The organism is Larkinella soli, from assembly GCF_003703975.1.
Lineage (GTDB): Bacteria > Bacteroidota > Bacteroidia > Cytophagales > Spirosomataceae > Larkinella > Larkinella soli.
Genome location: NZ_QTJY01000027.1, coordinates 1 through 57,671, shown reverse-complemented (window position 1 = coordinate 57,671; position 57,671 = coordinate 1). Strand labels below are relative to the sequence as shown.

The 57,671-nt window shown below is 57.8% G+C and carries 49 protein-coding genes and 1 pseudogene (1 of these 50 running past the window's edge); 34 read left to right on the top strand and 16 right to left on the bottom strand.

The annotated features are described in order from the left end of the window. Together DX909_RS27550 and DX909_RS27545 are read right to left on the bottom strand one after the other, a co-directional pair. A protein-coding gene (locus tag DX909_RS27550) for a sensor histidine kinase (protein ID WP_128548479.1) crosses the window boundary here: on the bottom strand, window positions 1-221 show its beginning. The gene continues 883 nt to the left of window position 1, outside the view; only the first 221 of its 1,104 coding nucleotides appear in the window; its start codon is at window positions 219-221; its stop codon lies beyond the left edge, outside the window. 118 nt (window positions 222-339) lie between these two features. Further along, window positions 340-1,995, bottom strand: a complete 1,656-nt coding sequence (locus DX909_RS27545; RefSeq protein WP_229311226.1) for an ABC-F family ATP-binding cassette domain-containing protein — start codon at window positions 1,993-1,995, stop codon at window positions 340-342. Between the two features lie 383 nt (window positions 1,996-2,378). Between DX909_RS27545 and DX909_RS27540 the strand changes: the two genes are divergently transcribed. From DX909_RS27540 to DX909_RS27490, 11 genes are all read left to right on the top strand, one after another. Then, the gene (locus tag DX909_RS27540) at window positions 2,379-3,164 is read left to right on the top strand and encodes a porin family protein (RefSeq protein WP_128548478.1); all 786 of its coding nucleotides are present in this window, start codon (window positions 2,379-2,381) and stop codon (window positions 3,162-3,164) included. Window positions 3,165-3,284: 120 nt separating this feature from the next. Next, entirely contained in the window at window positions 3,285-4,169 is an 885-nt protein-coding gene (locus tag DX909_RS27535) for a PIG-L deacetylase family protein (protein WP_128548477.1), read from the top strand. Between the two features lie 217 nt (window positions 4,170-4,386). After that, the gene (locus DX909_RS27530; RefSeq protein ID WP_128548476.1) at window positions 4,387-4,905 is read left to right on the top strand and encodes a gluconate 2-dehydrogenase subunit 3 family protein; all 519 of its coding nucleotides are present in this window, start codon (window positions 4,387-4,389) and stop codon (window positions 4,903-4,905) included. Between the two features lie 53 nt (window positions 4,906-4,958). Then, entirely contained in the window at window positions 4,959-6,677 is a 1,719-nt protein-coding gene (locus DX909_RS27525; protein ID WP_128548475.1) for a GMC oxidoreductase, read from the top strand. Window positions 6,678-6,681: 4 nt separating this feature from the next. After that, window positions 6,682-7,362 (top strand): NAD-dependent epimerase/dehydratase family protein, encoded by a 681-nt coding sequence (locus tag DX909_RS27520; protein ID WP_128548474.1) that lies wholly within the window; start codon window positions 6,682-6,684, stop codon window positions 7,360-7,362. Window positions 7,363-7,425: 63 nt separating this feature from the next. Beyond that, a complete protein-coding gene (locus DX909_RS27515; protein ID WP_128548473.1) occupies window positions 7,426-8,853 on the top strand; it encodes a DegT/DnrJ/EryC1/StrS family aminotransferase in 1,428 nt (475 codons plus the stop codon). Next, window positions 8,850-10,220: a neutral/alkaline non-lysosomal ceramidase N-terminal domain-containing protein gene (locus DX909_RS27510; protein WP_128548472.1), complete on the top strand. Its 1,371-nt coding sequence runs from the start codon at window positions 8,850-8,852 to the stop codon at window positions 10,218-10,220. Before DX909_RS27515 ends, DX909_RS27510 begins: the two co-directional genes overlap by 4 nt. 4 nt (window positions 10,221-10,224) lie before the next feature. Continuing rightward, window positions 10,225-11,481 (top strand): ligand-binding sensor domain-containing protein, encoded by a 1,257-nt coding sequence (locus tag DX909_RS27505; RefSeq protein WP_128548471.1) that lies wholly within the window; start codon window positions 10,225-10,227, stop codon window positions 11,479-11,481. Window positions 11,482-11,575: 94 nt separating this feature from the next. After that, entirely contained in the window at window positions 11,576-14,698 is a 3,123-nt protein-coding gene (locus DX909_RS27500) for a PVC-type heme-binding CxxCH protein (protein WP_128548470.1), read from the top strand. 24 nt (window positions 14,699-14,722) lie between these two features. Beyond that, window positions 14,723-15,622 carry a hydroxypyruvate isomerase family protein gene (locus DX909_RS27495; protein WP_128548469.1) on the top strand — a complete coding sequence of 300 codons (900 nt, stop codon included), beginning with the start codon at window positions 14,723-14,725 and terminating at the stop codon, window positions 15,620-15,622. Between the two features lie 128 nt (window positions 15,623-15,750). Continuing rightward, window positions 15,751-16,761, top strand: coding sequence for a DUF2278 family protein (locus DX909_RS27490; protein WP_128548468.1), 1,011 nt, complete (start codon window positions 15,751-15,753; stop codon window positions 16,759-16,761). Between the two features lie 76 nt (window positions 16,762-16,837). On the opposite strand, the gene DX909_RS27485 is transcribed toward DX909_RS27490, so the two are convergent. Genes DX909_RS27485 through DX909_RS27470 form a run of 4 tightly spaced genes read right to left on the bottom strand, consistent with a single transcriptional unit; the run spans window position 16,838 to window position 22,923 of the window. Next, window positions 16,838-19,957 carry an efflux RND transporter permease subunit gene (locus tag DX909_RS27485; RefSeq protein WP_128548467.1) on the bottom strand — a complete coding sequence of 1,040 codons (3,120 nt, stop codon included), beginning with the start codon at window positions 19,955-19,957 and terminating at the stop codon, window positions 16,838-16,840. A 10-nt stretch (window positions 19,958-19,967) separates the two neighbouring features. Then, on the bottom strand, window positions 19,968-21,023 hold the full coding sequence (locus tag DX909_RS27480; RefSeq protein ID WP_128548466.1) for an efflux RND transporter periplasmic adaptor subunit: 1,056 nt from the start codon (window positions 21,021-21,023) through the stop codon (window positions 19,968-19,970). 22 nt (window positions 21,024-21,045) lie between these two features. Then, a complete protein-coding gene (locus tag DX909_RS27475) occupies window positions 21,046-22,380 on the bottom strand; it encodes a TolC family protein (RefSeq protein WP_128548465.1) in 1,335 nt (444 codons plus the stop codon). 60 nt (window positions 22,381-22,440) lie between these two features. Then, window positions 22,441-22,923 carry a MarR family winged helix-turn-helix transcriptional regulator gene (locus DX909_RS27470; RefSeq protein ID WP_128548464.1) on the bottom strand — a complete coding sequence of 161 codons (483 nt, stop codon included), beginning with the start codon at window positions 22,921-22,923 and terminating at the stop codon, window positions 22,441-22,443. A gap of 258 nt (window positions 22,924-23,181) precedes the next feature. On the opposite strand from DX909_RS27470, the gene DX909_RS27465 reads away from it, so the two are divergent. The 23 genes from DX909_RS27465 to DX909_RS27355 all read left to right on the top strand — a co-directional run bounded on the left by DX909_RS27465 (window position 23,182) and on the right by DX909_RS27355 (window position 46,407). Continuing rightward, window positions 23,182-23,559: a hypothetical protein gene (locus DX909_RS27465; RefSeq protein WP_128548463.1), complete on the top strand. Its 378-nt coding sequence runs from the start codon at window positions 23,182-23,184 to the stop codon at window positions 23,557-23,559. A 116-nt stretch (window positions 23,560-23,675) separates the two neighbouring features. Then, window positions 23,676-24,878 carry an MFS transporter gene (locus DX909_RS27460; RefSeq protein ID WP_128548462.1) on the top strand — a complete coding sequence of 401 codons (1,203 nt, stop codon included), beginning with the start codon at window positions 23,676-23,678 and terminating at the stop codon, window positions 24,876-24,878. 438 nt (window positions 24,879-25,316) lie between these two features. Further along, on the top strand, window positions 25,317-26,153 hold the full coding sequence (locus DX909_RS27455) for a MotA/TolQ/ExbB proton channel family protein (protein WP_128548461.1): 837 nt from the start codon (window positions 25,317-25,319) through the stop codon (window positions 26,151-26,153). Between the two features lie 48 nt (window positions 26,154-26,201). Then, complete coding sequence (locus tag DX909_RS27450; protein WP_128548460.1) at window positions 26,202-26,828, top strand: ExbD/TolR family protein; 627 nt, start codon at window positions 26,202-26,204, stop codon at window positions 26,826-26,828. A 50-nt stretch (window positions 26,829-26,878) separates the two neighbouring features. Then, window positions 26,879-27,409, top strand: coding sequence for an ExbD/TolR family protein (locus DX909_RS27445; RefSeq protein WP_128548459.1), 531 nt, complete (start codon window positions 26,879-26,881; stop codon window positions 27,407-27,409). A gap of 37 nt (window positions 27,410-27,446) precedes the next feature. Beyond that, the gene (locus DX909_RS27440) at window positions 27,447-28,274 is read left to right on the top strand and encodes an energy transducer TonB (protein WP_128548458.1); all 828 of its coding nucleotides are present in this window, start codon (window positions 27,447-27,449) and stop codon (window positions 28,272-28,274) included. Window positions 28,275-28,281: 7 nt separating this feature from the next. Beyond that, window positions 28,282-28,494 (top strand): hypothetical protein, encoded by a 213-nt coding sequence (locus tag DX909_RS27435; RefSeq protein WP_128548457.1) that lies wholly within the window; start codon window positions 28,282-28,284, stop codon window positions 28,492-28,494. Next, the gene (locus DX909_RS27430; RefSeq protein WP_128548456.1) at window positions 28,491-29,420 is read left to right on the top strand and encodes a PstS family phosphate ABC transporter substrate-binding protein; all 930 of its coding nucleotides are present in this window, start codon (window positions 28,491-28,493) and stop codon (window positions 29,418-29,420) included. Before DX909_RS27435 ends, DX909_RS27430 begins: the two co-directional genes overlap by 4 nt. A gap of 93 nt (window positions 29,421-29,513) precedes the next feature. Continuing rightward, on the top strand, window positions 29,514-31,274 hold the full coding sequence (locus tag DX909_RS27425; RefSeq protein WP_128548455.1) for a tetratricopeptide repeat protein: 1,761 nt from the start codon (window positions 29,514-29,516) through the stop codon (window positions 31,272-31,274). A 157-nt stretch (window positions 31,275-31,431) separates the two neighbouring features. Then, window positions 31,432-32,019: an adenylate kinase gene (locus DX909_RS27420; protein WP_128548454.1), complete on the top strand. Its 588-nt coding sequence runs from the start codon at window positions 31,432-31,434 to the stop codon at window positions 32,017-32,019. Between the two features lie 28 nt (window positions 32,020-32,047). Next, window positions 32,048-33,055: a GTPase ObgE gene (gene obgE / locus DX909_RS27415; protein WP_128548453.1), complete on the top strand. Its 1,008-nt coding sequence runs from the start codon at window positions 32,048-32,050 to the stop codon at window positions 33,053-33,055. 153 nt (window positions 33,056-33,208) lie between these two features. Next, entirely contained in the window at window positions 33,209-35,830 is a 2,622-nt protein-coding gene (locus tag DX909_RS27410) for a T9SS type A sorting domain-containing protein (protein WP_229311224.1), read from the top strand. A gap of 199 nt (window positions 35,831-36,029) precedes the next feature. Next, window positions 36,030-38,168: a sialate O-acetylesterase gene (locus DX909_RS27405; RefSeq protein ID WP_128548451.1), complete on the top strand. Its 2,139-nt coding sequence runs from the start codon at window positions 36,030-36,032 to the stop codon at window positions 38,166-38,168. A 143-nt stretch (window positions 38,169-38,311) separates the two neighbouring features. Next, window positions 38,312-38,683 (top strand): NADH-quinone oxidoreductase subunit A, encoded by a 372-nt coding sequence (locus DX909_RS27400; RefSeq protein WP_128548450.1) that lies wholly within the window; start codon window positions 38,312-38,314, stop codon window positions 38,681-38,683. A gap of 58 nt (window positions 38,684-38,741) precedes the next feature. After that, entirely contained in the window at window positions 38,742-39,287 is a 546-nt protein-coding gene (locus tag DX909_RS27395; RefSeq protein ID WP_128548449.1) for an NADH-quinone oxidoreductase subunit B, read from the top strand. A 6-nt stretch (window positions 39,288-39,293) separates the two neighbouring features. Beyond that, window positions 39,294-39,800, top strand: coding sequence for an NADH-quinone oxidoreductase subunit C (locus tag DX909_RS27390; protein WP_128548448.1), 507 nt, complete (start codon window positions 39,294-39,296; stop codon window positions 39,798-39,800). A 32-nt stretch (window positions 39,801-39,832) separates the two neighbouring features. Further along, the gene (locus DX909_RS27385; RefSeq protein ID WP_128548447.1) at window positions 39,833-41,080 is read left to right on the top strand and encodes an NADH-quinone oxidoreductase subunit D; all 1,248 of its coding nucleotides are present in this window, start codon (window positions 39,833-39,835) and stop codon (window positions 41,078-41,080) included. Window positions 41,081-41,113: 33 nt separating this feature from the next. Further along, window positions 41,114-41,611: an NADH-quinone oxidoreductase subunit NuoE family protein gene (locus DX909_RS27380; RefSeq protein ID WP_128548446.1), complete on the top strand. Its 498-nt coding sequence runs from the start codon at window positions 41,114-41,116 to the stop codon at window positions 41,609-41,611. Between the two features lie 30 nt (window positions 41,612-41,641). Then, on the top strand, window positions 41,642-42,982 hold the full coding sequence (gene nuoF / locus DX909_RS27375; RefSeq protein ID WP_128548445.1) for an NADH-quinone oxidoreductase subunit NuoF: 1,341 nt from the start codon (window positions 41,642-41,644) through the stop codon (window positions 42,980-42,982). A gap of 17 nt (window positions 42,983-42,999) precedes the next feature. Then, window positions 43,000-44,082 carry an NADH-quinone oxidoreductase subunit G gene (locus DX909_RS27370; protein ID WP_128548444.1) on the top strand — a complete coding sequence of 361 codons (1,083 nt, stop codon included), beginning with the start codon at window positions 43,000-43,002 and terminating at the stop codon, window positions 44,080-44,082. Between the two features lie 11 nt (window positions 44,083-44,093). Then, window positions 44,094-45,248: an NADH-quinone oxidoreductase subunit NuoH gene (gene nuoH, locus DX909_RS27365; RefSeq protein ID WP_128548443.1), complete on the top strand. Its 1,155-nt coding sequence runs from the start codon at window positions 44,094-44,096 to the stop codon at window positions 45,246-45,248. A gap of 15 nt (window positions 45,249-45,263) precedes the next feature. Then, window positions 45,264-45,827: a NuoI/complex I 23 kDa subunit family protein gene (locus tag DX909_RS27360; RefSeq protein ID WP_128548442.1), complete on the top strand. Its 564-nt coding sequence runs from the start codon at window positions 45,264-45,266 to the stop codon at window positions 45,825-45,827. Between the two features lie 61 nt (window positions 45,828-45,888). Beyond that, the gene (locus DX909_RS27355) at window positions 45,889-46,407 is read left to right on the top strand and encodes an NADH-quinone oxidoreductase subunit J family protein (protein ID WP_128548441.1); all 519 of its coding nucleotides are present in this window, start codon (window positions 45,889-45,891) and stop codon (window positions 46,405-46,407) included. Between the two features lie 68 nt (window positions 46,408-46,475). On the opposite strand, the gene DX909_RS27350 is transcribed toward DX909_RS27355, so the two are convergent. The 10 genes and pseudogenes from DX909_RS27350 to DX909_RS29685 form a co-directional block, all read right to left on the bottom strand. Continuing rightward, a complete protein-coding gene (locus DX909_RS27350; protein ID WP_128548440.1) occupies window positions 46,476-47,969 on the bottom strand; it encodes a capsule assembly Wzi family protein in 1,494 nt (497 codons plus the stop codon). 48 nt (window positions 47,970-48,017) lie between these two features. After that, a complete protein-coding gene (locus DX909_RS27345) occupies window positions 48,018-49,355 on the bottom strand; it encodes an exopolysaccharide biosynthesis polyprenyl glycosylphosphotransferase (RefSeq protein ID WP_229311223.1) in 1,338 nt (445 codons plus the stop codon). Window positions 49,356-49,665: 310 nt separating this feature from the next. Further along, window positions 49,666-50,793, bottom strand: coding sequence for a glycosyltransferase family 4 protein (locus DX909_RS27340; protein WP_128548438.1), 1,128 nt, complete (start codon window positions 50,791-50,793; stop codon window positions 49,666-49,668). A 27-nt stretch (window positions 50,794-50,820) separates the two neighbouring features. Continuing rightward, window positions 50,821-51,894, bottom strand: a complete 1,074-nt coding sequence (locus DX909_RS27335; protein WP_128548437.1) for a glycosyltransferase family 4 protein — start codon at window positions 51,892-51,894, stop codon at window positions 50,821-50,823. 34 nt (window positions 51,895-51,928) lie between these two features. Then, entirely contained in the window at window positions 51,929-52,891 is a 963-nt protein-coding gene (locus DX909_RS27330) for a glycosyltransferase (RefSeq protein ID WP_128548436.1), read from the bottom strand. Window positions 52,892-52,915: 24 nt separating this feature from the next. Beyond that, entirely contained in the window at window positions 52,916-53,989 is a 1,074-nt protein-coding gene (locus DX909_RS27325) for a glycosyltransferase family 4 protein (RefSeq protein WP_128548435.1), read from the bottom strand. A gap of 40 nt (window positions 53,990-54,029) precedes the next feature. Then, window positions 54,030-55,319, bottom strand: coding sequence for an O-antigen ligase family protein (locus tag DX909_RS27320; RefSeq protein WP_128548434.1), 1,290 nt, complete (start codon window positions 55,317-55,319; stop codon window positions 54,030-54,032). A gap of 9 nt (window positions 55,320-55,328) precedes the next feature. Then, window positions 55,329-56,069 (bottom strand): glycosyltransferase family 2 protein, encoded by a 741-nt coding sequence (locus tag DX909_RS27315; RefSeq protein ID WP_128548433.1) that lies wholly within the window; start codon window positions 56,067-56,069, stop codon window positions 55,329-55,331. Between the two features lie 21 nt (window positions 56,070-56,090). Then, window positions 56,091-57,188 carry a glycosyltransferase family 4 protein gene (locus tag DX909_RS27310; protein WP_164851429.1) on the bottom strand — a complete coding sequence of 366 codons (1,098 nt, stop codon included), beginning with the start codon at window positions 57,186-57,188 and terminating at the stop codon, window positions 56,091-56,093. An 11-nt stretch (window positions 57,189-57,199) separates the two neighbouring features. Continuing rightward, window positions 57,200-57,671: pseudogene (locus DX909_RS29685) on the bottom strand (hypothetical protein); the annotation flags it as partial.

Below are 57,671 nucleotides of genomic sequence, written 5' to 3'. Positions count from 1 at the left end.
CGCTTGAATACGTCCTGCTTCGAGAAATATTTTCTCCGGAAATACAGAATAAGATACCGGATCACGTGCCAGGTGACGGCAATCGACACCAGGCTGAGCGTCACCCGGATCAGCGTTTGGGACGTCAGCGGCTGCTTATGCAGGTTATTGGTCAGGATGCTCAGCACCCACAGCACACCAATACCGCCAATGCGCACCCAGCGATCGTTCAGCGTAGTCAAAGGAAGGCGGTTTAGATCTTTGAGAACAAAGATACACAGCAAGTTGATAACCGTAACTACCCTGGGAAAAGGAGTTCCGGCCAATCGGACGGAACTCCCCCGGAAAAGCGGGCCGCGCTCAATCCAGCGCGATCGTGGCGTCGATTCCGACTTCGTTGATGAAATACCGGTCGTGCGAAATCACCAGGACCGAGCCGCTGTAGTTCCGGACGGCCGACGTCAGCACCTCCTGGCTGTGCAGGTCCAGATTGTTGGTCGGTTCGTCCAGGATCAGCAGGTCGGGCGTATTGTTCATGACCGCGAGGCAGCAGAGCGTCAGTTTCATCTTTTCACCCCCGCTCAGCCCCTCGCAGGTCCGGTCCCACATTTCCCGGGAAAACTGGTAGTGGTGCAGCAGCATCTTCAGATCGTGTTCGGCCAGCCGGCGGGTATTGAACTGCTGGACCTGTTCCAGAACGGTGTGCCGCCCGTTGAGGATCGAATACTCCTGGTCGATGAACACATGCTGAAAATTACCCACATACATTCTGCCCGCCGAGGGCGGCAGGGCCCCCGTCATCAGGTGCAGGAGGGTGGTTTTGCCCGAGCCGTTGCGGCCCTCGATCCGTATCCGGTCGCCGGAGCGCACCTGAAAGCTCAGGGGTGACGGCCACAGCAGCCGGTCGCCGTAGCTGAAGTTAACCTCTTCGGCTTCGATCAGAATCTTGCCCCGGTGCAGGTCGGACTTCCGGAGGTCGATGCTCAGCACGAGGTGTTCCTGAATCTGCCTCCGGATCTGCTTCAGGTGATCGGTGATCTCCTCGATCTTCTCGTTATGGACATCCTTCAGTTTCGCCGTACTCTGCTCGGCCTGCCGTTTCAGGTTTCCGGCCACGATGCGGGGCAGAGCCTGTTTTTGCCCCTGTTTCTGCCCCCTCGCTTCCTGCTTCCGACGCTGCTCGGCCACCTCCCGGGCTTTCTGGCGGGCCTGTTTCAGTGTCTTTTCGCTCTCGTCGAGCTGCGATTGCAGGGCGTTCAGTTTGCCTTCCTTCTGTTCGCGGTAGAACTCGTAATTTCCGCCGAAGACCTCGATGCCGCCGGGGCTCAGTTCCAGCGTGGTGTCCAGATGGTTCAGCAGGGTTCGGTCGTGGCTGACCACCAGCACCGTCGCCTTTGTTTTCCGGATAAACCCATACAGGCTTTCCCGGCTCTCCGCATCCAGATGGTTGGACGGCTCGTCGAGCAGGATGACCCCGGGCGAATGCACCAGAATCCCGGCCAGAAACACCTTGGTTTTTTCGCCCCCGCTCAGCGATTTCATGGCCTGAAAAGGGTTGATATGCTCCAGATGCCAGTGGGCCAGAGCCGCCCGGACCCGGTCTTCGATCTCCCAGTCGTCGTTCAGCCGGGTGAACGGATCGGCGGAAACGTCCCCGTCCAGAATCGCCCGCAGGGCCAGCAGTTTCCGGTCGACGCCCAGCAGCCCGGCTACCGACGCGTTGTCATACTGACCCAGGTGTTGCGGTACAAAATACGGCTTTTCCGGCAGGATGATCTCCCCGCCGAAGGGTTGCAGCCGACCCGCAATCAGCTGGAGCAGCGTCGATTTGCCGGTGCCGTTGTTGCCCACCAGAGCCGCCTTTTCTCCGGCGGCTACCGACAGGCCGAGGTTTTCAAACAGGACCTCCCGGTCCGGATGGCTATAGGAAAGTGAATTCACGACGATACTCATGAGAAGAATCCGCTGGAGGTTGGAAAGGAATGGAAAAGGAGGCAGACCGGCCGCGCGGGGCATCGGTTGCGGAGGGAAGGCGCTATTGAAAGAGAGCGCTTCGGAAAGAATCGGATTACATGGTTTCTAAGTATGGGTCAGCGCACGGCCTGGCGGCAATGGGGCGCTGATGAATTGACGTCGGTTGTCAAATCGTTCCGTTGGGCCGGAACCCGGGAGGGTCGGTACCGTTCCCGTCTACTTAACTCTCACATGATGTGAAGGAATTCGTTGGGATGGGGCAAAGATACGGTGAAAACGTCCCGGCCTCCAAAGCCGGTGATCGATTACTTACCAAACGGTTATTCTGGATTTTCTTCCGGTTGATACATAAACAAACCAAAACGGATGTTTTTCAACTTTTCCGTACTAAGCCGGTTATTCCGGTAGACTCAACGGACGATTCTATGAAACTTTTCTTTCGTGCATGTACCCCGACCTGCCGGGCGGCCTTCCTCCTGGCAGGCATTTTACTGACGAATTTTCTGCCGAAGGCCCGCTCGCAGGTATTGATCGACGTGGAAACCGGGGCGGTTTTTCCGGGTCGGACCAATCAGATTCAGATTCCGCAGACCGCTCCGAATACCCGCTTCGATGCGTTCGGGCCGGGTTTTGAATCCAGGCCGGTGCTGAACTTTCGGGCGCGGCTCGGTTACACCTTCCATGACCGCCACACCATCAGCGTCCTGTATGCGCCCTACACCACCACAGCCACCTACAAAGGCCAGGAAACCGCCCCGATCATTTTCAACAATCTGACGTTTGTGCCGGCCAACGGTCTGAAGGTCGGTTATCGCTTCAACGGCTACCGGTTTACCTACCGCTACGATTTCATCCGCACCGAACCGTTCCGGCTGGGGGCCGGGCTGACGCTCAACATCCGCGATGCCTACGTCGAAGTGGAGGATGCCACGCAGAAAAGCCGCTACAGCAACGTGGGGCCGGTACCGCTGCTGAACCTGTACGCCCGCTGGCAGCCTACCGAGCGGTTCGGGACCATGCTGGAAACCGACGCCTTCGGTTCGAGCCGGGGCCGGGCGGTGGACGTGCTGGCTGCGCTGACCTACCGCCTTGCCGACCGGCTGCACCTGAAAGCCGGTTACCGCCTGCTTGACGGTAAGGCCGACAGCGAAAAGACCTACACGCTGTTTCAGTCGAACTCGGCCGTTGTCGGAATCCGGTACGGCCTGTAGAGGCAGGAAGACCGACCTGAAAATCGCTCCGGCTGCCAATTGGCAGCCGGTCGGAGCAGCGGTGGCAACGGAAAAAGTGTTATCATTGGTTATTCCGAAACACTTAATCCGAACCCCTTTATGAATCGCTGCTTTTTTATACTCCTGCTGCTCCTGGCCGGCTTCCGTGCGCCGGCCCAGTCGAACCCGGACGGAAAACTGAGAATCATCGCCTTCGGCGCGCATCCCGACGATTGTGAACTGAAAGCCAGTGGCGTAGCCGCCCTCTGGGCCGCCCAGGGCCACAAGGTGAAATTTGTCTCGCTGACCAACGGCGACATCGGGCATTTCGAAGAGGCCGGCGCCCCGCTGGCCTTACGGCGCCGGGCCGAGGTGCAGTCCTGCGCCAAAGCGCTCGGGATCGAAACCGAGGTGCTCGACATTCATGACGGGGAGTTGATGCCCACGCTCGAAAACCGCAAAACCGTCGCCCGGCTGATCCGCGAATGGCAGGCCGACATCGTGCTGTTCCACCGCCCCTATGATTACCACGCCGACCACCGGTATACCGGGGTGCTGGTGCAGGATGCCGCCGTGATCGTGGCGGCCGCTTTTTTCACCCCCGACACCCCGCCCACCAAAAAGAACCCGGTGTTTCTCTACTATTCCGATAACTTCCAGAAACCGTATCCCTTCGAACCGACCATCGTCGTGGGCATCGACGCCGTAGCCGACCGGAAGTGGGCCTGTCTGAACGCCATCCCGTCGCAGTTTGCCGACAAAAACTCCTGGCAGGCCCGTACCCTGCCGAACGTGCCGCAGGGCGACAAGGAACGGCAGGAATACATTCTGAACGTACTTAAAAACCGCAACAGCGCCGTGGCCGACAAGTACCGCGACCGGCTGATCCAGCTCTACGGCGCCGAAAAAGGCCGGAGCTTCAAATACGCCGAAGCCTTCGAACTCTGCCAGTATGGCAGCCAGCCGACCATCGAGGAGTTGAAAAAGATGTTCCCGACGTTCTGACCACCCCCCGGCCCCCCTCCTTGGTAAGGAGGGGAGGGCGCTGCCACTTTCCAGCAACTGCGGAGCCAACTCCTCCTTGCCAAGGAGGCCGGGCCGCCGGTGCGGGGCCGGGGGGCGGTAAATGCTTTACGTATTTTAAAATTTTTTATTAACCGGGTTTTTGTCTATCTTCGTAATCCCTTTATACTAAATCTTGCCTTCGTTCAACTTCTCTATCATGCAACGTCGTTCTGCTCTTAAAAGCCTGGCGGTGGCCATGGGAGGACTGGTTAGTCTTCCGTCATGGGCCAGCGGCTGGACACCTGAATCACTCGGAAAAACCACCGGAGTTACCCCTTCTGAAGAAGACCTGCTCGCCGAAATCGTTGAAACCTACATCCCGGAGACGACCACCCCGGGGGCAAAGTCGCTTAAAGTGCATCAGTTCGTATTGCGGATGATTCAGGATTGCTACGGCGAACCGGCCCAGACGACCATCAAACAGGGCCTTCAACTCACCGACCAGGCCGCTACGCAGTTGTATACCAAAGCGTTTATGAGTTGCGACCCCGCCCAGCGCAAGGATGTTCTGACCCGCATGGCGGCTTCCGAAGATCAGATCGGCAGGCAGTTCGTCGGCATGACCAAAGGGCTGACGATTCAGGGGTATACCAACTCGGAATACTACCTGACCAACGTGGCGAAATTCAACATGGCGCCCGGTTTCTACCACGGCTGCGTTCCGGTCAAACAATAACCGGCTTCCGGATCTGAACTCAACAACCCATTTTAGACCCTCATTTTTCCTTCATGTCTTTCCTGAATATCGATTCCATAAAGGACCGGACGTTCGACGCCATCGTGGTCGGCTCCGGTATCAGTGGCGGCTGGGCCGCGAAAGAACTGACCGGTGCGGGCCTGCGTACGCTGGTCCTGGAGCGGGGCCGTGACGTCAAACACGTCACGGATTACCCCACCACCATGATGCAGCCCTGGGAGTTTCCGCATCTGGGGAACCTGCCGAAAGAACTGACCGACGCCAACCCCATTGCCAGCCGGTGTTATGCCTTCCGCGAGGATGCCGCCCACTTTTTCGTCAAAGACAACGAACATCCCTACGTGCAGGAGAAGCCCTTCGACTGGATTCGGGGCTACCAGGTCGGCGGTAAGTCGCTGATGTGGGCCCGCGGCACGCAGCGGTGGTCGGACTTCGACTTCGACGGCCCCGCCCGCGACGGCTTCGCCGTCGACTGGCCCATCCGCTACGCCGATATTGCGCCCTGGTACAGCTACGTGGAGAAGTTTGCCGGTATTTCCGGGAATAAGGACGGGCTGCCCCAACTGCCCGACGGCGAGTTTCTGCCGCCCCACGAGATGTCGTGTGTCGAGAAGCACTTCAGCCAGGAGATGGCGAAGCGGTACAACAACACCCGCCCGATCATCATCGGGCGCTGCGCCCACCTGACCAAGCCGCAGCCGATTCACCTCCAGCAGGGCCGGGGCCAGTGCCAGAACCGCTCGCTCTGCCAGCGGGGCTGCCCCTACGGCGGTTATTTCAGCAGTAACTCCTCGACGCTGCCCTGGGCCGCCAAAACCGGCAAAATGTCCCTCCGGCCGGATTCGGTGGTGCATTCGATCATTTTCGACGAGAAGAAAGGCAAGGCGACCGGCGTGCGGGTGATCGACGCCCACACGAAGGAGATGACCGAATACTACGCCAAAGTCATTTTCCTGAATGCCGCCTGCCTGAATACCAACCTGATCCTGCTCAATTCCAAATCGAACCGCTTCCCGAACGGCCTGGGCAACGACAACGGCCTGCTGGGCAAATACGTGGCCTTCCACAACTTCCGGACAACCATCTCGGCCGAGCATGAAGGCTTCCGCGATACCATGCCGGAAGGCATCCGTCCGAACAGCAGTTATATTCCGCGCTTCCGCAACGTACAGAAGCAGGAAACCGACTTCCTCCGGGGCTACGCGGCCGGCTTCGGTTCCAGCCGGGGCATCGACATCGACCGGGCGGCCATCGGTGAAGACCTGAAAAACAGCCTGATGGCCCGGAATCTGGGCAACTGGCGGGTCAGCTCGCACATGATGGGCGAAACCATCCCGAAAGAAAGCAACTACGTGGCCCTCGACCCGGCCCTGACCGATGCCTGGGGCATCCCACAGCTGCGGATTTCGGTGGCTTACGACGACAACGACGAGAAGATGATCCGCGATTTCCACGAGCAGATGACCGAAATGCTGACCGTGGCCGGGTTTATCAACGTCCAGACTCACGACCGGCCCGACAAGGCACCGGGGCTGGACATTCACGAGATGGGCGGTGTCCGGATGGGCAAAGACCCCAAAACCTCCCTGCTCAACAAGTGGAACCAGTTCCATAACTGCAAAAACGTGTTCGTGACGGACGGCGCCTGCATGACCTCGACCTCGACGCAGAACCCCTCGCTGACCTTCATGGCGATCACGGCCCGCGCGGCCAACCACGCCGTGGGCGAACTGAAGAAGAAAAACCTCTGAGGTTTTGGAAACCCGCAAACCGGCCCGCATCCGGGCCATCATCACCGGGGCGACCGGCATGGTAGGCGAGGGGGTACTGCACGAATGCCTGCAACACCCCGACGTCGAAGCCGTGCTGGTCGTCAACCGCCGGCCCCTTGGCCTGACGCACCCGAAACTCCAGGAGGTGATTCACGGCGACTTTTTCGACATTTCCCCCATTGAAGGCCGCCTAAAGGACTATAATGCCTGCTTCTTCTGCCTCGGCGTGTCGTCGGTCGGTATGAAAGAGGACGAGTACCGGCAGAAAACCTATACGCTGACGATGCACTTCGCCCAAACGCTCAGCCGGCTCAATCCCGACCTGGTGTTTTGCTACGTCTCGGGGGCCGGAACCGACAGCACCGAACAGGGCCGCTCCATGTGGGCGCGGGTGAAGGGGAAAACCGAGAATGACCTGTTCCGACTGCCGATCCGGGCGGTTTACGCCTTCCGGCCGGGGTTCATGCAGCCGACCAAAGGGCTGAAAAACACGCTGTCGCTGTATAAATACATTACCTGGCTGTACCCGGCCATGCGGTCGCTGTTTCCCGGCTTTGTTTCGACGCTTGCCGAACTGGGGCTGGCGATGATTCATGTCGTTAGCCGGGGATACGAGAAGAAGATTCTGGAAGTCAGGGACATCGTCCGGCTGGCGAAAGAGTAGTCTGCCCGCCCCGGCGGCTTTTTATTCTGCATTTCGACACCTGGACGATTCCTCCCCAAGACCATGAAGACCCCGGAACCGAATTTTTCAAGACGCGAATTTCTCCGAAGAAATTCCCTGACGGGCCTCGGCGCCGTGCTGACGCCCTCCCTCCTGGCAAATGCGGCCGAAAAAAGCGCATTCACGGTCCTGGACGACCCCCGCCCGGCCGCACCGGCTTTTTCCGTCGCCGACGCCCCGGCCCTGATGGGCGGGCGGCCCGTCCGAACGAAGGAATGGCCCATCTGGCCGCAGTGGATTCCGGAAACCGACGAGAAGCGGCTGCTGGAGGTGATGCGGAGCGGGGTCTGGTCGCGGGCGGCCGTGGTCAGCGAGTTCGAGCAGCAATGGGCCGCCACGCTGGGGTCCAAACGCTGTCTGGCGGTCGTCAACGGCACCAACGCCCTGATCACTTCCCTGGCCCAGTTCGACATCCGGGGAGGCGACGAGGTGCTGATTCCGCCCTATACCTTCATTGCCACCGTTTCGGCGGTATTGGCGACGGGCGCCATGCCGGTTTTCGTGGACATCGACCCCAACACCTTCCAGATCGATCCGGCGAAAATCGAAGCCAAAATTACGCCCCGCACCAAAGCCATTATCCCGGTGCATATTCTGGGTCTGCCGGCCGACATGACACGGATTCTGCCCATTGCCCGAAAACACAAACTGGTGGTGATCGAGGATGCCTGCCAGGCCCATCTGGCCGAGATCAACCACCGCAAGGTCGGGACGCTCGGCGACGCCGGCTGCTTCAGCTTCCAGAATTCCAAGAACCTCGCCATCGGGGAGGCCGGGGCGGTGGTCAGCGACAACAGCGAATTCATGGATCGTTGTTTCTCGTATCAGAACTTCGGTAATGCCTACGGCTCCGCCGGTTCGGTGTCGGTCAGCCTCGGCACCCCGTATCAGGGCACCAAACTCCGCCTGACCGAATATCAGGCCGCCATCGGGCTGGCACAACTCAAGCGGCTGGACGCCCAGACCACCACCCGCAACGAAAACGCGGCTTACCTCAAATCGAAAATCAAGGACATTCCCGGCATCGTGCCCTACCGGCTCTACGACGACGTGACCCGGGCGGCTTTTCACCTGTTCGCGTTTCGGTATAAGAAAGACGCCTTCAAGGGCCTGCCCCGCGAGGTGTTCATCAAGGCCCTCAGCGCCGAGGGCGTACCCTGCCAGAAAGGTTATGCGACGCTGAACAACATGCCGTATCTGAACGATGCGTTTCAGTCAAAGAACTTCCGCAAAATCTATCCGAAGGAAATGCTCGATTTCAAAAGCTATGTCGAGCGGAATCGCTGCCCGGAAAACGAGCGCATCTGTAACGAGGAAGCCGTCTGGCTGACTCAGAATCTGCTGCTCGGCAGCCGTCAGGACATGGACGAAATTGCCGGGGCCATCGAAAAAGTCCGCGCCAACGCCGAAAAACTGCTGACGCTGAAATGAGCAGAAGGTTGACGACGGCCGGTATTCTTTGCTTCTGGATGATTCTGCTGCTACCGGCCTGGGCGCAGAAACCGGCCGGAGGCTGGAAGGCCGGGGTGGCCCGCGTGGTGATCACGCCCGAACAGCCCATGTGGATGGCCGGCTATGCCGCCCGCAACCACCCCGCCGAAGGCAAACTGCACGACCTCTGGGCCAAGGCGCTGGCGCTGGAAGACGAAACCGGCAAGCGGGCGGTGCTGGTCACGACCGACCTGCTGGGCTTTCCGAAAGGACTCTCCGACCGGATTCGGGAGCGGCTCAGAACCGGCCAGAACCTGTCGAAGGCGCAGGTCATTCTGAGCAGCTCGCACACTCACTCCGGCCCGGTGCTGAAGGATGCCCTTTACGATATTTATCCCCTCGAACCGGCCGAACTCGCCAAAGTGGCCGACTACACCCGCCGGCTGGAAGACCAGGTGGTAGCGCTGATCGGGCAGGCCGTGAAAAATCTGGAACCCGTCCGGCTGTTTGCCGCCAACGGCGTCACCCGTTTTCAGGTGAACCGGCGCAACAACCGCGAAGCCGTCCTGCGTGACCAGTCGGAACTGAAAGGGCCCAACGACTACGCCGTTCCGGTGATTCGGGTGGAGGATGCAAAGGGCGGACTGAAAGCCGTCGTCTTCGGCTATGCCTGCCATCCCACCGTTCTGGATACCTACCAGTGGTCGGGCGATTACGTCGGCTTTGCCCAGCTGGAGTTGGAAAAGGGGCATCCGGGCGCCACGGCCCTGTTTTTTCAGGGCGCGGGCGGGGATCAGAACCCGCTGCCCCGCCGGACGGTGCCGTTGGCCCGGCAGTACGGTCGGGAACTGGCGGCCGCCGTGGACCGGGTGCTGGAGGACGCCATGCGCGAACTGCCCGCCGGCCTGACCACCGCCTACACCGAAGTAGACCTCAGACTGGCCCCTCCGCCGTCGGAATCCGAATTGGCCAAAATGACGACCGAAGGGGAGAGTTACATGAAACGCTGGGCCGCCCGGATGCTGACCGAAAAGAAGCAGGGCAAACCCGTTCTGACCTCGTATCCGTATCCGGTGCAGCTCTGGAAGCTGGGCGACCAGCCGCTTCTGAGCCTCGGCGGGGAGGTGGTCGTCGGCTATGCCGTCGAGCTGAAACGGCGGTTCGGGCGGGAGTGGTTCGTGATGGGGTATTCGAACGACGTCATGGGGTATATTCCGACGCATACGGTTTTGCAGGAGGGCGGCTACGAGGGGGCATCGTCCCAGATGGTCTACGGCCTGCCCAGCGTCTGGGACGCGTCCATCGAAACCGCCATTCTGCAGGCCGTAACCGAGCTGGCCGGACAGGCCGGTATTCCTAAACCCTGACCCGATGCCCTCACTTGCCGCCATTCCCTATTACTCCGGCTTCGACCGGGCGCACGACACCTACAACGCCATCACGGCCGCTTCCGACGGTAAAATTTATTACGTTCTCTGCTCCGAGTCGTATGAGGAAAGCGGCCGGATGTACCGGTACGACCCGCCGACCGACCGCACCGAATGCCTGGCCGACCTGACCGAAATCTGCGGAGAATCAGGCGCCAACGCCATCCCGCAGGGGAAAAGCCACGTGCGGTTTTACGAAAGCCGGGGCAGGCTGTATTTCGCCACCCACATCGGGGTGTACCAGATCATCGACGGCATGGAACGGATGCCGCAGGAGGCCCCGGGCGGCCGGGCGCTGTATCCGGGCGGCCACTTCCTGTCGTATGATCTCCAGACCGGTCAGTTCGAAAATCTGGCGACGGCTCCGGACGGGGAAGGCATCCTGACCCTGACGATGGACCGCGAGCGCGGTGACTTATACGGCATCACCTGGCCGACCGGTTATTTTCTGCATTACCGCAACGGTAAACTGATAAACCGGGGGCCGGTGTCGGCGCGGGGTGAAGCCGGCACGCCGGGGGCCGACTACCGCGTTCTGTGCCGCTCGATGGTGGTCGATCCGCGCGACGGGGCGGTGTATTATTCCACTTCGGAAGGCGACATTTTCCGGTATCGACCCGAAACCGGCTCTTTGCAGAAACTGGAAGGCGTCGATCTGCGGCTCGATTATTTTGGGAAATACGATCCGACGCACCCCGGCAGCATGGGCTACAACTGGCGCAAAATCTTCTGGTATGCACCCGAGCAGGTGGCCTACGGCGTCCACGGCAATTCCGGGTACCTGTTCCGGTTCGACCCACGACAGGAAACCGTCGAGCTGGTCGAGCGAATCACCTCCGAGCCTTCGCGCCGGAGCGGGATGTTCGACCAGTTCAGTTACGGCTACCTCGGTTTTCAGCCGGGGCCGGACGGCGAAACCATATACTACCTGACGGGCGGGCCGATTTATGTGGACGGAAAGCGCCTGAAAGGGGAGGAGCAGATCGCCAAAGGCGCGGCCAAAGGACTCGAAAACCTTCACCTCGTCACCTTTCACCTTCCTACCCGCACCTACCGCGACCACGGCCCGGTTTTCTATCCGGACGGCGGCCGCCCGACCTACGTCAACTCCATCGCCGTCGGGGCTGACGGCACGGTTTATACGCTCGCCCGCTTCGAACACGAAGGCCGGGAGATTCAGGACCTGGTTCGGATAAGTTAGGACAGAATTCCGCAATCTTCTGATTATCTTTAGCTACGGCATCCTTCGGCCGTTGCGTCGGTTGCCGTTTCCTGACCTAATCGTTCGAGCCGCCATGACCTTTCCGAAAACCCCGCTTCTGCTTCTGACGCTTGCCTTCCTGTTGGCTTATGTTCCGCGGAAAAGCGGAAAACCGGTAAAGCCGGTCGACATCCGGGTGCCGGAGGGGTATTCGGTGGAGGTGGCCGCCGGCCCGGACCTGATCGATTATCCGATGTTTGCCACCCTCGATGAAACCGGGCGGATGTTCGTGTTCGAATCCATCGGCCATGTCTACAAAAAGACGAAAGACGCCCTGGACAATCCGCAGTTTCGGATCAACCTGCTTCAGGATACCAACGGCGACGGCGTCTACGATAAAAGCACCATCTACGCCGACAAAGTCGGGTTTCCGCAGGGCGGGGTTTTCTATAAAGGCAGCCTCTATGCCACCTCCGCGCCCGATCTGCTCAAATTTACGGATACGGACGGCGACGGGGTAGCCGACCGGCGCGAGGTGCTGCTGACGGGCTGGACGCTGAACGTGAACGCCAACAGTCTGATCGGGCCGTTTGCCGGGCCGGACGGCTGGCTCTACATGACCAGCGCCATTACCGGTTTCAACGTCCGGACGAAAGAAGGGAAGCAACTGAAAGGCCGGACGGCCCGCATCTGGCGCGTACGGCCCGACGGCTCGGGGCTGGAATGGATTGCGGCCGGGGGCATGAACAATCCCGTCGAACTGACCTTCACGGAAGCCGGCGAACCGATCGGCACCGAAACCTATTTTACCGACCCGCAGGCCGGCCAGCGCGACGCCCTCGTCTATTGGACCGAAGGCGGTGTGTATCCCAAACCGCACCGCAACATCGGCTTCGACAGCCTGACCCGGACCGGCGATCTGATGCCGGTGGTATCTAAATTTTCCCGCGTGGCGCCCTCCGGCATCGGGCGGTATCGGCACACGGCGCTGGGCGAGGATTTTCGGGATAATCTGTTCAGCGCCCAGTTCAATACGCACCGGGTGCTGCGGCATAAACTGATTCGCGAAGGTGGCTCTTTCCGCACGGAAGATCAGGTGTTTTTCGCCACCGGCAACGAAGACTTCCACCCGACCGACGTGCTGGAAGATGCCGACGGAAGCCTGCTGGTGGTCGAAACCGGCGGCTGGTTCATCGAAGGCTGCCCGCTCTCGCAGGTGTCGAAACCGGAGTTGCAGGGCAGCATCTACCGCGTTCGCCGGACCGGAGCCGCCAAACCGAGCGACCCTTACGGCAACCGCATCGACTGGCGTACGCTCAATACCGCCAAAACCATTTCGTACCTGACCGACGCCCGGCCGTTTGTCCGCGACCGGGCCGTCGGGCGGCTGGTCGACCTGGGGCCGGCCGCCATGGTCGCACTGACGGAGGTGCTTCGCCGGTCGCCTTCGGCGGAGGCTCGCACCAAAGCGGTTTTTGCGCTGTACCGCATCGGAAGCGGTCCGGCAATGGCCTCGGTCCGTTCGGGGCTGAACGATGCGGAGGTATCGGTGCGGGTGGCTGCGGCCCGGTCGCTGGGCCTGGCGCACGATCAGGCGGCCGTCGGCCGGTTGTCGGAACTGATCCTGAAAGATGATCCCGCCGTCCGGCGGCAGGCTGCTACGGCGCTCGGCCAGATCGGTGATGCCCGGGCGGTGACGGCTCTGCTGGCGGCCGCGGAAAAAACCGACGACCGCTTTGTGCGGCATGGGATCATTTATTCGCTTATCACGCTAAACCAGCCGCAGAAAGTGGAAGCCGCCCTGGCTCATTCCTCCCCGAAAGTCCGGGAAGCCGCTCTGATCGCCCTCGACCAGATGGAAGATTCCCCACTACGGGCCGACCGGCTGACGCCGTTCCTGGCGGGTACGGATAGAAACCTTCAGGCTACGGCCCTCTGGGTGGCTTCGCACCATCCGGACTGGGCACCCGATATGGCGGCCTTCCTGAAAAAGCGGTTTCAGGGCGCGGCCCTGACGGCCGACGAAGAAAAACTCTACGGCGACGTGCTGGTGTCGTTCAGCGGAAACCCGGAGATGCAGCAGTTCATGGCCGAGCAGCTGGAGGGGGCGTCGAAGGAGCGGAAACTGTTTTTGCTGAATGCGATGTCCCGCCTTCCGGGTGAAAAATTCCCGGCAGTCTGGACGGAACCTGTCGGGCGGCAGCTTGCCCCGGACAACGAGCCGGAAGTAAAGGCCCGGGCCATCGAACTGGTCGGTCTTCGGAACATTACTTCGCTGGCCGGGCCCCTCAGCCGGCTGGCTGACGATGACAGGAATCCGGCAGGTTTGCGTCTACAGTCGCTGGGCGCACTCCTGAAAGCGCAGCCGGAACTGACGGATTACCGGTTTGCCTTTCTGTTCGACCAGCTGCGCAACGGCAAAGAAGCCGGTATTCGCCAGCAGGCGGCCGGGGTGCTGACGCAGGGGCGGCTTTCGGAGTCACAACTGGCGGAACTGAGCCGGAACTACCTGCCGAAAGCCGACGCCTTCCTGCTGCCGCGCCTGCTGCCCGCTTTCCGCGGAGCCCACTCCGACGAGGTCGGCACGGCCCTCGCTACGGCCCTGGCCGGCTCGCCGACCCTCGATAGTTTTTCGGAGGAAGCTCTCAAAACCACCTTCGCCGGCTATTCGGATGCTGTCCGGCCCGCCGTGGACCGGCTTCTGGATAAACTCCGGCAGGCGCAGGCCAACCGGCTTCAGCGGCTTCAGGCCCTCCAGAAAAGCCTCGTCAAAGGGGACCTCGAACGGGGCCGGGTGTTGTTCTTCGGGAAAGCGGTTTGCGGCACCTGTCACAAGGTGGGCGCCGACGGCGGGAAGCTGGGGCCGGACCTGACCTCCATCCAGCGCGACCGATCGGCTCACGACCTGATGGAGGCAATCGTCTACCCAAGCGTCAGCTTTGTGAGGGAGTATGAACCGTACCGCGTCAGAACCCGGCAGGCCGAATACGTCGGTATCGTGCAGGAGAACAGTCCGTCGGCCATCGTGCTGGGAACTTCACCCCAAACGTCGGTCCGGGTTCCGCGTGGTGAAGTTACTTCGATGGAGCTTCAGGACACCTCGCTGATGCCCCAGGGTCTCGACCAGCTGCTGACGACCCAGGAGCTGTCGGACCTGATGGCGTTCCTGCTCGGTCAGGACCAGGACCCTGCCACCGACCAGGCCATTCTTCGCTGATCACCCTAAACCCGGCTCTCCGTCATGGAACGTCGCACCTTTCTCCGCCACAGCCTTTTTTCCGGGGCCGCCGTCCTGGCTTCCCGCCCGCTTCCGGCCGACAACCCGGAACCGTTCCGGACCAAATTTTCTCCTGAGTTCGGTATTTTCAGCGCCCTGTCGGGAGCGGACCCGGTCGAGCAGATCAAATGGGGCCGGGATCAGGGCTTCCGGGCCTGGGAGAGTACGATGCTGAAAAACCGCCCCGTGGCCGAGCAGGAGCGCATTAGCCGGACCGTTCAGCAGCTGGGCATGGAGTTCGGTCAGTTCGTCGGCACGCTGACTTTCAAAGACGTTACCTTTGCCGGGCGGGATACCGCGCTGCGGGAGAAGGTGCTGGACGACGTGCGGGCGTCGGTGGAAATTGCCAAACGGATGAATACCAAATTCATTCACAACGTGCTGGGTATGGCCGACCCGCGGCTGCCCTGGGATTTTCAGATGGCGAATGCGGTCGAGCTGCTCAAACGGATTGCCGACCTCTACGAACCGCACGGCCTCGTGATGGTCATGGAGAGCATGAACCACCGCGTCGATCATCCGGGCATGTTTCTGCATACCATCCCACAGGCTTACGCGCTGGCGAAAGCCGTGGGCCGGCCGTCGGTGAAGGTGCTGTTCGACGTCTATCACGTTCAAATCCAGGAGGGAAACCTGCTCAACACGCTGGATTATGCCTGGGATGAGATCGGTTACGTGCAGATCGGCGACACGCCGGGGCGGTATGAACCCACCTCCGGGGAAATCAACTATCCGAATGTCCTGCGGCATCTGTATGCCAAAGGCTACCGGGGCTTCGTCGGGCTGGAACACCGCCTGAGCAAACCCGGCAAAGAAGGTGCTGAAGCCGCCCTGAAAGCGTACCGGGCCATCGACGTAAAATGAGAGGCCGACCCGCGTAATTTCTTAACATGAAAAGGGCCATTTCCCATTGACGGGCCGGTCGATCCTGCCGTTCTTTGGTACGAAATTTTTCCGGCCTCACCCGGAGAGAATCCTGCTCCCTCAATGATATGGCACTCAAAAACTATTTCGTTCTCAAAGCGCGGGTCGTGGATAAAAAACTGGCCACGAAAACCAAACCGCACTACCAGATTCTGTTGCAGGACGACGCCGGGCAACAACACCGCATCGCCGTGAATGTCAAGTCGAAGCAGGCGCCTTCGGAACTCCTTTATTTTTTCGATGACGATTTCCGGCACGAACTGACCGACCGGCTCGTGCAGGCGGACCTGCCCATCGGCTTCACGCCGGTACCCAGTCGGCCCAACGACCTGGCCCTGGACTTCGTTCGTCGGAACCTGTTCGACGTCCGGGCCATGAAGCCGCTGCCGTTCGACGTCGAAGGGCCGGACAACGACCTCAACGAGAAGCTGGATTTTTACATCAAAAAAGCCGTCGACCAGCCCGACGTGCTGATTTATGCCTGGGGGGAGCGCTGGGGACCGGAAGAGAATAAACCCGATCAGTATTTCGGGTTCGAACCCGGTTCGGGCATCCACGATATTCACATGAACCAGGGCAATGCCGGGGAATTTAAAAAAGACAACGGCATCTGGCAGGACGGCGGCATGCTGCTGCACTTTGCACAGACCAACCGCTGGGTAGCCCTGTTTCTGGCGTTCCAGTCGCAGTCGTTCCAGACCGACGAGCAGGGCAATGCCATCACCGACGGCGGTACCTGGACCGATCAGCAAACGCGCGACCTGTACATCGTCGCGGCTCTGGTGAACGCCCGGGCCGGAGAGTCGGAAAAAGTCTATCTCCTGAACGCCGGCGTTGCTCCGGTCGAATTGAAAGACTGGGCGCTGGCCGACCGGATGGAACGGAAACAGCGGTTCGGTCCGCAAACCGTTCAGGCCGGCGAGTTGCTGGTGGTGCCGCTCAACGGTGGAGGGCCGCAGCTCGGAAACGACGGCGGAGCCATCTCGCTGCTGGATGCGGAGGGCAAAAAACGGGACGGGGTGTCGTATACCAAAAATCAGGTTTCCCGCAAAGGGGCGCTGGTGGTGTTCAACCGCTGAGACCCGGACCGACAAAAAAAGCCGTCGGGTGACACAAGGCCACCCGGCGGCTTTTCAATAGATACTATCGTAAGAATCAGGCTTCGACGGCCACCTCCTGCGGTTGTCTGCTGCCTTTTTTCCGGCTGAAGCGGGCGATCATTCGGTCGACGACAAGGTAGACCGACGGCACCACGAGCAGCGTCAGCAGCAGGGAGGACGTCAGACCGCCGATGATGACCCAGGCCATCCCGTTCTTGGTCTCTGCTCCGGCCCCGCTTGCCAGCGCAATCGGCAGCATCCCGAAGATCATGGCCAGCGTGGTCATCAGAATCGGGCGAAGACGCTCCTTGCCGGCTTCGACCAGGGCCTTCACGACGTCCATGCCTTCCGCCTTCAGGTGGTTGGTGAAGTCGACGATCAGGATGGCGTTCTTGGCTACCAGACCGAGCAGCATGATCATCCCCACGATCGAGAAGACCGTCAGGCTCTCCATCGTCAGGGCCAGCGCCATCAGAGCACCGATCAGGGCCACCGGAATGGAGAACAGCACGACGAACGGATACACGATGCTTTCGTACAGACCGACCATGATGAAATAGACGAGCAGGATCGCCAGGATGAGCGCCAGACCCAGACTGCCGAAGGCGTCGGATTGCTGCTGCATCTGACCGAGGTACTGGATCGAGATGCCTTCCGGCAGCTTCACCTGTGCCATTTTGGTCTGAATATCGGCACCGACCGTACCGACCGGACGCCCGACGACCTGCGAATTGATGGTGATCGACGACAGACGGTCGTTCCGTTCCAGCACGCTTTCACCGATCCGCTCTTCGACCCGGGCGAACTGCGACAGTTCGAAGGTACGGCCCTGGTTGTTGACGAACGTCAGCCGGCTGATGTCGCTCTGGCTGGTGCGGTCGAAGCGGTCGAGGCTGATCAGGATGTCGTACTCGTTTCCGTTCTGCTTGAACTTGGAGCGGTCATCGCCCCGGAAGGCACTTTGCAGGGCCATCCCGACGTCGGAAGCGCTGATGCCCAGCTGGGCCATCTTTTCCCGGTCGAGGTTAACCGTTACTTCCGGTTTCGGATCTTTCACGGAATATTTGACGTCCTGCGTACCCGGTACGGACTGCACGACCTGCTTCACCTGAGCCGCGGCTTTCCGGATGGAGGCCAGGTCGGTGCCTTTAACGGCGATCTGAATCGGTGCCTGCGAAGCGCCGACGATCCCGACCGGACTCACCGTCACCTTCACCCCCGGTATCTGCCCGACTTCCTTCTTGATGGCCTGACCAAATTCTTCCGTCGAGAGGGTGCGCTGTTTCTTGTCGATCAGCTTGACGTTCAGGTCGGCCAGGTTGCTGTTGGAAGCGGTCGCCAGACCGTTGCTCGAATAGCCCACGTTGGTAAAGACGTTGGTTACTTCGGGGTGCTTCATGATGATCTGCTCAGCCCGCTGCGAAACCGCATTGGTCTGGTAGATGGAAGCCGTCGGCGCCAGTTCCACCTGCACGCTGATTTCACTCTGATCGCTCTGGGGCATGAAAGCCGCCCCGATGAAACCGGCCGGAACCAGTGCGATCGAACCGATGAGCAGGGCCAGCACGCCGAGGAATACCCAGCGTTTATGACCGAGAATACCGGTCAGGATGCGACCGTAGGCGGCCGCAACCCGGTCCAGCAGATGCTCGAAACCGAGGTTCAGACGACCCCAGAGGGATTTCTTACTCAGAATTTCCACTTTCCCGAAACGCGAAGCCAGCAGCGGGGTCAGCGTGAACGACACGAGAAGACTCATGATGGTGGAGAAAACGACCACCAGCGAGAATTCCCGCAGAATGTTCCCGATCAGACCCCCCGTCATGGCCAGCGGCACGAACACCACCACGTCCACAAGGGTAATGGCCAGGGCCGTAAAGCCGATTTCATTCCGGCCGTCGAGGGCCGCCTGCCGCTTGTTCTTGCCCATTTCGAGGTGGCGGTTGATGTTTTCAAGCACCACGATGGAGTCGTCGACCAGAATACCGACAACCAGCGAAAGGGCCATCAGCGTCATCAGGTTCAGCGAGAAGCCCGACAGGTACATCAGCACGAAGGTCGGGATGATGGACGAGGGCAGCGCCACCAGCACGAACAGCGACGAACGGAAGCTGTGCAGGAAGAGCAGCATCACCACCGACACGATCAGAACCGCCAGGAAAAGGTCGTCCACGACGGCATTGGCCGACGCCAGCGTATAGGTCGACTGGTCACTGGCGATGTTGAATTTCAGGCCGGAGGAGGCATACTGCTTCTCCAGTGTCGCGATCCGCTGCCGGACCAGCCTGCTCACCTCCACGGCGTTGGCGTCCGACTGCTTCTGAATCTGCAGACCCACCGACGGCCGCGCGTTGATGTGGTTGATGGCCGTCGGCTTGGTGGTGGCGTCCACTACCTCGGCGACGTCCTTCAGTTCGACCTGGCTGCCGTCGGTCCGGCGGGCGATGATTAGCTCCCGCAGCCGGTTGACGGTTTCGACCGACGCATCGAAGCGGATGGAATACTGAGTCTCGCGTGTTTCGAGCTGACCGGCCGGATAGCTGGCGTTGGCGTTGTTGATGGCCAGTGCCACCTGCCCGATCGAGATATTGTAGGCCCGCAGCTTCTCCTGGTCGACGTTGACCTGGATTTCGCGTTCGGAGCCGCCGATGAGATTCACCTGACCGACGCCGGCCACGTTGGACAGCTGCGGTTTCAGTTTGTCGTCCATGAGGTCGAACAGCTGGGTAGGCGTGAGGTTGGCCGTCACGCCCATCCGCAGCACCGGAATCTCGTCGGTCGAGAATTTATTGATGATCGGCCGGTCCACGTCGTCGGGCAGCAGGTTCAGGATCTGCTCCACCTTGCGCTGGGCGTCCTGCTGGGCCTGCGTCACGTCGACGCCGTTTTTCAGCTGAATGGTAACGATGGAAGCGCTTTCCTGCGAGACGGACTGGATGCGGTCCAGCCCTTCCAGCGACGACAGCGCGTCTTCGATGTGTTTCGTTACGTTGGTTTCCACCTCGTCGGCGGAGGCACCCCGGTACGTCGTCGCCACGCTGATGACGTTGGCTTCGAACTTGGGAAGCAAGTTATAGGACAGTTGCTTGTAACTGATCACTCCGAAGAGGATCAGGACGGTGAAGATGGTCGTCATCAGCAACGGCCGTTTTATGGCTACTTCGGTAATTGACATGGCGTTAAGCTTATTTGGTAATCTGTACCGTGGCTCCTTCGCTGAGGTTCAGCTGGCCGGTGGTGACGACGACGTCGCCTTCCTTCAGACCGCCCAGCACTTCGATGTTTTCACCCAGTTCGCGGCCGACGGCAATCTTCCGCTGGCGCACCACCTGGCCTTCGACGACGTAGACGTAAGGATTCTTGATGCTTTCCACCAGGGCGGCTCTCGGAATCTGGAGGGCCATCTGGCTGGATTTCTTCGAAAAGTCGACGTTCACGAACGTACCGGCTTTCAGACCACCGGCGTTGTCGACCGTGATTTCGACCGGATAGTTATGTTCTTCGGTACCCTGCGGAGCGATGTAGGTGATCCGTCCGCTGAAGGTCCGGCCCGGGAAAACGTCGGCCGTCACGCGAACCGGCTGGCCTTCCTTCAGGCTGTACACATCCTTTTCATTGACCGGCACCTGCACCTTCAGCCGGGATACGTCGAGCACCGTCCCGAGCACCGTTCCGGGGCTGACATACTCGCCCGGCTCGATGTTTTTCTTCACGATTCGACCGCTGATCGGCGCCTGAATGACGGCATCCTGGATCTGCTTCCGGATCTGCTCCGACTGGTTCAGCGCATTTTCGTAATTGTATTTCGTTTCGTTGACCTGAATTTCGGTCGTGGCGTTGCCGGCATACAGCGTATTGTAGCGGTTCACGTCCTTTTTCAGTTTCTCGATGCTCAGCTGCGTGGCCTGCAGCGACAGTTCTTTCAGTTTGTTGTCGAGCTGGACGAGCGTGGCCCCCTGCCGGACCGGGGAGCCGAGGTTGAAGTTGACTTTGGTCACCTTGCCCTGGGCGGTCGCCATGATGTCGGCTTCCCGGAAGGGAATCAGGTTCCCCGTCTTGATGAGCTGCTGGCTGACGGTTCCTTCGGCGACGGACGCTACCGTTACCGGAATGGCGACGGTCGTGGTGGCCGGCATCTGGTTCTTTTCGTCGATCTTTTTCTTGTTGGAAGCCAGCCGGAATCCGATCAGGGAAGTGAGGCCCAGCATAGCGATGACGATGATGAGTGTGGTCTTTTTCATTTCCTCAGGTTGTATGGAATGATCAGAGTTGATTATAAAAGTTCAGGAGCGTCCCCTGCGACTGTTCGAGGTCGAGCCGCGCCTGGTAAAAATTGATCAGCGAGTTGACAAAGTTCGTTTGCGCCTGCCGGTAGGAGGTCTCGGCGTTGATCAGGTCGGTCAGGGGTTTGGTTCCCTGCTTATACTGGAGCGTCGTCACCTCGTAGACCTTCAGCGCCAGTTTCACGTTGCGGTCGTCGTTCTGCACCTGCGTCTGCGACTTCTGCAGCTGGGTCTGGGCGTTGTTGAACTGAAGCTGGTAGGAGGCCACGTTCAGCCGCTGCTGTTCCTGGAGCGTCTGCACGTTCAGTTTCGACTGCTGAATCTGGGCATCCCGTTTGAAGCCGTCGAAAATAGGCACCGTCAGCCGCAGACCCACGCTTCCGAATCCGACGAAGCGGTTCAGCGAGGGGCCGAGTTCGTTGCCGAGGGCCAATGAACCATACCGGGCGTTCAGGCTCAGTTTGGGCAGGTAGCCGGCCTGGGTCCGCTGGAGGTTCAGACGCTGGAGCGTCAGCTCGTTTTCCGACAGCCGGAAGCTGGTGAGGTTCCGGGCTTCGAACCCGTTCGTCTCGATAGCCGGCAGCCGGCTCTGCATCAGCGAGTCGGAAACCATCAGGTTCTGGTCCTGGGGCATTCCCATCTGGAACTTGAGCCGGTTGAGGGCCAGATTCAGACTATTTTCGGCCAGCGTCAGCTGTGACTTCGTGCTGTTGTAGTTGACTTCCGTCCGGTCAAAATCGACCGGCTGAATCACACCGTTGTCACGCTGCAGCTTCAGGACGTTCAGGACCTGTTCCGTCTGGTTCAGGTTGTCTTTCAGCAGAGCAATCTGCTCCTGAGCGACCAGGACCTGATAATAATTGCTCGAAATGCTATAGATGACGTCTTCCCGGGTCTGCCGTTCGTTCAGGTCGGCCCGTTCCTGGTTCGGTTTGTTGGCTTTCAGACCGAGCAGCAGCGTCTTGTCGAAGATCGGCTGATCGACGGAGGCCGACACGCTCGTCTGAAACTTGGAACCAAGCGCAATACGGAGCGGCTCCGGACCGGCAAAGCCGGCCGGAAGGACGGTGGTCTGAAGCTTGATGTTGTCGTCGAGGCTACCGGAGCCGTTCACCTGGGGCAGATAGCCGGAAACGGCTTCGCGGGCCTGCTGGTGAGCCACTTCTTTCTGGTACTGCGCCACGCGGACGGTTCCGAAATTCTTCAGACCATAGTCGATGCAGGCCTTCAGCGACCAGTCGGCCGGGGCCTGAGCCCGGCTGCCCAGCGGCAGAAGGAGGGCCGACAGAAGCCCGATACTCATTAACTTTTTCATTTTCAATGTAGGTGACATGTCGACAGTCGATATATCAACGGTTTATTCAAAAAAATAGAATTATTGTTCAAACCGGGTCGCCACTTTCCGGAGCAGGCTCTGTAAAGTTTGTGCTTCTTCTTCGGTTAAGCTTTGAACCAGGCGCTGATCCATTTCAACGGCGCTTTCCAGGATCTTCTCGACGGCCATTTTACCGGCCGGCGTCAGTTTGATCAGGTTTTTCCGGCGGTCGGTCAGGTCCGGAACGATGCGGAGGTAACCGTCGCGCTCCAGCGTCCGGATCGAACGCTGAATACCCGCCTTATCCTTCTGAAGCTGATTGGCGATCTCCTGCTGGGAGGGTGAATCCTCTCCCGAATAATAGGCCAGAACCAAAACCGGGAGTTGTTCCATCTGCAGGGCAAAACCCAGCCGGTTCAGTTCTCGGTTCGTGTAGCGGGCAATCAGGTGGGAGACATGGTTGATGTTGAAGGTCAGCAGCCGGCCGAACGACTCCATGATCCTCTCCTCTACGCCTGATTTGGTTTTTTCCTGGGTTACCATGAGTGCAAAACTAAATAACGTCGATATATCAACCAAATTTTTCCGTTGAAAGTTTCCGGGATTCTGAAATTGTCCGAATACGTCCGGTTTGTCCGCATCCGGATAAAAAGTGTACGCTGACGGACAACTTTACGCAAGATAAAAAAATCCGCAATTGATTATCAGTAAGTTAGCTGATTGGCACAGCAATTGGCAGTAAATAGTCAGAGCAGTGAACAACAAAGAAACTGAAACAACAACAACAAATACGAACACATCATGAACGCCTTTTTTAGTCATCTGATCTTCTCGGCGCTGCTGAGCGCCAACCCGGGAACGGCCACCCCGAACACGCCGGCCAACCTGTCTTTCGGAGCCAGCTCCTTCGTTACGGTCCAGAACAAAATCTGGGTAGCCGTTGAAAAATCGGCCCCGCAGCCGGTGGTGATTTTACTGCGCAATACGAATAATGAAGTACTGTACCAGCGCACCGTCGGCAAAAAGGAGAATAAGTACGCCGTAAAGCTGGATGTCAGCGAGTTGTCTGACGGGCAGTATGAGCTGGAGTTCCGGTCGCCGGAAGGCAGCATCCGGAAGACGGTCCGGGTAGGCACGCCGAAGGTGCAGGAGCCGCGCCGGCAGATTTCGATGAATTAAGCATAAAGAATGACTGTAGGATTAGTTTAGGTTAAGAAAAGATAGGAAAGCCATCTCCGGGTCGGGGATGGCTTTTTTGATGATTCCGTATAGGGCAAAAATGGTTACTTTTGCAAATGGAGCAGCCGCGGTCGATCTATACGTTTCCTTTTTTTCTTCTTTGTTTAAGCGCTTTTCTCTTCTATTCCAGCTTTAACATGCTGATTCCGGAACTGCCCGGTTACCTGACGAGCCTGGGCGGTGCGGACTATAAGGGCCTTCTGATTGGTTTGTTTACGCTGACGGCCGGTATTTCGCGTCCCTTCAGCGGCCGGCTGACCGATACCGTCGGCCGGGTGCCGGTAATGGCGTTCGGATCGCTGGTCTGTTTCGTGTGCGGTTTCCTGTATCCGGCGGTGGCTTCGACCGCCCTCAACGGCGTGGCGGCCCTGTTGATGCTGCGCCTGATCCACGGCTTTTCGACCGGCTTCAAACCGACCGGAACCTCGGCTTATGTCGCCGACATCGTCCCCGACGACCGGCGGGGAGAGGCCATGGGCGTTCTGGGGCTGAGCGGGAGCGTGGGCATGGCGTTCGGGCCGGCGCTAGGCAGCTGGGTTACGGGTCTTGCGGGGCTGAATGTCCTGTTTTATACGTCTTCGGTACTGGCTCTGCTGTCCATCGTTATTCTTCTGAACATGAAGGAGACGCTGCCGGACCGGGTTCCCTTCCGCTGGGGCCTGCTGCGGATTTCCCGCCGGGATGTGTTCGAACCGGCGGTTCTGCCGCCTTCCCTGGTTACGTTCCTCAATTCATTCGCTTTCGGAGCGGTCATCACGCTGGCTCCGGATTTCAGTCAGGCGCTGGGCGTCGGCAACAAGGGGTTGTTCTTCACGGTATTTACCATTGCTTCGCTGGCCATCCGGTTTCTGGCCGGCAAGGTGTCCGACCGGTATGGACGCCGGCCCGTACTGCGGATTGCGTCCGTGCTGATTTCGCTGGCGATGGTCCTGATCGCTTTCAGTACTTCCCCTACGGCTTTCCTGCTGGCCGGGGTCGTTTTCGGGATCGCATCGGGAATGTATTCGCCGACGGCCCAGGCCTGGACGGTGGACCTCAGCGACCCGGGAAACCGGGGTCGGGCCATGGCGACCATGTACATTGCGATGGAGACCGGCATCGGGCTGGGCGCGTATCTGTCGGCCTGGCTGTACGACAATCGGGCCGATCAATTTCTGACCGCCTTCCTGGCTATTTCCGGCTTTTCGACCCTGTCTTTCTTTTATCTTACTCTGTCTCTTTTCGGCCAGGCCCGGTTCCGCTCCAACAATTCTGTATGATATGGACGGGGGCCGGAGAGGGGAAACCGACGAAAGCGGGGCGGATTTTTGAAGGCCACATAAAAGAAAAATGTATATAAAATTAGCTTATCCGTCTGATGCACAGTAATCTTTATACGTTTCCCGGTGCAATCATGTTTGGATAGCAAAACAAATATTATTCTGTATAAATGGTTGTGAAAGAAATTGTTATAAAGATACAATAGCGTGTATGAAGAAATTGTAAACTTGGAATAGTCTAAAAAAGGCAAAAATTTTTCTCAATTTTACAAAAAAATGACCCGACCGCTTGCATAATTTCAGGCAGAAAATTGATACTTTTGTGTTAGGCTTCGAGAAAAGTCTCCCGAAATTTTATTCTACCAAAACGTATCAATTTGAAATTTTCGTTTTCTTTACACAAAAAACCAGTTTCAATTTAACTCTACAGTCAGTCTAATGAAAACACAAACTCCAACTCCAGCACCAACTAAGGCAGCAGCGTCCAAACCCAAGAAATCGGGCGGTCTGAATCCGGTGTTCGTTATTCCCATTCTGTTTGTGATTGCCCTCCTTACGTACATGTTCGTATTCGGTGATCCCAGCCACTTCCAGGGAGGAAATAACGAAAACTCGCCCCTCGATGGTGACTATTTTGGTATCGTTTACAAAGGGGGACCGATCGTACCGTTGCTGTTTACCTGCTTCCTGATCGTATTGGTGTTCTCAATTGAACGTTTTATCACTATTGGTCGCGCCAACGGCAGTGGTTCAATCAACGAATTCGTGCGGAAAATAAAATCCATGCTGGACCGCAACGAAATCGAAGCCGCCATCAAGGAGTGCGATCGTCAGAAGGGTTCCGTTGGAAACGTTGTGAAAACCGCTCTGGTGAAGTACCAGCAGCTGACGACCGACACGGAGCTCAACAAAGAGCAGAAACTGGTCGCTTTGCAGAAAGAGGTTGAAGAAGCCACGACCCTGGAACTTCCGATGCTGGAAAAGAACCTGACCATCATCGCTACGCTGGCTTCCGTATCCACGCTGGTTGCCCTGCTCGGGACGGTATTGGGTATGATCCGCGCATTTGCCGCCATGGGTACGACGGGTCAGCCGGACACGGCCGCTCTGGCAACGGGTATCTCTGAAGCCCTCGTAAACACGGCACTGGGTATCGGTACGGCAGCCATCGCCACCATCATGTACAGCTACTTCACGAGCCGGATCGATGAACTGACCTACAACATCGACGAGATCGGTCTGAGCATCCAGCAGAACTTTGCCGCACACAATTAATGCGTGTCGGTAACGTTTAGTAATACACAGAAAAAACAACATTAGCATATGCCTATCGTTAAGCCTAAACGGTCAAGTCCGGCAATGGATATGACGGCGATGTGCGACGTGGGCTTCCTGCTGCTGACCTTCTTCATTCTGACGGCTCAGTTCAAAGTACAGGATGCCGCCACGATCGAAACGCCGACGTCGATATCCGGGATCAAAGTGCCTGATAACGACATCATGACGATCAGTCTGGACAAGCAGGGCCAGGTCTATTTCGGTATCGACAACATGCAGCACCGGATCTCGATGCTCGAAAGCATGGGGGAAGTATACGGAATGACGTTCTCGGACAAGGAGAAGAAAGCCTTCGCCATTCTGCCGAACTTCGGGCTGCCGCTCGCTCAGCTGAAGTCTTATCTGAACCTGAAGCCGGAGCAGCAGAAGCAGGTGAAGCAGCCGGGCGTTCCGGTCGACTCTACCGCCAATCCGCAGACCAACCAACTGGCACAGTGGATTTTCAATGCCCGTAAGGCGAACAACAAGCTGCGGATCGCCGTTAAAGGCGATAACTTGGCGAAGTTTCCCAATTTCAAGAACGTGCTGAGTTCCCTGCAGTCGCAGAACATCAACAAGTTCAACCTGATTACGGGTACGGAAGCTCCGCCGGCCGGCTGGACCAATGATTAACCCAAATAACCACTAACACAAGCGATTAATCGCCTTAAATTTCTAAAACGATGGCATCAATCGACACCGGTGGTGGAGGTGGTGGTAAGCATAAAGGTGGTAAAGTCCGCAGTAAAAAAGCGTCTACCCGGATCGATATGACTCCGATGGTGGACCTGGCTTTCCTCCTGATCACCTTCTTCATTCTTGCCACTACCCTGAGCAAACCGTCTTCGATGACACTGAACGTGCCGGACAAGACCGAAAAGCAAGAGGAAACGGAGCCTATCAAAGCTTCGAAAGTTATGACGATTTTCCTGGGCAACAACAACGAAGTGCATTACATCTTCGGTAAGGCTGCCAACGAAAATCCGGAGTTAAAGACGGCCCGTTTCGGGATGGACCTGCGCACGGCGATCCAGACCAGCAAAGCCAAAGTCGGACCTGATTTTGTAGTGGTCATCAAACCGACAGCCAAATCCACCTATAAAAACATGGTGGATATTCTGGACGAGATGGCCATCACGAAAACCAAGCGTTACGCACTGGTTGACCAGTTGACTCCGGACGAAAGCAAACTGATTGCCGACAAAATCAAGTGACGTACAGCCGAAAGGCGAATTCAATGATTCAATCACCATGGCAGAAGTAACGACAACTAGCGCAACACTCGATGATATCGTGTTTGCGGATCGTAACAAGGCATATGGTGCGTATTCATTAAGGAAAGACTATTCCAAGACGATTTACCGCGCGCTGATCATCGGCTCCGCCTTATTTCTCCTGGCAATGGCGACCCCCTCCATCATCACGGCCCTGGCTCCTGCAGAACAGGAGCAGGCTATGGTGGAAGTGGACCTGATGAAGTTACCGCCCCCGCCTATTGACCCGAACGAGCCTCCTCCGCCCCCGCCCCCGCCGATCGAGGTTCCGAAAGTAAACACGGTGAAATTCCTTCCGCCGGAAGTAAAGCCGGATGAGGATGTACCGGAAGAGACGCCCCCGCCGACGGTCGAAGAACTGAAGGAGGCCGTGGCCGCTGAAAAAACGCAGGAAGGAGATCCCAACGCGGAAGAAGTCATCGTAGCTCCGGAAGAAACGGCCGGCCCGACCAAGGTGGAAGCCGCCGTGGAAGCCGCTCCGAAAGAAGAGCAGATCTTCACCGTGGTAGAGCAGAACCCCGAGTTTCCGGGTGGAATGTCCGCCCTGGGCCAATACCTGAGTAAGAACATCCGCTACCCGGCTGCCGCTTCCAGAGCCAACGTTTCCGGCCGCGTGTTCGTGAGCTTCGTCGTGAACACTGACGGTAGTATCCAGGACGTTCAGGTGCTGAAAGGACTGGGCTTCGGTACGGATGAAGAAGCCATTCGCGTTGTTCGTTCGATGCCGAAATGGAAACCGGGTAAACAGTCCGGTCGTCCGGTTCGGGTGAAGTACAACCTGCCCATCAACTTCCAGCTGGAGTAAGATCGGCATGAGACGACCACCACCTTCGGACCTGCTCAGCCGGTATCTGAACGTGCTGATGGGTCTGGCATACATGGGAGGAGGCATCTTTCTGATAGCCTCCTCTCAGTCTTTTGGAATGCTGCCTACCGGCCCCTTCCGGTATCTGCTCGGCGGCCTGTTAGTCGTGTATGGCCTTTTCAGGATGTATCGGGGTATTCAACATTTTCGTGATTTATGAATTACCTGAGGAAGGCGGTGATGGGCCTCGGTCTGGCCGGTCTGGCGGCCTGTTCGACGCCACCGGATAACCCGACGCGCGGACAGATTACCCTGACGGCCGACGAATCGCTCGAGCCGATGGTCGAGTCCCTGTGCCGAACGTATGAAGGGGTTTATCCGAATGCCAAATTCAACGTAGTTTACAAACCGGAGCAGGAAGCCATCAGCGCCATGCTCCGCGACAGCGCCCGGATGGTCTTCTCGACGCGGGAGCTGAACGAGAAGGAAAAAGCCGCCCTGGAACGCGAGCGGATCAAATTCCGGACCGAACCGATTGCCACCGACGGGATCGCTCTGATCATCGGGCGGCCCAATACGGACAGCCTGATTACGATGGCCGAACTGAATAGCATTTTCAAAGGGCAGTTGACCCGCTGGGAACAGCTGAAAGGCGGCAATCAGCGTGGGCCGATCGTGCTGGTGTTTGACAACAACAACTCCAGCAACCTGAACTTCATGCTGAGACGGTTCAGCCTCACCGACTTAAGCCGAATTAAGATTTTTACGGTAAAGTCAAACAAAGAGGTAATCGAATATGTTCGTAAGAACCCGACGGCCCTTGGTTTCATTGGGGTCAACTGGATCAGTGACGGCGATTCACCGCTGGCGGCCGAACTTTCGAAAGACCTCCGGGTGATGGGTGTTTCCGACCAGGCGAATCCGGTTTCGATCAATGAATACTATCAGCCGTTCCAGAGGAATTTAGGTCTGGAGACCTATCCTTTACGCCGAAAAGTGTATATTATCAGCCGCGAAGCGCATTCGGGCCTGGGAAGCGGCCTGATTACCTACATTGCCCGGGATGTCGGCGGACTGCTGATCGAGAAAAGCGGTCTATGGCCGGCTATCCCGTATAACCGGGAAGTTGTTTTAGAGAAGAAGTGAAATTTTTTCTTCTTTTTGAGCAATTATTTAAATTTGTATTTTGTTAATAACCTAGTAATCAATTTTTTCACCCATTTCTCAACCTGAATTGGCATGAATTTCAGAAAGAAAGCTCTGTTGACAGTGGTTGCCGCCATGACGCTTGGGACGTTACAGGCGGTTGCCCAAGATGCGCAGTCGGGCGTGAAAGACCTGGAAGCGGGCCGTTACAACAAGGCTATTCAAACGTTCCAGGGTCTGGCATCCAGTGCGCCATCGGCCGATAACTATTTTTACCTGGGATACGCCCAGTTAAAAGCCGGTAATACCGATGCCGCAAAAGAAGCGTTTACGAAAGGTGCTGCGGCCGACCCGAAAAACCAGCTGAACAATGTCGGTTTAGGAATGGTGGCACTCGCCAAGAAAGATGGTGCTACCGCCAAGACATTGATCGACAATGCGCTGAAGGAGACCAAGAACAAAGACCTGGGCGTTCTGCTCCGTGCGGGTGAAGCCTATGCGATGTTCAGGGACCAGGGCATGAACAATCCGGCCGAAGCGATCCGGATTCTTGAAATCGCCGATCAGCGCGATAAGAAAAACGAGAATCCTGATATCGAAATGGCTCTCGGGGATGCCTACCTGCTGAAGAACGACGGTGGAAATGCCGTCAGCAAATACGAAAACGCCCTGACCATTCAGCCGAACAGCGCTGAAGCCAAATACAAGATCGGTAACGTTTACCTGCGTGGTAAAAACTATGCCGAGGCTCAGAAATTTTACAACCAGGCCGTTGAAGCCGATCCGGAATACGCTCCGACGTATGAAGATCTGGCCGAAGCCTTCTTCGGCTCGCGGGGCTATAAGAACGCAGCCAAGAACATGGACCTGTATATTCAGAAGAGCCAGTCGACGGACATCAATAAACTCCTTCGTTCGGCTCAGTTCGACTTTCTGGCCGGTGACAACGCCCGCGCCATTCAGAAGCTCGATGCCCTGAAAGGCAAGGTCGACAACCCGGTAATCGAGCGGATCTACGGCTGGGCTTATTCTAACTCCGGCAAGTACGATCAGGCGATTCAAAGCCTGAATAACTTTATCCAGAAGGCTCCGGACCGGGTCATCTATGACGATTACAAATACCTCGGCCGCGCCTATGCACAGCTTGGGACGCCGGAAGGTGACTCACTGGCCGTTCTGAACCTGTTGAAGGCGGCCCCGCAGGATACGACCGAAAACCTGTATAAGGAAATCGGTAAGATGTATCAGACGGCGAAAAGCTATGAAAAAATGGCCGACGCCTATAAAATGGCCGTCGCCTACGATACGGCTAAAGCTACGTCGAACGACTACTTTCAATTAGGGTACGCTAACTTCCTGTCCGGCAACCGCGCCCTGCGTGACAGCACGCTGTCCGAAGACGCCAAGAAGCAGGCCCGTCAGCAGTACTTCTCGGCCGCCGACTCCGCTTTCGCCAAAGTAGCGAAGATTACGCCGGACTGGGCACCGGGTTACTACTGGAGAGCACAGACCAACTACTTCATGTATCCGCGTGAAGAAGCGATGTCCAACGGAGCTTCCGTGCCTTACTATGAGCAGTTCCTGGATGTAGCCGGCAAGGAAATTACGGCCGACGCAGCCAAGAAGGAAACGTATAAAAAGAATATGATGACGGCCTATAAATTCCTGTCGTCGTATTATGCCAGCAAGAACGACGCGACCAAATCACGGGAATACCTGACCAAAGCCGCTGAACTGGACCCGACGGATACCGATGTTCAGAATGCGCTGAACCCGCAGGCTACCAAACCGGCCGCTAAACCGGCTGCTAAACCGGCAACTACTAAAAAGCCGGCCGGGAAGGCAACCAAATAAGCTGATTGGTAATAAATTATCCAAAAAAGGAACCGCTTCAGGCGGTTCCTTTTTTGTTTATGGCTCCCCTTAATAAATACTTAATGCGGAAATCGCCGTTTTTAACCAACAATCGTAATTTTGCACCAAAACCTGTTTGTACATTCGAGAACCCTGTATGTTAAATCTTGTACTTTTTGGTCCTCCGGGTGCCGGAAAAGGCACTCAAAGTGAAAAGTTGATTGCAAAATATCGGCTGGTGCATCTGTCGACCGGTGATTTGCTTCGCTCTGAAATTCAGGCCGGTACCGAACTGGGGCTTCGGGCTAAAACCCTGATGGACCAGGGTATTCTGGTTCCGGACGAAGTGGTTATCGGAATGATCGACAATAAATTACGGGAAAACCAGTCGGCAGCGGGGTTCATTTTCGACGGTTTTCCGAGGACGGTTCCGCAGGCGCAGGCCCTCGACGAGTTGTTGCAGCAGTATAATACCCAGATTACCGTCATGGTAGCCCTGGTGGTTGACGAGGAAGAACTGACGAAGCGGCTTCTGCTTCGCGGGCAGACCTCCGGACGGTCGGACGATCAGAATGAAGACCTTATCCGCCGGCGCGTCAAGGAGTACAAAGACAAGACGACACCGGTTGCCAATTACTACGAGTCCCAGGGCAAGTACAAGGCCGTCAAAGGCATCGGTGAAATCGAAGAGATTTTTCAAACCATTTGCGAGAAAATAGAAACGGCGGCTGCAAACGTCCGGTAATGACTGCCGGTTGCCGTCGGAGGAAAGTATGGCTTCATCAAATTTTATAGATTACGTAAAGATCAACTGCCGCTCCGGGGCGGGGGGAGCCGGGTCGGTTCACTTTCGCCGTGAAAAATACGTCGACAAAGGCGGCCCGGATGGTGGGGACGGCGGGCGCGGAGGCCATATTATCCTGAAAGGAAATGCGCAGCTGTGGACGCTGCTGCACCTTAAATACCAGAAGCACATCAAAGCCGAACCCGGCAAGTCGGGAGAAGGCGGCCGGCGCTCCGGTGCTCAGGGCAAGGATGTGATCATCGAAGTGCCGCTGGGGACGGTGGCAAGGCACCCGGAAACCGGTGACCGGATGGCGGAAATCACCGACGACGGGCAGGAAGTGATTCTGCTGAGCGGGGGACGGGGCGGCCTGGGGAACGACCATTTCAAAACGTCGACCAAACAAACCCCCTATTATGCCCAACCCGGAGAACCGGGTCTGGAGGAATGGATCATTCTGGAACTAAAATTGCTGGCGGATGTAGGGCTGGTCGGTTTTCCGAATGCCGGAAAATCCACGCTGCTGTCCGTTCTGTCGGCGGCCAAACCCGAAATTGCCGACTACCCCTTTACAACCCTTGTCCCGCAACTGGGGGTCGTAGCCTATAGAGATTATAAATCCTTCGTGATGGCCGACATTCCGGGAATTATCGAAGGAGCTTCGCAGGGAAAGGGGCTGGGGCTGCGGTTTCTGCGGCACATCGAACGAAATTCGATTCTGCTGTTTCTGATTCCGGCAACCACGGAAGACATCCGGAGCGAGTATGAAACCCTGCTGCACGAATTGCGGGAGTATAATCCCGAGCTGCTTGGAAAGCAGCGGATTCTGGCCGTCTCCAAAATGGATTTGATCGAAGAAACAGACTATAACGCACTTCGGAAGCGTTTACCGACTGATATACCGACGGTATTGATATCAGCCATTCGCCAGCAGGGGCTTGCCGAACTCAAAGATCTGATCTGGAAAGCTTTGACTGAACCTGCTGATTTGCCATAATAACCAACCACCGGCGACCATTACGATTGAACAAATCGGACGCGCACCATGAAGAAAAACGAAATATTGAGAACAACGTTACTGATCGCTTTCTTATTCACCCTTCCTGCTTTTGTCCTGGCACAGGTTCAGATTACTTTCCCCGTGTCGCGAATGGTTTTTCAGCGAAACGGCGGCAACGAAGCCCCCGTCCGGGTCGGCGGCTATTTCAATGCAGCCGTTAGCCGGATTGAAGCCAGGGCCATACCGATGGAGGGGGGTACCGAAACCGGCTGGACCATCATCCAGAATAATCCGCAGGGCGGGGCATTTTCGGGGAACCTGACCCTGAAAGGCGGATGGTATCGGATCGAGGTGAGAGGCCTGCAGGGCGAACAATATACCGGTGTTTCGTCCGTGGAACGGGTAGGAGTCGGGGAGGTTTTCGTCGTGGCCGGGCAGTCGAACGCCCAGGGTTTCAACAACTACGGCGCTCCCGGAGCCGCCAGCGACCGCGTCAACTGTGTCAACTTCGGAACGGAAACCAATCAATCGCCGTTTGATCCCGATTATCTGGAATTCAGCCACCTGGATGCCGGAAACCGCATTTATCCGAGAGGCTTTTCGGCCTGGTGCTGGGGCAGGCTGGGGGACCGGCTGGTCGAGCGGCTGGGCGTGCCGGTGCTGTTCTTCAATGCCGGCTGGCAGGGGTCCTCGTCCAAAAACTGGCGGGAAAGCGCCGACGGTATCCAGACGACGGAAGAATATACCAACACGGAGAAATACCCGGTCGGCCAGCCTTACGGAAACCTTCGGACGGCGCTCAATTTTTATGTTCACAGCCTGGGAATCCGGGCCATCTTATGGCAGCAGGGCGAGGCCGATAACCAGTTCAACCGGTCGGCCGACGATTATGCGGCTAACCTGATCAAGGTGATTCAGCGTACCCGCGAACACAGCGGGAAAAATATTTCCTGGGTGATCGGCCGGTCGTCTTATTCGGATTCGCAGGGCGTCGACGGGAATATCATTGCCGGGCAGGACAAGGCCATCCAGACCGCCGGGAACGCTTTTGCCGGTCCCAACACCGATGCCATTCAGATCCCGCGGAGCGGAGGCAATCAGCGCGACGGCGACGGCGTTCACTTCTACGAAAACGGGCTGGTTCAGCTGGGCGATGCCTGGAACAATAGTCTGAACAACGATTTTTTCCAGAATTCGCAGCCGCAGTCGCCCGCCGGCGGCAATCCGGCCATTTCCGTTGCCTGCGCCGGGACCAACACCCTCGCGCTCAAAGTGGAAGGCGGCTTCAGCTCCGTTCGGTGGAATTCGGGCGGGAATGGCCCCACGCTCACCACCGGCCCCGGTCGTTATATGGCCATTGTGAAAGACGGCCTGGGCAATACCCTGTTCTCGGCACCTTACCAGGTTCCGGACCGTCCGGGTATTTCGGCCAACGGCCCGACCACCTTCTGTGAGGGGGGCAACCTGACGCTGAGTTCCAGCTACGATAACATTACCTGGAGCAACAACGCCACGGGCCGTTCCATTACGGTGGCCACCGCCGGAACCTACCGCGCCCGCTATCGGGACGTGAACGGCTGTGAGTTCGTCTCCGACGAGCTGGCCGTCCGGGTCAATCCGCTGCCGGCTCCTCCTACCGTCAAGGCCCTCGGCGCTACGCGTTTCTGCGACCGCCTTTCCACCCTTCTGGAGTCTACGGACGCCCTGGTTTACAACTGGAGCACGGGAGAGAAAGCGAAACAGATCGAGGTGAAAAAGGGCGGTAATTATTCCCTGACCGTCACCGACCAGAACGGCTGTACGTCCAGAGAGTCCAATCGGATCGAGGTCATCGTCGATCCGCTGCCGAACCGGCCCGCCATTGCCGCCAGTGGCCCGACTACCTTCTGCGCCGATCAGAACGTTTCCCTGACTTCCACTTCCGAAGAAGCTTATGTCTGGGCAAGCGGCCAGACGACACGGAGCATCACCATCAATCAGTCCGGCAGCTATGTAGTCCGGACCCGGAACACCTACGGCTGTCTCTCCGATCCGTCGAATGCGGTTCTGGTGAAAGTAAATCCGCTGCCCCCGGCCCCGGTGCTGTCGGCCAACGGTCCCACTACCTTCTGTGACGGCGACCGGGTAACGCTGTCGGCCGGCGGCCCGCTGAAGGCCTTCTGGAACGTCGGAGATTCGACCCAGAGCATCGTCGCCACCCGGTCGAACAATTACACGGCCCGGGTTCGGGATGCGAACGGCTGTTATTCGCCCTTTGCCTCAGTCATCAAAGTCGACGTGAAAGCCGTTCCGAGTGTCCCGACGGTGCAGCAGATCGGTACCTATACGCTGGAAGCTACCGGCACCCGTCAGGGAGATTATTATCTCTGGGAGCGGGACAATGCCGCCGTTGAAGCCCGCACGGCCATCGTCAAGGCCAACCAGACCGGAACTTACCGCGCCCGTGCGTACCTGGCCTATGAAGGCGGACTGGTTTGTTCGTCCGGTTATTCCGCCCCGATCGCATTCACCCTCATCGTCGACAACGAAGGGTTAAGCATCTATCCGAACCCCAGTCCGGACAAGCAGCTGATCATCGAAACGCTGGAGGATATTCCCAACGCCACGCTCACTTTATACACCCTGAACGGCCAGGCGATCTGGACCACCACCGTCGAAGTGTTCAACGAGCGGAAGTCCTGGAACCTGTCGACGGTCCCGGCCGGGCATTATGTCCTGACCGTTCGCTCCGGCGGTTTCAAGGTCTCGAAACGTCTGATAATCGGCTTGTAACCGATTGATTAGCCCGAAAATGGCCCCGCGGAATCACTTTCCCGGGGCCATTTTGTTTTCCCGGAAAAAAGCGGAATCTTTGTTATTTGGAAGAAGGAAAAAGCGAACCAGCCTCCTTTCTTTTATCGATTCATACACGTTCGGAGCAGATAGTCAACACCCAAAAGAAGCTGATTTGAGAACGATTACTGATTGACCAATGAAATTTACCGTATCCGGCCGTCTGCTCAGTGTGGCACTTCTGCTGCTTTGCTGTTATTCGGCTTTTGCCCAGATTAAAATTACCTACCCTGCAACCCGGGCTATTTTCCAGCGCGATCAGGCCAATTCCAGCAACATCAACATCGCCGGGACCTATGCCGTTCCGGTAACCAGAATTGAAGCCCGGCTGGTAAAAATGAGCGAAGGACAGGGCAACGATACCGACTGGCAGACGGTTCAGGATCAGCCGAAAGGGGGCGTTTTTCAAGGCGTCATCCGGGGCACCGGCGGCTGGTACCGGCTCGAAGTCCGGGGCTGGGACGGAAGTACGCTGGTCGGGCAGGACAACGTGCTTCGGGTCGGCATCGGGGAAGTCTTCATTATTACCGGCCAGTCCAACGCCCAGGGCTTTCAGCAGAAGGGCGCGGAAGGGGCCGCAGACGACCGCGTCAACTGCATCACCTACGACAACTCCGTCACCAATTCCCTTGAAAACCCGCCCTCTCCCAGCTTTCGGCAGCTGGGAGCCGATGCGCTCGTCGGGCCACGCGGCCAGAGCGCCTGGTGCTGGGGAATCCTGGGCGATATGATCGTGCAGCGGTATCAGGTTCCCGTCCTCTTTATCAATACCGCCTGGGAAGGCACCGCCATCCACAACTGGGTCGAAAGCGCCAACGGCCAGATCACCAAGAACGTCTTCGCCGACCGGTTTTTCCCGCAGGGAATGCCGTACGGCAACCTCCTGATCGCCCTTCGGTATTTCAGCGCACTCCAGGGCCTCCGGGCCGTGTTGTGGCAGCAGGGCGAAACCGATAACCACATCCGGGCCAGGCAGACCGAGTACTACAACAATATGCAGTACCTGATCAACAAAACCCGGGCCGATTCCAAACGGTATACGGCCTGGATGCTGGCCCGGTCGTCCTACAACCTGGGCCGCCTGGACCCCGGCATCATTGCCGCCCAGAATCAGGTGATCAATACGTTCAACAACAACGTCTGGGCCGGTCCGGAAACCGATAAGATTCAGATTCCGCGGTACGATGCCGTCAACGGCGACGGCGGAACCCACTTTGGGGGCGAGGGGCTGCGGCAGGTAGCCGAAGCCTGGTTCGCCAGCATGAACGAGCGGTTCTTCTCCGGCGCCATCCCGCTGCTGCCCCTGCCGGCACCCACGCTGACGGTCTCCTGCGCGACGACCAACCAGGCCGTCAACCTGAGCCTGCCGACGGAAGTCCGCGACTACCGGGGCGACGTCTATCCGCTGACCAACATCACCTGGAGCAACGGCCAGAAAGGCAATACGCTGACCGTATCGACGCCCGGTACGTATTACGCCATCGCCAAAGACCCCGAGGGAACCACCTTCATCTCCCCTTCCATCAACGTGACGGCGCCGTTGCTGCCGACGGCCCCAAACATCATTCCTTCGGGGCAGCAGCAGGCCTGCGCAGATTCGTCGTTTACCTTCTCGACCGACAGCCCCGCCGTCAACAGCGTGGTCTGGAGCAATAACGTCAACAGCCGGAAGCTGACGACCGGTACGGCCGGCACCTACACGGCCCGTTCGGTGAACGTCTACGGCTGTACGTCCCCGCCTTCGGCGTCGGTCAGCCTCATCGTCCGGCCCAAAGTGCTTCCTCCGACCGTGGAAACCCAGGGGCCGTTCTCCCTGCGGGCCACGCTCCCGGCCAATGCACCCGCCGGCCAGACCACTTTCGAGTGGAAATCCGGCACCCGTCTTCTGTCGGGCAGCGGATCGCTGGTCAAGGTGACGCAGAGCGGTTCGTATGCCGCCCGGGCCAAAACCGTATTTACGCTGGGAACGAACTCGCTGACCTGTTATTCCGAGTATTCGAAGGAGGCTCTTTACGTCAGCAATGAAACTGCCGAGAACGGCCTGGTCGTGTATCCGAACCCCTCGGCCGACGGGCTGGTCCGGATCGAAATCAGGGAGGACCTCGTCAATGCGGAGGTGACCGTGACGACCTTATCCGGCCAGGTGGCCTACCGGACCAAAATCGGCACCTTCAATTTTCCGCTGACCCTCAATCTTGCCGCGCTCTCGACGGGCAACTACATCGTTCAGGTCAGGGCCGACGGCTACAAGGCAACCCGCAGAGTCTGGATAAAGTAAATACCGTACTACGAAGAAGCGGGTCTCTCAGCAGGTGGAGAGACCCGCTTTTTTGTTGATAAATCCGTGCTTATGTGGTAAATTTGAAAGCTGATTGCCGTGTTGGAAATATAGCTAACTTGCAGCGCTTTCTGTAACCAAATATGAACACAACCTATCTGCCTTCCGATTATCTGCCAATCTTTATCCAGTTGGTATTAGCGTTAGGATTTATCGTAGGGTCCATGATCGTTTCGCACAACATCGGGCCTAAAAGACATAGCGAGAAGAAAGACGATCCGTTCGAGTGCGGAATCCCGGTAAAAGGGGATGCCCGGACGCCGATTTCCATCAAATACTTCCTGATCGCCATTCTGTTCGTGCTGTTCGACGTCGAAGTGATCTTCCTGTATCCCTGGGCCGTCAATTTCAAGGGGCTGGGTATGGAAGGCTTCATTGAAATGATTCTGTTCATGGGTCTGCTGCTGGCGGGTTTTTACTACATTCTCCGGAAAGGAGTATTGAAGTGGGAGTAAACTTTCATGCAGTATAAAATGTTTATTTGTTGTTCCATCAACAAACGATCAAGACGTTATGGCAAGTAACATCAAGCTGGCCGAAGCACCGGAGGGCCATGAGGGGTCCGGGTTTTTCGCCACTTCCTTCGATAAGGTAATCGGTCTGGCCCGGGCCAACTCCCTGTGGCCCCTGCCGTTTGCGACCTCCTGCTGCGGTATTGAATTCATGGCGACGATGGGGTCCCATTATGACATTGCCCGTTTCGGTGCGGAGCGGCCCAGCTTCTCTCCCCGCCAGGCGGACATCCTGCTGGTAGCCGGGACGATCGCCAAAAAGATGGCGCCGGTGGTGAAGCAGGTTTATCTTCAGATGGCCGAGCCTCGCTGGGTCGTGGCGATCGGTGCCTGTGCCTCCAGTGGCGGTATTTTCGATACCTACAGTGTGCTTCAGGGAATCGACCGGATCATTCCCGTCGACGTTTATGTACCGGGCTGCCCACCGCGCCCCGAGCAGATTCTGGATGGTCTCATGCAGGTTCAGGAGCTGGCGAAGAACGAATCGCTTCGCCGTCGGAACTCGCCCGAGTACCAGCACCTGCTCGAGTCATACAATATTCAATAGTTCAACATGCTCACCAACGAGGAAGTTGCCAAAGATCTGATCCGTAAGTTTGGGGAAGAAGTCTATGATTTCGATGAACCGTTCGGCCTGCTGACTCTCTCGACCTCCCGGGAGAAGCTGATCCCGATTCTTCAGCATTTGAAAGACCACGCGGTTTATCAGATTAACTTTCTGACCGACATCTGCGCCGTCCACTATCCGGACGATCCGAATCCGGCCCGGGAGTTCTGTGTCGTTTACCACCTTCACAGTCTGGTCAACAACTTTCGGGTTCGGATCAAGGTGTTTCTGGCCGAAGCCGATCTGCACCTGCCGACGGCAATAACGCTTTACGCCAGCGCCAACTGGATGGAGCGGGAAACCTATGATTTCTTCGGTATCATTTTCGACGGGCATCCCAACCTGATCCGGATCCTGAACATGGAGGACATGGACTACTTCCCGATGCGGAAGGAGTACCCGCTCGAAGACCCGACGCGTGAAGACAAAATCGATGCTCTTTTTGGAAGATAAGCGTCCGATCGCTTCTCCCGAACCTTCAACTCATGAATACCGTACTCGATATATCGAATAAAAACATACCGGGCAGCGATGTGCCCGCGCAGTCGGAAGGTCCCATTCAGTACGTCAACGAGTTAACGACCCTGAACCTCGGTCCGACGCACCCGGCGACCCACGGTATTTTCCAGAACATCCTCCAGATGGACGGGGAAAAGATCGTTTCCGCAGAGCAGACCGTCGGGTATATTCACCGGGCCTTTGAGAAGATCGCCGAACGGCGGCCCTTTTACCAGATCACGACCCTCACCGACCGGATGAACTACTGTTCGTCGCCCATCAACAACATGGGCTGGCTCATGACGGTCGAGAAGCTGCTGGGCATTACCGTGCCGAAACGGGCGCAGTACATCCGGGTCATCATGATGGAACTGGCCCGCATCGCCGATCACCTGATCTGTAACGGAATCCTCGGGGTGGACACGGGCGCCTTCACCGGCTTCCTGTACCTGTTCCAGGAACGTGAGAATATCTACGAAATCTACGAAGAGGTGTGCGGGGCCCGTCTGACGACCAACATGGGCCGGATCGGCGGGATGGAGCGCGACCTCTCACCGGAAGCCATCCGGAAGATCCGGGCTTTCATCAAGCGGTTCCCGGCCGTCATGCAGGAGTTCGAAAAGATGTTCAACCGCAACCGGATCTTCATGGACCGGGTGGTGGACGTCGGTCCGATTTCGGCCGAACGCGCCCTGAGTTACGGTTTTACCGGACCCAACCTGCGGGCCGCAGGCGTCGATTACGACGTTCGGGTGATGAACCCGTACTCGTCCTACGAAGACTTTGAGTTCGACATTCCGGTCGGCAAGAGCGGAGACACTTACGACCGCTTCATGGTCCGGAACGAGGAAATCTGGCAGAGCCTGCGGATCATCGAGCAGGCCATCGAAAACCTGCCCGAAGGCTCGTATTACGCCGATGCGCCGGAATATTACCTGCCTCCCAAACAGGAGGTGTACAAAAACATGGAAGCGCTGATCTATCACTTCAAGATCATCATGGGTGAGATCGACGCGCCGGCGGGTGAGGTGTACCACGCCGTCGAGGGCGGAAACGGAGAACTCGGTTTCTACCTGATCAGTGACGGAGGCCGGGCCCCTTACCGCCTGCACTTCCGCCGTCCGTGTTTCATCTATTATCAGGCTTTTCCGGAGATGTGCAAGGGAACGACCCTTTCCGACGCCATCGTGATCATGAGTAGCCTGAACGTGATTGCGGGCGAACTTGACGCCTGAGCACCTATTGAAGAATACCTGCTGTAAACCGATATGACGGAAACGCACAATACCGTAGCCTTTACCCCCGAGCGGCTCGCCAAAGCACAGGAAATCATTGCCCGTTACCCGGAAGGCCGGCAGAAGTCGGCCCTGCTGCCGTTGCTGCACCTGGCTCAGGCGCAGTGGGGATGGCTGAGCCCCGAAGTGATGGACTATGTGGCCCGGATGCTGGATATCCAGGCGATCGAGGTCTATGAAGTGGCTACGTTCTATACCATGTTCCACCTGGAACCGGTCGGGAAACACGTGATCGAATACTGCCGGACAGGGCCGTGCTGCCTGATGGGCGGGGAGGAAGTCTACGACTATCTGAAGCAGAAACTGGGCATCGGCGCCGGGGAAACCACGGCCGACGGTCTTTTTACGCTGAAGGAGGTGGAATGTCTGGCCGCCTGCGGGATGGGTCCGGTCTTCCAGATCCGGGAGCAGTACCATATGAACCTGACCCGGGAGCGGGTCGATGAAATCATCGGCGAATTAAGCCGGTAAGTACTCACTGTATCGTAAGATTACGGAATTATGTCAAAAAAGATTCTGCTCGAACATATCGACGTCCCGGGGATCGACACCTACGACGTTTACCGGAAGCAGGGAGGATATACGGCCGTCGAGAAGGCACTCAAAACCATGACGCCCGAAGCGGTCGTGGAGGAAGTGAAGAAATCCGGCGTCCGCGGCCGTGGGGGAGCCGGCTTCCCGATGGGAATGAAATGGAGCTTCCTGGCCAAACCTGAGGGCGTACCCCGCTACCTGGTTTGTAATGCCGACGAATCGGAGCCGGGGACCTTCAAGGACCACTACCTGATGAAGAACATCCCGCATCTGCTGATCGAGGGGATGATTATTTCCAGCTTTGCACTGGGCGCGAACAAATCGTTCATCTACGTCCGGGGCGAGCTGATGTATGTGATTTATATCCTGGAGAAAGCGATTGCCGAAGCAAAGGCCGCCGGTTTTCTGGGGAAGAATATTCTCGGCACCGGCTACGACCTCGAACTGGTGGTGCAGCCGGGCGGAGGTGCCTATATCTGCGGGGAGGAAACCGCCCTGCTGGAATCGCTGGAAGGCAAACGGGGCAACCCGCGCAATAAACCGCCGTTCCCGGCCGTCAAGGGGTTATACCAGTCTCCGACGGTGGTCAACAACGTCGAGTCCATTGCTACCACCGCCTGGATCGTCAACAACGGCGGTGACGCCTATGCCGCCATCGGCGTCGGGCGCAGCACGGGAACCAAGCTGATTTCGGCGTCCGGACACATCAAAAAGCCCGGCGTGTATGAGATCGAACTGGGCCTGCCGGTCGAGGAGTTCCTCTATTCCGACGAGTGGTGCGGAGGCATCCGCGACGGCCACCATCTGAAAGCCGTCGTCGCGGGTGGTTCCTCGGTACCGATCCTGCCGGCCAACCTGATTTTGAAGCTCGCCAACGGCGAACCCCGGATGATGAGCTACGAGTCGCTGTCGGACGGCGGTTTTCAGACCGGTACGATGCTCGGATCGGGTGGTTTCATCGTCTTCGACGAGACGTCCTGCATCGTCCGGAACACCTGGAATTTCTCGCGCTTCTACCACCACGAGTCGTGCGGGCAGTGCAGCCCGTGCCGGGAAGGAACCGGCTGGATGGAAAAAGTCCTGCACCGGATCGAATACGGTCACGGCAGCATGCACGACATCGATCTGCTGGTCGATGTGGCGAAGAAGATCGAAGGCAATACCATCTGCCCGCTGGGCGATGCGGCTGCCTGGCCGGTAGCCAGCGCCATTCGGCACTTCCGTGAGGAGTTCGAATGGCATATTACCAACCCGCAGGAGGCCACCCGGCCGGGAGCGGTGTACAAGGGCGACATGGCCCTTGTCTAACAACGGGACCTACTTTCATGGAAGATAACAAACCCCAATTATTTAAAGTCACCATCGACAACATCGAGGTCGAGGTGGAACCGGGTACGACCATTTTGCAGGCCGCCCGGAAAATCGGTGGCGACGTGGCCCCACCGGCCATGTGTTACTACCAGCCGCTGAAAGGCAGTGGCGGCAAGTGCCGGGCCTGCCTGGTGCGGGTGGCGGCCGGGTCGGCGAAAGACCCCCGTCCGATGCCCAAACTGGTAGCGTCCTGCATTACGCCGGTTCAGGACGGCATGGTGGTCGAGAACACGACCAGCCAGCAGGTGCTCGACACCCGCAAGGGCATCGTCGAATTTCTGCTGATCAACCACCCGCTCGATTGCCCGGTCTGCGACCAGGCCGGCGAGTGCGACCTGCAGAACTTTGCCTTCAAACACGGCATGGCGACGACCCGCTACGAGGAAGACCGCCGGACGTTCGACAAGCAGGACATCGGGCCGTACATCCAGCTGCACATGACCCGCTGCATTCTGTGCTATCGGTGCGTCTATACCGCCGATCAGATCACACAGAAACGGGTTCACGGCGTGCTGGGTCGGGGCGATGCCGCCGAGATCAGCACCTATATTGAGAAAGCCGTCGACAACGAATTTTCGGGGAACGTCATCGACGTTTGTCCGGTCGGCGCTCTAACCGACAAAACCTACCGGTTCAAAAACCGGGTGTGGTTCACGAAACCCGTGGATGCCCACCGCGACTGTCCGACCTGCTCGGGCAACGTGACGCTCTGGTACCGCGGGGATGACGTGATCCGGGTGACGGCCCGTAAGAACGAATGGAACGAGGTGACGGAGTTCATCTGCAATACCTGCCGTTTCGAGAAGAAGAAAACCAGCGACTGGGTGATCGAAGGGCCGACCAAAATTTCGCGCAGTTCGGTCATTTCGGTCAATAAATACCGGAGGGATACCATCAAACCGGATTTCCAGCGCAAGCTGGCCGCATCGAGCTACACGGACGTCGACGATGAACGCGATACGTCTCAGCTGGGCATTCAGCAGCTGCCGCCGGAGCGCTTCGCGCAGCTGCCCCACGCCAACGATCCGGAACCCTGAAATCAACGACAATGAATCTGACAGAACTTATCATCAAGTCGATCATCATCCTCGTCATCTTCGGGGTAACGCTGGTGATCGCCATGTATTCGACCTGGGCCGAGCGCAAGGTGGCCGGTTTCATGCAGGACCGTCTGGGTCCGAACCGGGCGGGGCCGTTCGGGTTGCTGCAACCGCTGGCCGACGCCGGTAAAATGTTTTTCAAGGAGGATTTCATTCCTTCACAGGCCAACAAATGGCTGTTCATCATCGGGCCGTGTCTGGCCATCCTGACGGCCCTGATGTCGAGCGCCGTGATTCCGTTCGGCGACAGCATCCGGTACGAAGGGCTGACCATTCCGGTGCAGGGCGTCGAGATCAACATCGGGATTCTGTACGTGTTCGGCGTCGTTTCGCTGGGTGTTTACGGGATCATGGTCGGCGGCTGGGCTTCCAATAACAAGTTCTCGCTGCTGGGCGCCATCCGGGCGGCCTCCCAGAACATCAGCTATGAGATTGCGATGGGTCTTGCGATCATCGCGATTCTGATGATGACGGGCTCGCTGTCGCTGCGGAGCATCGTCGCCGGGCAGGAAAGCTTCCTGACCTGGAACGTGTTCACGCAGCCCCTTGGCTTCATCATCTTCCTGACCTGCGCGTTCGCCGAGTGTAACCGGACCCCGTTCGATCTGCCTGAGTGCGAAACCGAACTGGTCGGCGGGTATCATACGGAGTACAGCTCCATGAAGCTGGGCTTTTACCTGTTTGCGGAATACATCAACATGTTCGTGTCGTCGGCGGTGATTTCGACGCTGTATTTCGGCGGGTATCATTACCCCTTCATGAACACGGTACACAACGCGCTGACGGGCTCGCTCGGCGAGGTGACCGGCCATAACCTGGCCACGCTCATCGGTATGCTGGTGCTGTTCGCCAAGATTTTCTTTTTTATCTTTTTCTTTATGTGGGTTCGCTGGACGCTTCCGCGCTTCCGGTACGATCAGCTGATGAACCTGGGCTGGAAGAGCCTGATCCCGCTGTCGATCCTGAACGTGGTCGTGACGGGTTTCGGGTTGCTGTATGACATTGAATATGCCAGCTGGCTGATCGTCATCGTAATGGTGGTCCTGGCGGTGATGTCGTCGGCCCGGGCGCCCAAACGTGTCGTTCAACCCCAGCGATCCTGATAACGCCCTGACGATATGCAATTGACAAACCGATCCAAACAGGTCAGCAACAAGGAAATGACGCTGGCGGAGAAGATGTACCTTCCCGCCATCGCACAGGGGCTGGCTATTACGATAAAGCACTTTTTCCAGAAAAAGCCGACCATCCAGTATCCGGAAGTGAAGCGGTATCTGGGTCCGATCTTTCGGGGCCACCACGTCCTGAAGCGGGATGAGGAAGGTCGTGAGCGCTGTACGGCCTGCGGACTCTGTTCGCTGGCCTGCCCGGCCGAAGCCATCTCGATGGTGGCCGCCGAGCGGAAGAAGGGTGAAGAAAACCTGTACCGGGAAGAGAAGTATGCGGCCGTTTATGAGATCAACATGCTGCGGTGCATCTTCTGCGGCCTGTGCGAGGAAGCCTGCCCGAAACAGGCGGTTTACCTTCGCCACGACCGTTTCGTACCCGTCTTTACCGAGCGCGATCAGGTGATCTACGGCAAGGACCGGCTGGTCGAGCAACTCGACGACCGCTATGTCCGGACCGGCTCCGAGGTCAGGGCTACCCCGACGGAGCCTACGCTGTCGCGTTCTGCAACGTAATCAAATTTTCAGGCCGGTAACCGGTGGTCAGCACCCTGGTTACCGGCTAATTTACTGAACCATGAAGGCTACTGAGATCATCTTTTACGTTTTAACCGCCATCACGCTGCTGAGTGCCTCGTTCGTCGTTACGGCCCGCAACCCGGTACACAGCGTTCTGGCTCTGATTCTGACGTTCTTCTGCCTGACGGGGCATTACGTGCTGATGAACGCCCAGTTTCTGGCTGCGGTCAACATCATCGTGTATGCCGGGGCCATCATGGTCCTCTTCCTCTTCACCATCATGTTCCTGAACCTGCAGAAGGAAGACGAAGAGTCCAAAACCACCCTGACCAAAATGGCTGCGGTCGTCGTCGGCGGGGTGCTGCTGGTGGTGATGGTGGCGGTTTTCCGGGCGGCTTCGGTCGCCCCCTACGATCCGGCGACCTACAACACGCGGGTCGGTCTGGTCGAGAGCCTGGGGATGGTTTTGTACAAAGATTATCTGCTGCCGTTCGAACTGGCCTCGGTGCTGTTTCTGGTGGCGATGGTCGGGGCGGTAATGCTCGGCAAACGGGAACCCGGCGACCGGCATTTCTGACCTGTTTTTCGGTCATAAAAAAGCCTCTGTCTTACCGGCAGAGGCTTTTTTGTTTCCAGTTAAATCGTTTAATGGGGCTGCGAAGCGATCGTTTTTTTCAAACCCAGAAAGACGCCCGCGCTGTGGTAGAAAAGCCGTCCGTAGTCAGAGGCAAAGGCGGCATTGAGCTGGAAGTCGCCGAGGGGGGAAAGCCGTACGGGGGCCGTCAGGCCGAAATAGGTCGAAAGCTGGTACGTGTTGGCAGGAAAAGGATTGTCGTAGGTGCCGTCATTGTCACTGTACGACAGTTTTCCCAGCCAGTTGATCTTGCCGAGCGAGCCGGAAAGGGCGAAGTGAAAGAGCCTGACGCGGTTGTTGGCGATCGCTCCCTTCGGTAAACGCCGGCGCACTTCCGTACCCGGGGTCAGAAAGGGGGTGCCGATGGTCCGGCTCTCGTACACCCAGCCGTCGATGTATTGCGAATGATTGAAATAATTGTCGAGGCCGCGTTTGGCCGCGTTGCTGATGACGAAATCCGATCCGCCCTGGCTCTTGGTATACAGAAACTCGAACAGGGCTTCGTCGATGGCGAAGAACGCTTTTTCGCTCCGTTCGTTGCGCAGCCGGAGGCCCTGCAGGCCGTCGCGGATGTTGGTCAGGTAGAACAGGGAACCGTCGTCGTACACGCTCTGGCGGTACATCAGGAGGTTGAACGAGCCCAGTTTGGCTTCCAGAGCCAGATCGAAGGAGCCGAGGTGGTTGCCGACCCGGTTTTCCTCAAAGCTGGCGAGCGTACTGTCATACCGGGTCGGATTCCGGCGGGCCGTCACCATAAACCAGTAGCTTTTCAGGCTGGAAGGCAGCCGCCCGTTCTGGGTCAGATCGCCCGCAATGGCGTTCGAATAGCCGGCCCACTGCACCTGGTGATTAATCCCGGCGTACAGTTTCAGGCGGCCCTGCGGTCGGCCCAGACGCCCGTACAGGGCTTTCTGGTGCAGATAGGAGCCTTTGACGATGCGGTCGTTGCCGAACCAGCCGTGGTTGTAAAACGCATTGACGGCCACCAGGTCGTTCGTAAACGGAATGGACACGAAACCGGGCGTTCCCAGCTGAACCACCGGAATCGGGACGGCGTTCCCGGACCATGCATAGGAGCCGGACGTCAGCGTCGTATCGACCAGCCCCTGAACGGTTCTCCGGCGGCCGGCATAGAGTTCGATGAAGTGAAACCGGCCTTTGACGTACGCTTCCGGGAAGATGACCTGATTGACGTTTCCGGCATTGACGACGGCTTCCACGCCATACCCCCAATCTACTTTTTTCGGGCGGCTCTGCCCGCTGTCGCGCAGGGGCCGGGCGTAGTCGGACCAGGCGCCGACCCGGACGGTAGCCACCGGCGTTTTGAGCGGAACGGTTCCGAACTGGTTGGCCCGGAACCAGAAAGGCATATAATTACTGGTAGATAAATACGTTCCTACCTGCACCTGCACCTGACTGGTTTTAGGAGGATACGTCTGCTGGGCAAAAACCGCACATGATGAGCAGACGGATATGAGAAATACCAATCCGGCTTTTAGTTTCATAGATGAAGTGGAAAGAGCTGCAGGAAGCAACTAAAGGCAGAGGCACACTTATTTTCCCCGGCCCTGAACCATGACCCGGAGCGTCTGAACGATCAGCCACACATCCGTCGAGAAGGAAACGTTTCGCAGGTATTCAAGGTCGTACCAAAGCCGCTGCACCATCTCCTCGACGTTTTCGGCATAGCCGTATTTGATCTGGCCGATCGAGGTGATGCCGGGCTTGACCATGAGCAGGTATTTGTATTCGGGCGATTTCTCCAGAATCTGATTGATGAAATACTGGCGTTCCGGGCGCGGGCCCACCACCGACATTTCCCCTTTCAGCACGTTGTAGAACTGGGGCAGTTCGTCGAGCCGGGTCTTCCGCATGAAACGGCCCCAGGGCGTGATGCGGGGGTCGGTTTCACCCGTCGAAAGGGCCGGGCCGCCGTTTTCCGCGTCGATGTACATACTCCGGAACTTGTAGATCCGGAACGGCTTGCCCCACTTCCCGATCCGTTCCTGCGAATACAGGGCGGGCCCGTGCGAGGTCAGGCGGGTAATGGCCGCGACCAGCAGAAAAACCGGAGCGCCGGCCGCCAGGACGGTGGCCGAGAAGGCAATATCGAAGGCCCGCTTGAAGACGTTTACCCGGAGGTCGTCCAGATAATGCGTCGAAATGCTGATGACCGGCTGAATGTCGTGGTATTCCACCGATATTCCTTTCGTCAGGAAGCCCTTGAAGTCGACGATCAGTTTCACCTGATAGCCGGTTTCTTCCGACATATCCATAATCTGCCGGAGCTGATCCGTCTGGATGTAGGGCAGGCAGCAATAGACGCAGTCGATTTCGTTCCGGATGATAAACTCCCGGAGCTGGCTGTAATCGCCCCGCAGCGCCGATTCGTTTTCCGGCGACAGCCGGTCGAAATAGCCGTAAAATTTGAAGCCGATTTCCGGATACATCTGGTAGAACGTCTGGATGCTCCGGGAAAGCGGACCGTAGCCCACCACCACGAACCGGCGGGTATTGTACCCCATGGCCCGGTATACCTTCAGCAGAATCAGAATGACCGTTCGCCAGAGCGCCCCGCTGCACATGAACAGGACGTAGGCCAGCAGCAGATGCTCCCGGGAATAATAAAAACCACCCCGCGTAAACACCCAGAAAACCGACACGAGAGCAATATGAAGCCCCAGAAGCTTCGCCATGCCCATCAGCAGGTTCTGGATCGTAAACGTCAGACGGGAAAAATTATAAGGCCGGGTGACCAGCAATATCAGCAACCAGGCCGCATTGAAAAACCAGAAGAGCGTAACGTACGGAATATCGAAAAGGGCCTCGGTAGAACCGAATTTCAATCGATAGGCCAGCGTAAAACAGATATTCAGGGACAGAATATCCATCGTTGCGCTAAACGGTCTAAGTAAGAAAGAAAACCGGTGTTTCATAAGCAAACTGTTCGGACAGTATTCAAGCGATGCCTCGTTCTCCTCGTGAACACACTACACAAAATCCGTTCATCCTTTAAATCCTTACCGATGAAAGGTACTTATTATAACAGGGGTCTGCTAAGTCAATAACTCTAAGTTCTCTCAAATTGTATGTTATTGCATTAAAATTTATCAAAAAGCGACGCTTTAGTTATCTTGAGGGACAAGACCGGGAAGAGGTCTTTTCTGAATTCTATTTATTGGTCAGATAGTTATAAACCGCTTACCGTTCTGCCCGCCATTCCTGAAGCCGCGCCTTTATGAAACGTTCAAATTCGAGCCGGAAGTTCTCGTTGCTGAACTTCTGCGCATGACGGCTGATGGAAACCGGGTCGAACCGGTCGGCCGTCCGCTCGAATCGCTTCACGCATTCCGTTAGCGAAACGGCTTCCTGGCGGTCAAAAAACAGGCCGGTTTTCCCGTCGACGACCGACTCCAGCACTCCGCCCCGCCCGAAAGCCAGCACCGGCGTTCCGCAGGCCTGGGCCTCGACGGGCGTAATCCCGAAGTCTTCCTCGGCCGCAAATATAAACGCTTTTGCTTCCCGCATATAACGCGACAAACTATCTTCCGGCTGATAGCCTACCAGCTCGACGTTGCGCGTCGCCAGCCGTTTGATTTTTTCAAAGTCCGGCCCGTCGCCGACAACGACCAGCCGCTTGTCGGGCATGGCGGCAAACGCTTCCACGATGAGGTTAATTTTTTTGTAGGGCACCATCCGCGAGGCCGTCAGATAATACTCCTCCCTGCGGGCTCCGGGGGCGAACTGCGCCGTATTGACCGGCGGGTAGATGACGTGGGCCTCGCGGCCGTATACTTTTTTGATGCGCCGGGCGATATAGCGTGAGTTGGCTACGAAATGATCCACCCGCTGCGCCGACTGGTAGTCCCAGAGCCGGATGTAGTGCAGAATCAACCGTGCCAGCAGACCGCTGACCCCCGACCGCAGGCCGCCTTCCGTCAGGTACTGGTGGTACAGATCCCAGGCATAGCGCATCGGCGAGTGGCAGTAGCAGATGTGAAGCTGATTGGGGCCGGTCAGCACGCCCTTCGCCACGGCGTGGCTGCTCGACAGAACCAGCTCATAGCCGCTGAGGTCGAACTGTTCGACGGCCAGCGGCATCAGGGGAAGGTAGGTGCGGTATTTGCTCTTCGCCCAGGGCAGACGCTGGATGAAGCTGGTGCGGGCGCGCTTGCTGCGAACCAGCGGCCGCTGCTGTTCCGGAAGAAAGTCGACCAGGGTATAGAGGTCGCTGTCGGGATAGACGTTCAGGATTTGCTCCACCACCCGCTCCGAACCGGCAAACGTCACCAGCCACTCGTGAACGACGGCAATCTTGTTGTCAGGCATGCAGTCTGTGGGTTCCTACCGGAACGATTACGGGTTAAGGCGGGTGATGATGCCGGCCAGTTTTTCGGCCGACTGCTGCCAGCTGAACCGCTCGACCCGCCCGCGGCCTTTTTCGATCAGCGTCTTCCGCAGGGCCTCGTCGGCATAGAGCTTTATCAGGCCGTCGCGGATGCCGGCGACGTCGTACGGGTCCACATAGACGCTCGCATCCCCGCAGACTTCGGGCAGACTGGTCGTATCGGACACCAGCGTGGCGCACCCGCACGACATGGCTTCGAGCGGTGGAATACCGAACCCTTCGAAAAACGAAGGATAGGCGAAAAAGAGGGCATGCTGGTACAGATTGACCAGTTGCTCGTCGCTGATATAACCGGTGAAGATGATCGACGGATCGTTCTGGATCATTTCCTTCAGGCCCGTGTCGGCAAACACCTTGTGGGCCGCTCCGACGATGACCAGCTTGGTATCCTGAAATTTCGCCATCTGGAACGCCTGGATCAGCCCCCTGAAGTTCTTGCGGGGATCGAGCGACGACACCGCCAGAATGTACTTTCCGTAGGGATTCTCGCCCTTCGTGGCGGGCGGGTGCCGGAAAATATCCGAAATGCTCGGGTAAACGATGTCGAGTGCGGAGCGCGGAACGTGGTAGTGCGTCGCCAGATCGTTCAGGGAAGCTTCGCTGATCGTCAGTACTTTATGCGCCGATTTGACGATGCGGGGAATCGTAAAGTTATAAAGCAGGGAAAACTTTTTTGAAAACCACTCCGGATGCAGGTGAAACGACAGGTCCAGCACGGTCACGATCTTGTTGCGGTAGACGATGGGAGCCGTATTGCACAGGTTGACCAGCAGCGGGCTTCCCTGCGAGCGCAGATACTGCGGCATCTCCAGTTGTTCCCAGAGATACCCTTTCGTTCGTCCGTGAAACGTGGCGCCGATTTCTTCGGCTATTTTCGGATGCTGGATGTTATGCGGAGTAAGAAAAACGACGTCGGGCAGCAGGTGTTTCAACCGGGTGCAAAGCTCGATGCCTACCCGCTGGGTGCCGGTGATCGGCTGCGTTAGAAACCGGGCATTGACGACAACTGAACTTTTGTTCATGTTTCGGGGGGTAAAAGACGCGTAAAAGTAAGGCTTAAAGCGAATACTTCTTTTTCAGGACCTGATTAATGCGCTCCCAGCGGTTGGCCCAGGTATGGTGTGCGCAAACCGTCCGGTAGTTCTTCTCGATCAGCGGGATATAGGAATCGACGTTCTGGAGCAGCTGTTTCATCTGCCCGGCCGGGTCGCTCAGATCGGCCTCTACAAGGGGATTATAATCAAATAACTCCCGCATCTCATCCGGCAGTATACCGACGACCAGACATTTTGACGCCATCGACTGAAGATACCGGATCGTCATGGTGCTGATGGGTCCCGACCGCTCGGGGTGCGTGAGGCTGGAGGGAACGCAGACGGAGATGCGGGTCCGGGCCAGCCCGTCGACGAAATCCTCGCTCCGGGGAAAGACGAGCTGCTCGCGGCTGCGCTGGTAGAGATACGTAACGCCCTCGTTTTCAAGCGGCAGATAAGCCTGATGAAGCGCTTCGAGCCGTCGGCCGAACTGGAGAATGTCGATGTCTTTCCGGTGGTATTCGGTGAACCGGTAGCGGGAGGGCGTGACGCCTTCCGGCACCCAGTGGGCCGCGCAGGGCTGCGAACGGGCGTTGAAGATTTCGGTGACCTGCCGGGAGGAAAAAAAGACGTCCTGCACCCCGGTCTTCCGCAGAAACGCTTCGATGTAGGCATGGTGGTCGGGCCAGGCGTCGAACAGGTAGACGCTTTTGGGTCCGCCGGACAGAAAGTAGGGAAACACCTTGTCGAAATCCGCCCCCATCAGCACCGAAAAGAGAAGCGTTTCCGGGGATGCCCGAAGCCCTTTCAGCAGGGGAGCGGCTTTGAAGGCCAGGTTGCGGGTAACTTTGGCGACCAGCGCATACGGGTTATCGACGACGGTCACCTGCCCCGAAGCGATGATGGCCTCCTCGAATTCCTTCGCAATCTCCCGCGATACGTGTCTGCCGGCGTCCCGGTCCTTCGTAATCAGATGGATTCCCATAGTTACCTTTCAAAAGCCGGGCGGTCAGCTTTCGGCCATCTCCCGGACCAGGGTCGTCAGTTGTCGGCCGGCCTCGTTCCAGTCGAACTGCCGGACCCGCTCGAAGCCCTTTGTGATCAGCCGCTTCCGCAGTTCCGGGTCCGTGTAAAGTCTCTCCAGCCCGGCCCGGATGCTGTCGGTATCGGCCGGGTTCACATACAGGCTGGCGTCTCCGCAAACTTCCGGCAGGCTCGTCGTGTCGGACACCAGCGTCGGACAGCCGCAGGCCATGGCTTCGAGGGGCGGCAGGCCGAATCCCTCGAAGAAGGAGGGATAAGCAAAAAACAGGGCGTGCCGGTACAGGTTGATTAACTCCGTATCACTGAGATAGCCCGTAAAAATGAGCGACGGGTTCTCCCGGACCAGTTCGTTCAGCTGGGGGTCCCGGAAAATCGAATGGGCCGCCCCGACGATCACCAGCTTCACCTCCGGGAGCCGGGCCGCGTGGAAAGCCGCGATCAGGCCCCGAAAATTTTTGCGGGGGTCGAGTGAGGAAACCGCCAGAATGAAGCGCCCGTAGGGGTTCGGCCCGGCGACGGCCGGGGCCGTCCGGAAGGCGTCGGAAACACCGGGATAGATGACCTCCACCGAATCGGCCGGAAGGCGGTATTCCGCCCGGAGCGTCTCCGCCGAATACCGGCTGACGGTCAGGAGTTTGGCTGCGGCCCGGGCTGCCCTTGGCACCATGAATCCGTACAGCGCCCGAAGTTTCGCCGAAAACCATTCGGGGTGCAGCCGGAAGGAAAGGTCGTGGACCATGACCAGCTGCTTGCGGTACCCGAGCGGGGCGGTATTGCAGAGGTTGACCGCCGGCGGATTGCCCAGGCGACGCAGATACCGCAGAAAGTCGAACTGCTCCCAGAGGATTCCCTTCCGCCGGCCGACGATTTCGACGGCAAGTTCGGCGGCAAGTTCGGGGTGCATGATGTTGTGCGGGGCCACGAACCGGACGTCCGGCAGCCGGGCTTTCAGCTGGCGGCAGAACTCGATCGCCACCCGCTGCATACCGGTGACGGGCTGGGAGAGAAAACGTGTATTGACGATAACGGGTTGAGTCATTGAAAAGAAAAGTCATTCAGGCCGGTGGGTATTCCGGCCTTCAGGCAACGGTGGTTTCCAGCCGCCTTGCCCGCTTGTTCAGGTAATTGCGCTTCAATACATACAAACAAAACGCGACCACGAACGGCAGGGCGTTGGAGGGAGAAGTGATCCTGTGTTCCGTAAAGCTCATGATCGACAGGTTGAAGAACGACACGAGCAGGAAATTCCGGACGGGTTCGTCGGGGCCTTTTTTCAGATACCGGTACACCGAATACCAGAACATCAAAAAGATGGATAGGCCCACGAGGCCCTGCTCGCCCAGCAGGTGCAGGTAGGAGTGGTGAGCGTGGGCGTCGCTGAAGACCTTGTTGCGCTGGACGTTGATGCTCACGAAATACGGCAGGCCGGCATACCGGAACGGCACGTCATTGACGGCCCCGAAACCAGCTCCGAACAGGGGGGAGTGAATGAAGTTATCCACCGCCCGCGGCCAGGTTTCGACTACCCGGATGAGCAGATTGGCCGATTTGGTGGTCACCTGCCCGAACAGGGGCGAAATGTAGGTGGCCGACCCGCCCTCGCCCGGGTCGACATTCCGGACGTAGGTTTTGTAGATCGGGTAGGTAAAATACAGAATGCCGCACTGCACCAGCACGATGCCCAGCAGCGACAGTTTGATCAGGTAGGTTTTGCCGATCCGGTCGAAATAGTAGAAGGCGAACCCGGCCACCAGCCCGAGCATGGAGCCGCGCGAGGAGGTCGATACCAGAAACAGGGCGTTGACCGCGATCAGATAGAGCCAGAACCGCCGGCGGTCTTTCAGGTAATAGATGATGTTGAGCGACAGCATGATGCTGATGAACCCGCCGGCCCCGTTGGTGCTTTTGAAGAAGCCGTGAAAGTAGGTTTCCGGGTTGCTCCAGTCGAGGATGGCCGTAAACCGGGTCATGACGAGGTTCAGCCCGAACGCAAGGCCGTTGACGACGGTCGCAAAGATCAGAAACCGCCGGAACAGCCGGTCCATGTCATAATTGAAGGTGAAGAACGGGATCAGCAGGAGCGGAGCGTAGGAGATGATGAAATTACCGTCGTACCGATAAAACCCGAAGTTCGCCAGCGAGGCCGGATGATAAATCAGAATACCGAGCAGCGAATAGATGAAATACGCGTACAGCCACAGCAGGTATTTCGGAACGACCACCGTCCGGTTCCGGCCGAGCAGGTACAGCACCAGCGGCAGAAAGCCCACGCAGAGCAGCGACGGCAGCGGGCTGATGAAGATCAGGTTCGTGACGGTGCCGAACAGACCGACGAGCAGCGAGAGATAGAGGATATGGCGTACGTTCAAGAGGTTGAATCAGTTAGACCGGCGGCTGAACAGGCGTTTGGCGTACCATTTGAATTTATCCCGGTAAAGTACGGAAAGATACTGCGGCCGGGGCAGCATGCCTGACCGGTACCACAGATCGTAGGTTTCCCAGACGGCCCGCTGGTCGTGGGAAGCGCCCCCCTCCCGGAAATTGGCCAGAATCTCAGGCAACGGAATAAACGGGACGTTCTGATTTCGCAGCCGCAGAATCAGTTCATAATCACCGACATACTTATAACGCTCGTCGAACCCGCCGTATTTTTGGTAATAAGCCGAGGGCAGAAAACAGGTCGGGTGTTCGATCATTTTTTCGCCGAGCGCGTTCGAATGCGTCCGGATCAGGCCCACCTCCTGCTCGTTTCGGTAGGTCCGCTGGATGCCGTGGTAAACCGCCGGGCCGTGCTGCCGGTAAGCCGCCACGACTTTTTCCACCGCGTCGGGTTCATACCAGTCGTCGCTGTTGATGATGCCGATCAGTTCGCCCTGCGCGAGCCGCAGGCCCTTGTTCATGGCGTTGTAGATGCCGGTATCCGGCTCGGAGACGTACCGGATGCGGTCCGGAGCCTCCCGGGCGTAGCGTTCGATGAGCGCCGGCGTCCCGTCGGTCGATTTTCCGTCGATCAGAATGTATTCGATGGAGCCGAACGTCTGGTTCAGAACCGACCGGATGGTCTGTTCGATATGGGCTTCGCTGTTGAAACAAACGGTGATGATCGATACGAACGGCATGCACAAAGATAATGAAGTCGGCTAAACCAGACTTTCATACAAGGCAACGGTCTCCCGGACGGTCTTTTCCCAGGAAAACTGACGCAGGCGGTTTCGCCCGGTTTCGGCCAGGTCCCGGCGGAGGGAGGCATCGGACAAAATGCGTTCGGTGGCGGCTTTCATCGAGGCCGCATCGTCCGGATTAAAATAGACGGCTGCCGGCCCCGCCACCTCGGGCAGTGAACTCCGGTCGCTCAGCAGGCACGGACAGCCGCAGGCGAACGCTTCCAGCACCGGAATGCCGAAGCCTTCGTAGAGGGAAGGGAAAACCAGCGCCCCCGCCCCCCGGTACAGACCGACCAGTCCGGCATCGTCGATCGGCTGCTGTCGGACCCGGTCGGTCAGGTGCAGCCGCCGGATCGTTTCCTGCTCCTCCGGGGTAAAACCACCCCCGCCCGCGCAGACCACCTGCATCCCGAACGACGGCAGCAGCGGAGCCACGGCCTCCAGCCAGGGCAGAAAATTTTTGTAGGCGCCCCGGTTCCCGACAAACAGGAGGTACGGATGTTCGACCTCCGGCCCGGTTTCCGATACCCCCAGCGAGGAACCGAGGTGAACCACCCGCACGCGCTCGGGCGGTATGCCGTAACATTCCGCCAGGTCGCGCCGGGTGCTTTCCGAGACGGCGATGATGCCGGCCGCCCGGCTAAGGATCTCCTTCTTCCAGGGAATGATTTTGTGATCGGCTTTCAGCCCCTCAAACCGGGCCGACAGGCGTTCGTGGATCAGATCATGCACCGTCACCACATAGGGTTTCCGGCCGATATGGCCGAGAAAATAAGGATCGTAATAGGTGGCATGGAACAGATCGTAGGAACGGGCCCGCAGTTCCAGCAGCGTAAAAAGCCGGTTGATCCGGTACAGGTGCGGCTGGGTGCGGGCAAACGGCTGTTTCGGGAAGAAGGGAAGCGCCGGAAAACCGCCTTCCCGCAGGTGAACGTTGTTGGAAAACAGAACGGAAAGGTAAGCCAGATGGGGGGAAGAAGGCTGATTGATCCCGTTGATTAGCTCGCAGATGTACCGGGGAATACCGCCGTAATTTTGTCGGGAGAAAATCTGGTGGTCGAAAAATATATTCATGCCGGTGATTGTCAGGAAAGCGGGTGCCTTTTGAAAGCAGCCCCCATTCCTTTTAACCCGGTTCGCTTCTTGATATTCTCTACCTTTTGCTCGATCAGCGTAATTTTTCGGAAAAACCGGTTCAGTGCATACTCGGTGGCCTGCCGGCATTCGACCAGAAAACGGGGGTGAGTGACCGTCGGCAGCGGCTGCAGCGGCTGGTTGGCCAACTCATCCGTGCTCTCCTTCGTATGGGTGGCTTCCGCATCGAAGCCGATGTTGGAGATCAGGTTCCGGTTCGGGCAGATGCACAGACCGTAGTTCGTCCAGACGGCGTAGCACCACTGGTAATCCCAGGTATCGATCTCTCCGGCATAGACGCGGTCGAAAATATCGTTCCAGTACTGCTGTACTTTGGGGTCGGTGAACAGCAGGGTCGTCAGGTTCAGTTTCTTAAACTCCGGGTACGACTTCATGTCGACGTCATACTTCTGCCAGGCCCTT

Excerpts from the sequence above, each read along its gene's own strand:
- DX909_RS27545 (WP_229311226.1), bottom strand. The coding sequence starts at position 1,995 with ATGCCCCGCGCGGCCGGTCTGCCTCCTTTTCCATTCCTTTCCAACCTC.
- DX909_RS27540 (WP_128548478.1), top strand. The coding sequence starts at position 2,379 with ATGAAACTTTTCTTTCGTGCATGTACCCCGACCTGCCGGGCGGCCTTC.
- DX909_RS27535 (WP_128548477.1), top strand. The coding sequence starts at position 3,285 with ATGAATCGCTGCTTTTTTATACTCCTGCTGCTCCTGGCCGGCTTCCGT.
- DX909_RS27530 (WP_128548476.1), top strand. The coding sequence starts at position 4,387 with ATGCAACGTCGTTCTGCTCTTAAAAGCCTGGCGGTGGCCATGGGAGGA.
- DX909_RS27525 (WP_128548475.1), top strand. The coding sequence starts at position 4,959 with ATGTCTTTCCTGAATATCGATTCCATAAAGGACCGGACGTTCGACGCC.
- DX909_RS27515 (WP_128548473.1), top strand. The coding sequence starts at position 7,426 with ATGAAGACCCCGGAACCGAATTTTTCAAGACGCGAATTTCTCCGAAGA.
- DX909_RS27510 (WP_128548472.1), top strand. The coding sequence starts at position 8,850 with ATGAGCAGAAGGTTGACGACGGCCGGTATTCTTTGCTTCTGGATGATT.
- DX909_RS27505 (WP_128548471.1), top strand. The coding sequence starts at position 10,225 with ATGCCCTCACTTGCCGCCATTCCCTATTACTCCGGCTTCGACCGGGCG.
- DX909_RS27500 (WP_128548470.1), top strand. The coding sequence starts at position 11,576 with ATGACCTTTCCGAAAACCCCGCTTCTGCTTCTGACGCTTGCCTTCCTG.
- DX909_RS27495 (WP_128548469.1), top strand. The coding sequence starts at position 14,723 with ATGGAACGTCGCACCTTTCTCCGCCACAGCCTTTTTTCCGGGGCCGCC.
- DX909_RS27490 (WP_128548468.1), top strand. The coding sequence starts at position 15,751 with ATGGCACTCAAAAACTATTTCGTTCTCAAAGCGCGGGTCGTGGATAAA.
- DX909_RS27485 (WP_128548467.1), bottom strand. The coding sequence starts at position 19,957 with ATGTCAATTACCGAAGTAGCCATAAAACGGCCGTTGCTGATGACGACC.
- DX909_RS27480 (WP_128548466.1), bottom strand. The coding sequence starts at position 21,023 with ATGAAAAAGACCACACTCATCATCGTCATCGCTATGCTGGGCCTCACT.
- DX909_RS27475 (WP_128548465.1), bottom strand. The coding sequence starts at position 22,380 with ATGAAAAAGTTAATGAGTATCGGGCTTCTGTCGGCCCTCCTTCTGCCG.
- DX909_RS27470 (WP_128548464.1), bottom strand. The coding sequence starts at position 22,923 with ATGGTAACCCAGGAAAAAACCAAATCAGGCGTAGAGGAGAGGATCATG.
- DX909_RS27465 (WP_128548463.1), top strand. The coding sequence starts at position 23,182 with ATGAACGCCTTTTTTAGTCATCTGATCTTCTCGGCGCTGCTGAGCGCC.
- DX909_RS27460 (WP_128548462.1), top strand. The coding sequence starts at position 23,676 with ATGGAGCAGCCGCGGTCGATCTATACGTTTCCTTTTTTTCTTCTTTGT.
- DX909_RS27455 (WP_128548461.1), top strand. The coding sequence starts at position 25,317 with ATGAAAACACAAACTCCAACTCCAGCACCAACTAAGGCAGCAGCGTCC.
- DX909_RS27450 (WP_128548460.1), top strand. The coding sequence starts at position 26,202 with ATGCCTATCGTTAAGCCTAAACGGTCAAGTCCGGCAATGGATATGACG.
- DX909_RS27445 (WP_128548459.1), top strand. The coding sequence starts at position 26,879 with ATGGCATCAATCGACACCGGTGGTGGAGGTGGTGGTAAGCATAAAGGT.
- DX909_RS27440 (WP_128548458.1), top strand. The coding sequence starts at position 27,447 with ATGGCAGAAGTAACGACAACTAGCGCAACACTCGATGATATCGTGTTT.
- DX909_RS27435 (WP_128548457.1), top strand. The coding sequence starts at position 28,282 with ATGAGACGACCACCACCTTCGGACCTGCTCAGCCGGTATCTGAACGTG.
- DX909_RS27430 (WP_128548456.1), top strand. The coding sequence starts at position 28,491 with ATGAATTACCTGAGGAAGGCGGTGATGGGCCTCGGTCTGGCCGGTCTG.
- DX909_RS27425 (WP_128548455.1), top strand. The coding sequence starts at position 29,514 with ATGAATTTCAGAAAGAAAGCTCTGTTGACAGTGGTTGCCGCCATGACG.
- DX909_RS27420 (WP_128548454.1), top strand. The coding sequence starts at position 31,432 with ATGTTAAATCTTGTACTTTTTGGTCCTCCGGGTGCCGGAAAAGGCACT.
- obgE (WP_128548453.1), top strand. The coding sequence starts at position 32,048 with ATGGCTTCATCAAATTTTATAGATTACGTAAAGATCAACTGCCGCTCC.
- DX909_RS27410 (WP_229311224.1), top strand. The coding sequence starts at position 33,209 with ATGGTTTTTCAGCGAAACGGCGGCAACGAAGCCCCCGTCCGGGTCGGC.
- DX909_RS27405 (WP_128548451.1), top strand. The coding sequence starts at position 36,030 with ATGAAATTTACCGTATCCGGCCGTCTGCTCAGTGTGGCACTTCTGCTG.
- DX909_RS27400 (WP_128548450.1), top strand. The coding sequence starts at position 38,312 with ATGAACACAACCTATCTGCCTTCCGATTATCTGCCAATCTTTATCCAG.
- DX909_RS27395 (WP_128548449.1), top strand. The coding sequence starts at position 38,742 with ATGGCAAGTAACATCAAGCTGGCCGAAGCACCGGAGGGCCATGAGGGG.
- DX909_RS27390 (WP_128548448.1), top strand. The coding sequence starts at position 39,294 with ATGCTCACCAACGAGGAAGTTGCCAAAGATCTGATCCGTAAGTTTGGG.
- DX909_RS27385 (WP_128548447.1), top strand. The coding sequence starts at position 39,833 with ATGAATACCGTACTCGATATATCGAATAAAAACATACCGGGCAGCGAT.
- DX909_RS27380 (WP_128548446.1), top strand. The coding sequence starts at position 41,114 with ATGACGGAAACGCACAATACCGTAGCCTTTACCCCCGAGCGGCTCGCC.
- nuoF (WP_128548445.1), top strand. The coding sequence starts at position 41,642 with ATGTCAAAAAAGATTCTGCTCGAACATATCGACGTCCCGGGGATCGAC.
- DX909_RS27370 (WP_128548444.1), top strand. The coding sequence starts at position 43,000 with ATGGAAGATAACAAACCCCAATTATTTAAAGTCACCATCGACAACATC.
- nuoH (WP_128548443.1), top strand. The coding sequence starts at position 44,094 with ATGAATCTGACAGAACTTATCATCAAGTCGATCATCATCCTCGTCATC.
- DX909_RS27360 (WP_128548442.1), top strand. The coding sequence starts at position 45,264 with ATGCAATTGACAAACCGATCCAAACAGGTCAGCAACAAGGAAATGACG.
- DX909_RS27355 (WP_128548441.1), top strand. The coding sequence starts at position 45,889 with ATGAAGGCTACTGAGATCATCTTTTACGTTTTAACCGCCATCACGCTG.
- DX909_RS27350 (WP_128548440.1), bottom strand. The coding sequence starts at position 47,969 with ATGAAACTAAAAGCCGGATTGGTATTTCTCATATCCGTCTGCTCATCA.
- DX909_RS27345 (WP_229311223.1), bottom strand. The coding sequence starts at position 49,355 with ATGGATATTCTGTCCCTGAATATCTGTTTTACGCTGGCCTATCGATTG.
- DX909_RS27340 (WP_128548438.1), bottom strand. The coding sequence starts at position 50,793 with ATGCCTGACAACAAGATTGCCGTCGTTCACGAGTGGCTGGTGACGTTT.
- DX909_RS27335 (WP_128548437.1), bottom strand. The coding sequence starts at position 51,894 with ATGAACAAAAGTTCAGTTGTCGTCAATGCCCGGTTTCTAACGCAGCCG.
- DX909_RS27330 (WP_128548436.1), bottom strand. The coding sequence starts at position 52,891 with ATGGGAATCCATCTGATTACGAAGGACCGGGACGCCGGCAGACACGTA.
- DX909_RS27325 (WP_128548435.1), bottom strand. The coding sequence starts at position 53,989 with ATGACTCAACCCGTTATCGTCAATACACGTTTTCTCTCCCAGCCCGTC.
- DX909_RS27315 (WP_128548433.1), bottom strand. The coding sequence starts at position 56,069 with ATGCCGTTCGTATCGATCATCACCGTTTGTTTCAACAGCGAAGCCCAT.
- DX909_RS27310 (WP_164851429.1), bottom strand. The coding sequence starts at position 57,188 with ATGAATATATTTTTCGACCACCAGATTTTCTCCCGACAAAATTACGGC.